Here is a 56164-nt window from a genome sequence, read left to right on the forward strand (position 1 = left end):
GGAAGGGGGAGTGGGGCGGGGGGGGGGGGAAAACCGGAAGACACACTTCTTGTGGGGGAGGGCCGGTGGGGTCTGCTGCCCCAATCCCTCTTTTTTTCCCCCCCCCCCCCCCCCCCACGGCGGGCGCACGGACGCCGACGGGACGCCGTCGGGGGTGTGGTGCGCGGGCGCCCGTCGTTCGGAACGGGCCCCCGGCCGCCGCGGTCCGCGTCGGATCCGTGGTCCGGGGCCGTGAGGCCGCTGACGCCCGCGGCTCCTCGGGCGGCCGAGGTGAATCTATCCCTCGGCGAGTGCCGATCATGCCTGCTCAGCATGGAATTTGCGGATCCCGTACGGGCATCGCGAGCACGCCGTCAAGGTCCCGTCAAACCTGCCTGAAGGGCCGTCAGGAGCGCATCAAGGCCGCCCGTTCCCGGCCGGATCCGGTCGCAGACTTGATCGGCACGGGGGACGGGCGACCGTCCGTGGCGGGTACCTGGGAGGGGACCGTGACCATCACGGCCGGCACAGCACACAGACCTCCGACGGAGGCTGTCGAAGAGCCACGGCAGGTCAGGGTCGTCCCGCCGCCCGTGCCCACCCCGGGGCCGCGGAAGCGGCGCCCGGGGCAGCGGATCGTGGCCGCGCGGGCCGCTCTGCGCCGCCGTCTCCGGTCGACCGTTCCGGCACGGCTGCGCCTTCTGCGCGCGGCCACGGTCCTGCTCGGCGTCGCCCTGGGGATCCTGCTCCTCGTCGCCGGACTGGCCGCGAACGGCACCTGGGACGCCGTGGCCGACCGCGACGCCCCCCGCACCACCAGCGCGGCCGGCCTCGACCTGGCCCTCAACGACATGGACGCCCAGGCCGCCAACATCCTGCTGTCCAGCGGGAACGGCGGGACCGGCGAACTGGACACCCCGCACGCCAAGGCCGTCACCCTGTACGCCGACGCCCGCCGCGAGATCGGGCACGACCTGCGCACCCTCTCGGCCGCCGCCCAGGGGGACCGGACCGACGAGAAAACCGTCGAGTCGATCACCGACGACTTCGCCGAGTACCAGGAACTCATCGGCCGGGCCCTGGAGAACGACCGCCGGGCCGGCGGCAAACCGGACGCGATCACCGACTACCGCGCGGCTACCGGCCTGCTGCGCGACAGCCTCCTGCCGGACGCGCGCAAGCTGGTCTCCGCCAACGACACGGCCTTCGACTCCCGGTACGCGGCGGCCCGTTCGGCACTGTCCGCCCAGCTCGTCGCGGTCCTCGTCCTCGGTCTGCCGCTCCTGGCCGTCCTCGGCGTCGTGCAGTGGTACCTGGCCCGCCGCTTCCGCCGGATCCTCAACCCCGCTCTCCTGGCCGCCACCGTGTGCGCCCTGGCCGCGATCGTCCTCGGCACCCAACTCCTCTCCTCCACGGCCACGCATCTGAAGGTGGCCCGGCACGACGCCTTCGATTCCGTCGTCGCCCTCTCGCGCGCCCGCGCGATCGCCTACGACGCCAACGCCGACGAGAGCCGTTACCTCCTCGACCCGCAGCGCCGCACCCGGTACGCGGACGCCTTCCTCGCCAAGTCCCAGGAGCTGTACGGCATCGAGGGCGCCACGCTGTCGACCTACGACGCCGGACTCGCCGCCACCTGGCAGGACTACCGTGCCGACGCCACCGACCCGCGCTTCACCGGCGAGTTCCGGCGCGAGCTGGACAACATCACCTTCCCCGGGGAGTGGGCCGCGGCCGAGAGGACGGTCGACGCGTACGCCGTCTACGAGCGCGACGACCGGAAGATCCGCGCGCTGCTCGCCGCCGGCGAGGAACAGCAGGCGGTGGAGTTCTGCATGGGCTGGGAGCCGGGCACGTCCAACGCGCACTTCGGCGCCTGGATGGCAGCACTGGACCAGGTGACCGACATCAACCGCGCCCACTTCACCTCGTCCGTCGGCGAGGGCCGGTCGGAGTTGAGCGGCCCGCTTCTGTGGGCGTGCGCGTTGCTGTGCGCGGCCATGGTCCTGGTCGCCGTGGGACTGCGGCCCCGGCTGGCGGAGTTCCGCTGACACCTGCCCGGGAGCGCGGGACCGTACCGATGTGCGGCTCCGCCGCCGGGGCGCTCACTCGCAGACAACGACGGTCCCCCCGACGGAGCGCTACGCGTCCGCCAGCCGCGCCTCCTCCAGGTCCAGGGACCGCTGGAGCCGTCTTCGGGTCGTGTCGCTGATCGTGTGCTCGTCGTACAGCCGCCGCAGCTCCGCCGCCTCCACCCTTATCAGGTCGCGGCGCAGCTGCCGGTAGACCAGGTCGGCCGATTCGACCGTGCTGTCGGCCAGCCGGTCGCGGGCGTCGTCGAGACGGGCGTGCAGACCGCGCCGGAGCCGGTCGAGGACCACCTCGGGAACGGCTTCCAGCTCGGACAGCTCCTCCAGGCGCTGGATGCCCGCGTCGGCCAGTCGGCAGCGGGCGGCGGCCTCCTCGCGCTCGGTGTGGTCGGGCTCCAGGGCGATGCCGGAGCGGCGCACGACGGAGGCCAGGGAGAAGCCCTGCACGACGAGGGTGACCACGACGACCGAAGTGGTCAGGACCAGGACCAGCGGGCGCTCGGTCAGCGCCGAGCCGTCCTTCGCCGCCACCGGGATCGACAGCGCGGCCGCCAGCGGCACCACGCCCCGGGTGCCGGCCCAGGTCAGCACCACCGGCACCCGCCAGTTCGGCCGCTGGATGCCGCCCTTGCGCTGCACCACCGCCGACAGCGGCGCCAGCCACAGCAGCCGTACCGCGATCAGCGTGCCGGCCACCGCCAGCGCGTACAGCGGCCACGCCCGGTCACCGTCGGACAGGGCCCGCACCTGGGCGGGCAGCGCGAGCCCTATCAGACTGAAGACCACGCTCTCCAGCAGGAAGACCACCGTGCCGTAGACGGCGTGCAGCTGAAGCCTTATGCGGGCGTTGGTGAGCCGGTCGCCGCGGCCGCCCAGGACCACGCCCGCCACGACCACCGACGTCACCCCGGAGGTGTGGGCCGCCTCGGCGAGGACGTAGGCCGCGTACGGGGTGACCAGGGAGATCACCGTCTCCAGGACCGGGTCCTCGGTGCGCCGCCGGATCAGCGCGACGACACCGGCCACGACCGCGCCGATCAGGGTGCCGCCGCCCGCCAGCAGCAGGAACTCGCCGCCCGCCGTCCCCCAGCTCGCCGCCGCCGAGGCCACCGCGACGCTCACCGCGACCCGGTAGAGGACCAGGGAGGTCGCGTCGTTGAAGAGGCTCTCGGCCTGGACCAGCATCTGCACCTTCGGCGGCAGCGCGAGCCGGCGGCCGAGCGCGGTCACCGCGACCGGGTCGGTGCTGGCCAGGATCGCGCCCAGCACCAGCGCCATCTGCCAGGACAGCGGGGTGATCATCGAGGCGACCGCCCCGACGGCCGCCGCCGAGGCCAGCACCAGGCCGACGGCGAGCACCCCGACCGGCTTCCAGACCGCGCGCAGCTCGCGCCAGGAGAGTTCCTCGGCGCTGGCGTAGAGCAGCGGCGGGAGGACGACGAGCCCGATGACCTCCGGGCTGATCCGGATCTGCGGGGTGCCCGGCAGCAGGGCCACGGCGAGGCCCGCGACGACGAGGAGGGAGGGGGCGGGAATCCGCCAGCGGCGGGCGAAGGTCGCCACCACCGTGGCCAGTACCACGAGTGCCAGAACCGTACCCACGCCGCGCATGCCGTCCCCCTGGGGCCCAACAGGAGCCACTGTGACTCCCGGCCGACCAGACTTCCCGGCACACCGCCTTCACCCTATCCGGCCAAGGGCCGTCAAGACAGTGTCAACGTCCTCGTCAGTGGCGCCAGAGACGCGTCAAGAGGCCGGTCCCCGGGCCTTGCGGCGCGCTTGTCTTTGAGGTGATGAACGACGTACCGCGCGGACGACTCAAGGTCTACCTCGGTGCCGCCCCAGGGGTCGGCAAGACCTACCGCATGCTCGACGAGGCTCAGCGCCGCGCGTCCCGGGGCGCGGACGTGGCGGTGGGGTTCGTGGAGTTCCACGGACGCCCCCGGACCGCGGCCATGATCGACGGCCTGGAGGTCGTGGCCCGCCTTCGCTGCGACTACCGGGGCGGCGAGTTTGAGGAGATGGACGTCGCGGCCGTGCTGGCGCGCCGCCCGAAGGTGGCGATCGTCGACGAGTTCGCCCACACCAACATCCCCGGCGGCGGCCGGCATCCCAAACGCTGGCAGGACGTCGAGGACCTGCTCGCGGCCGGCATCGACGTGATCACCGCCGTCAACATCCAGCACCTGGAATCACTCAAGGACGTCGTCGAGAAGATCACCGGGGTGCCGCAGCACGAGACGGTGCCCGACGAGGTGGTCCGGCGGGCCGAGCAGATCGAGTTCGTGGACATCCCGCCGGAGGGCCTGCGCCGTCGCATGGCGCACGGCAACATCTACGCCCCCGAGAAGGTCGACGCGGCCCTCGCCAACTACTTCCGGCCCGGCAACCTCACCGCGCTGCGCCAGCTGGCCCTGCTCTGGGTCGCCGACCGCGTCGACGAGGCGCTCCAGTCCTACCGCGCCGAGCACGCCATCGGCGGGGTGTGGGAGACCCGGGAGCGGGTGGTGGTCGCGCTGACCGGCGGTCCGGAGGGCGACACGCTGGTACGACGGGCCGCCCGCATCGCCGACCGGTCGGCGGGCGGCGACCTGCTCGCCGTGCACGTGGCCCGCAGCGACGGCCTGGCCGCCGGTGTCTCGCACGCCTCGCTGGCCCGGCAGCGCCGGCTCGTCGAGGACCTCGGCGGCAGCTACCACTCGGTGGTCGGCGACGACGTGGCCGCCGCCCTGGTCGAGTTCGCCCGCGCCGAGAACGCCACCCAGCTCGTCCTCGGCACCAGCCGCCGGGGCCGCCTCGAACGCTTCCTCACCGGACCGGGGACGGGGGAGGTAGTCACCGCGCTCTCCGGTGACATCGACGTCCACCGGGTCACCCATGAGCGCGCCGGCCGCGGCACCCTGCTGCCCTCCCGCCGCCGCACCCTCTCCCCCCGCCGCCTGATCGCAGGGCCGGTGGCGGGGCTAGTGCTCCCGGTGCTGCTGACCGTCGCCCTCGCCCAGGTCCGCGGCACCGTCAACCTGACCAGCGAGGCCCTGCTCTTCCTGCTCGCGGTGGTGGGTGTGGCCTGCATAGGCGGGGTCACCTCCGCGGTGATCGCCTCCGTCACCGCGTCCCTGCTGCTCAACTACTGGTTCATCCCGCCCGTCGGCCAGTTCACCCTCGACGATCCCAACGCCCTGCTGGCGCTCGGGGTGTTCGCGGTCGTGGCCGCCACCGTCGCCGGGGTCGTCGACCGCTCGCTGCGGCTGTCCCGGCGCGCGGCCCGGGCCGCCGCGGAGGCCGAGACCATGTCGTCGCTGGCCGGGAGCATCGTGCGCGGCGGCCAGACCATCCCGGCCCTCCTGGAACGCACCCGCGAGACCTTCGGGATGGATTCCGCCGTGCTCGTCGAGGAGCCGCCCGACGGTGCCGACGTCACCACCGTGCCGGCCGGCCCCGGCAACTACCTGGTCCTGCGCGGCCGTACCCCCTCCGCCTCCGAGCGGCGGGTGCTCGGCGCCTTCGCCGCGCACGTCGGCTCGGCCGTGGAGAGGGCCCGGCTCGCGCAGGCCGCGGCCGAGGTCGAACCGGTACGTGCCGCCGACCGCATGCGCACCGCGCTGCTGCGGGCCGTCGGCCACGACCTGCGCACCCCGCTCGCGGCCGGCTGGGCGGCGGTGACCTCGCTGCGCAGCCGCGAGGTGGAGTTCTCCCCGGAGGACCGCGACGAACTTCTCGCCACCGCCGAGGAGTCCATGACCCGGCTGAGCCGGCTGATCGACAACCTCCTCGACCTCAGCCGCCTGGAGGCCGGCGTCCTCACCCTCAACCTCCGGGCCACCGTCCTGGAGGAGGTGCTCCCCGCGGCCCTCGCGGACACGCCGACGGTCGACGTGCACGGCGAGCCGGAGAACATGCCGCCTCTGCTGGCCGACCCGCCGCTGCTGGAGCGCGTGATCGCCAATCTGGTCGGCAACGCGGCCCGCTACAGCCCGCCCGGCAAGCGGGTGCTGGTGACGGCGAGCGCGCTGGCCGGGCGCGCCGAACTCCGGATCATCGACCGGGGCCCCGGCCTGCCCGCCCAGGGCCGCGACCGCCTCTTCGAGCCTTTCCAGCGGCTCGGCGACACCGACAACACCACCGGCCTCGGCCTCGGCCTCGCGCTCGCGCGCGGGCTCACCGAGGCGATGGACGGCACCCTGACCCCCGAGGACACCCCGGGCGGCGGACTGACCATGGTCGTCTCGCTGCCCCTGGCCGACCGCACCCAACCCTTCCGGACGCCGCAGAGCGTAGGAGGTGCCTCATGACCAGCACACCCGCCGGAGCGGTGGCGGCGCTCTCGGCGGCGGCGTGGTTCGCCGGCGGCGGAGCCGTAGATGAACACAGTTTTTCGACCAGGCCGTACGCGACGTTCGACACGAGCGCCCGGTGCCGTCGCGGCAGGCCCGGCTGGTCGTGGTGACACTGGCCGAGAAGACCGGGGCCGCGCTGGACACGGCGGGGCCGGTGAGCGCGGGCTGAGCAGGGTGCGCGGGCCGGGGCGGGCCGTACCCGCCGGTTCCGGCCGGTGTGCCGGGGGCGGGCCCGGCCGGCCGGCGGGGTCGTCGTGTTGTCCGCCGCCACCGTGCGCCGCGCCGACGAGCACCCCTGGACGGGGTCTACTCCAGGCCGGATGCCCTGAAGACACCCAGGGCGTTCTCGTGTTCGACGCGTTCGGCGAGGCGGCTCAACGCGGTCGCGCCGCACAGCAGGGTGCCGGCCGCGGCCGACCTGCGGGCACCTTCGTCGACGTGACGCCACAGCCTCGGGTTGTCGACCAGGACCTGCGGGTCGATGCGCAGTCGGTCGCCGGACGAGTCCCGCAGCAGCAGCCGGGGAGAGATGCCGTCCAGGCAGCGGACCGAGACCAGCCGGTCCGTGCGGATCCTGCGGGTGCGCAGCAGCCGACGGGAGGTCAGCCAGCCGTCGCCGGCGCGGACCCTGACGGGGCTCAGGGCGGCGAAGAGGAGCAGGGCGAGGGTGGTCCACAGGGCCGCGCGCCACCAGGCGACCGTCCCCGACCCCCAGTCGATCAGGAGGAGCAGGGCGAGGAGGGCGCCGGCGCAACGGGCAGACGCGTAGACGTCCTTGGACCAGCGGTGGTCCTCGGCGGAGGTGGCTTTGGCGCCGGGATGCATGGGGTGAAGGTAGGGAGTGGAGGAGCACGGCGTCAGTAGGTGCGGCATGTCCTTGATGGGACTCTGACGGGTTGTGGGTCGCCGCGGGGTGCGGGGGGCTGATCGCGCCCACGCGGCGGTGGCCGTGCATCGATACCGCCCCGCGTCCCTGTCAAGGAGGCGTCAAAGTCGAACCCTCCCGCGCGAAGAACGCGCAAAGAATTGTCGGTCCTGGCTGAAACGGGACAGAACCTGGTCGCATCGCGCGCGGTACCACCGCGCGCGAAGGCATATCCCGTTCGTTAAGGAGCACCCCCGCATGTCCGTACTGACCGCCGAACCGGGCGCCGTGCCCGCCGGTGAGGAGCCGCCCGATACCGGCGAGCGGCACCGGCTCACCGCCGTCACCGGCCTCGCCGCGCTGTCGCTGGACGCCATGGCGTCGGTTGCGTACGGACCGGAGGCCATCGTGCTCGTGCTGGCCGCCGCCGGTGCGCACGGACTCGGCTACACGCTGCCCGTCACCCTCGCCATCGCGGCCCTGCTGGCGGTGCTCGTCGCGTCGTACCGGCAGGTCATCGCGGCCTTCCCGGACGGGGGAGGGTCCTATGCCGTGGCCCGGACGCATCTCGGGGCGCGTACCAGCCTGGTCGCCGCCGCCTCCCTGGTGCTCGACTACGTCCTCAACGTCGCCGTCGCCGTCACGGCCGGTGTCGCCGCGCTCACGTCCGCCTTCCCGGCCCTCTATCCGCACCGGCTGTGGATCTGCCTGGTCGTGCTGGTGCTGATCACGGGCGTCAACCTGCGTGGCATCGTCGAATCGGCGAAGGCGTTCATCGTGCCGACGGTCGTGTTCGTCGGGGCGATCTTCGTGCTGATCATCGCGGGGCTGTTCCGGTCGTCGCCGGCGAGTACCGTCACCGCCGCCGGGCATGCCTCCGTCCTCGCCGACAACGCCTCCACCATCGGTGCCCTGCTCCTGCTGAAAGCTTTCGCCTCCGGTTGTGCCGCGCTCACCGGCGTCGAGGCCATCGCCAACGCGGTGCCCTCCTTCCGGGTGCCGCGCGTCAAGCGGGCCCAGCACGCCGAGGTCGCCCTCGGGGCGGTGCTGGGAGCGATGCTGATCGGGCTCTCGGTGCTGATCTCCCGGTTCCACCTCCAGCCCGTCGCGGGCGTGACCGTCCTCGCCCAGCTCGCCGACGCCTCCCTCGGCCACAACTGGGGCTTCTACGTCGTCCAGTTCGCGACGATGATCCTGCTGGCGCTGTCCGCCAACACGTCGTTCGGCGGGCTGCCGGTGCTGCTCAAGCTGCTCGCCCGGGACAACTACCTGCCGCACGTCTTCGCGCTGAAGGCCGACCGCCAGGTGCACCGGCACGGAGTGCTCGCCCTGGCCCTGGTCTCGGCGGCGCTGCTGGTGTTCTCCGGCGGCGACACCAACACGCTGGTGCCGCTGTTCGCCATCGGTGTCTTCGTCGGCTTCACCATCGCCCAGGTGGGCATGGTGAAGCACTGGAGACTGGAGCGCGGGCCCGGCTGGCGGGGGAAGGCGCTGCTCAACGGCTTCGGGGCGGTCCTGACCGGGGTCGCGGCCGTCGTCGTCACCGCCGTCAAGTTCACCGAGGGCGCCTGGCTCGTCGTCGTGATGCTGCCGCTGCTCGTCGCCGCCTTCGGCGCCGTGCACCGCGCCTACCGGCGGATCGGGGAGCGGCTCGGGCTCGGGCGGATCCCGGAGGCACCGTACCGCGAGCGGTCGGTCGTGATCGTGCCGGTGTCGTCCCTGTCCCGGCTCACCTCCCAGGCGCTCTCCGCGGCCGCCTCCCTCGGCGACGAGGTCCGTGCCGTCACCGTCTGCCATCCCGACCCCGAGGACCGGGCCCAGCTGCACGCCCTGGAGCGCGCCTGGGCCGAGTGGGACCCCGGGGTGCCACTGGTGAGGTTGAGCTGTGAGCGGCGCACCCTCGGCCGTCCCATCGCCGCGTACGTCCGTGAGGTGACCGCGGCCGAGCCGGCCACCCAGGTGACCGTGCTGATCCCGGAGACCGAGCCTGAGCGGCTCTGGCAGCGGCTGCTGCAGAACCAGCGCGGCGCCGTCGTCGCGCACGCCGTGCGCCGGGAGACCGACGCGGTGATCTGCCGGCTGCGGTTCCGCCTGTCCTGATGCGCCTGCTACGCCCGGGGCCGGCGTTCCCCCAGTTCAGGGGGGTTCGGCGGCCGAATGGCGCTGTCCGGTCGCGGGTTGGTCGAGGCCGCGTAAGAGTCCCGTCAAAGGGGCGAACACCGCCGTAAGGGACCCGTCAACGGTGGCTGAATCCGGCCAGAAAGACGCTTTCCTCTAACAGTCCGAGTCCGTTCCGAACCTCATCCAGGAGTTCACGATGGCCGATCTGGCCTTCGTCGTCACCGTGCTCGCGGGTTTCGCGCTGGTGGCCCTCATCGCCAAGGGGGTGACCAAGCTGTGACCGCCGAGAACATCGTCGGCCTCGTCGTGGCCGTCGCCCTGCTGGGCTATCTCGTCCTCGCCCTGATCTTCCCGGAGAGGTTCTGAGACACCCATGGGTCCCGTAACCGCCGCCGTGCTCCAGCTCGCCGCGCTCATAGGCGCGCTGGCGCTCTGCTACGTCCCCTTCGGCAACTACATGGCCAAGGTCTACTCCTCCGACAAGCACTGGCGTGTCGAGAAGTGGATCTACAAGGGCATCGGCGCCAACCCCGACACCGAGATGCGCTGGCCCGCCTATCTGCGCGGTGTCCTCGCCTTCTCCGTGGTCGGCGTCCTCTTCCTCTACCTGCTGCAGCGGCTCCAGGGCATCCTGCCCGGCTCGCTCGGCTTCGATTCGGTCAACCCGGCGCAGTCGTTCAACACGGCCGTCTCCTTCGTGACCAACACGAACTGGCAGTCGTACTACGGCGAGCAGACCATGGGTCACGTCGTGCAGACCGCCGGTCTGGCCGTGCAGAACTTCGTCTCCGCGGCTGTCGGCATCGCCGTCGCCGTGGCGCTGGTGCGCGGGTTCGCGCGCTCGCGCACCGGTGAGATCGGAAACTTCTGGTCCGACCTGGTCCGCGGCACCGTCCGCATCCTGGTGCCGGTCGCCGTCGTCGCCGCGGTGATCCTGGTCGCCTGCGGTGCCATCCAGAACTTCTCCGGCATCCACGCGGTCGGCCAGTTCATGGGCGGCTCGCAGCAGTGGAACGGTGGCGCGGTCGCCTCCCAGGAGGCCATCAAGGAGGTGGGCACCAACGGTGGCGGCTACTTCAACGCCAACTCCGCCCATCCCTTCGAGAACCCGACGCCCTTCACCAACCTCTTCGAGATCTTCCTGCTCCTGCTGATCCCGTTCGCGCTGACCCGCACCTTCGGTGTGATGGTCGGCTCGGTCAAGCAGGGTTACGCGATCCTCGCCACCATGGGCACCATCTGGCTCGGCTTCACCGCACTGATGATGTGGACCGAGTTCGCCCACCACGGCCCGGCGCTCCAGATCGCGGGCGGCGCCTACGAGGGCAAGGAGGTCCGCTTCGGCGTCGGCTCCTCGTCGATCTTCGCGGTGTCGACCACCCTGACCTCGACCGGCGCGGTGGACTCCTTCCACTCCTCGTTCACCGGCCTGGGCGGCGGTATCACCCTGCTCAGCATGATGCTGGGCGAGATCGCCCCCGGTGGTACCGGCTCCGGCCTCTACGGCATCCTGATCATGGCGATCATCGCGGTGTTCATCGCCGGTCTGATGGTCGGCCGCACGCCCGAGTACCTGGGCAAGAAGATCGGTTCCCGCGAGATCAAGCTGTCGGCGATCTACATCCTGATCACCCCGGCGCTGGCGCTCGTGTTCGCCGCGATCTCCATGGCCCTGCCGACCCCGCCGCACTCCATGCTCAACCCGGGAGCGCACGGCTTCTCCGAGGTGCTGTACGCCTTCACCTCGGCGGCCAACAACAACGGCTCGGCCTTCGCCGGCCTGAACGCGAACACCGACTGGTACAACACCATGACCGGACTCGCGATGCTGTTCGGCCGCTTCCTGCCGATGGTGTTCGTGCTGGCGCTGGCCGGCTCGCTCGCCGAGCAGCGGCCCGTCCCTGCCACGGCCGGCACCCTGCGCACCGAGAAGCCGCTCTTCACCGGCCTGCTCGTCGGCGCGATCCTGATCATCACCGGTCTGACCTACTTCCCGGCCCTGGCGCTGGGCCCGCTGGCCGAGGGGCTGGCGTCGTGAAAACCCGAACGGAAGCCCACGAGGACACCATGTCCACACCCACCCTTGCGCCCCACCAGGACGCGCCGACCGGGCACAAGCCCGCCGAAGGCCGCGTCGGCGCGGGCCTGTTCGACCCCAAGCAGCTGATCAGGTCCCTCCCCGAGGCCTGCCGCAAGCTGGACCCGCGGGTCATGATCAAGTCGCCCGTGATGTTCGTGGTGTGGGTCGGCTCGATCCTGACCACGGTCTTCTCCTTCAAGGACCCGGGCGACTGGTTCGGCTGGACCATCAGCGCCTGGCTGTGGCTGACCGTCATCTTCGCCAACCTCGCGGAGGCGGTCGCCGAGGGCCGAGGCAAGGCCCAGGCGGACACCCTGCGCAAGGCGAAGACCGACACCATCGCCCGCCGACTGGTCGGTGACACCGAGGAGCAGGTGCCCGGCACCGAGCTGAAGATCGGTGACCTGGTGGTCTGCGAGGCCGGCGACATCATCCCCGGTGACGGTGACGTCATCGAGGGTGTCGCGTCGGTCGACGAGTCGGCGATCACCGGTGAGTCGGCTCCGGTCATCCGCGAGTCCGGCGGCGACCGGTCCGCGGTCACGGGCGGTACCAAGGTGCTCTCCGACCGGATCGTCATCAAGATCACGACGAAGCCGGGCGAGACCTTCATCGACCGGATGATCGCCCTGGTCGAGGGCGCGGCCCGGCAGAAGACGCCGAACGAGATCGCGCTGAACATCCTGCTCGCCTCGCTGACGATCGTCTTCCTGCTGGCCGTCGCCACCCTCCCGCCCTTCGCGGACTACGCGGGCACCCACCTGACGATGGTCGTGCTGGTCGCCCTCCTCGTCTGCCTCATCCCGACCACCATCGGCGCGCTGCTCTCCGCGATCGGCATCGCCGGCATGGACCGCCTGGTGCAGCGCAACGTGCTCGCCATGTCGGGCCGTGCGGTCGAGGCCGCCGGTGACGTCTCCACCCTGCTGCTGGACAAGACCGGCACCATCACCCTCGGCAACCGCCAGGCCTCCGAGTTCCTGCCGGTGCGCGGGGCCACCGAGGCCGAGGTCGCCGACGCCGCCCAGCTGTCGTCGCTGGCCGACGAGACCCCCGAGGGCCGCTCCATCGTCGTCCTGGCGAAGGAGAAGTACGGGCTGCGCGAGCGGCACCAGGGCGAGCTGGCGCACGCCGAGTGGATCGCCTTCACCGCCCAGACCCGCATGTCGGGTGTGGACGTCGACGGCAGGAAGATCCGCAAGGGCGCGGCCGGTTCGGTCATCGCCTGGGTCGGCGAGCGGGGCGGCACCGTCGCCGAGGACGCCGACACCCTCGCCAACCGCATCTCCGAGGCCGGTGGCACGCCGCTCCTGGTCGCCGTCGAGGACGCCGAGGGCGCCCGGATCCTGGGCGTCATCCACCTCAAGGACGTCGTCAAGGACGGCATGCGCGAGCGGTTCGAGGAACTGCGCCGCATGGGCATCAAGACCGTCATGATCACGGGTGACAACCCGCTGACCGCCAAGGCGATCGCCGACGAGGCGGGCGTCGACGACTTCCTCGCCGAGGCCACCCCCGAGGACAAGATGGCCCTCATCAAGCGGGAGCAGGCGGGCGGCAAGCTGGTCGCGATGACCGGTGACGGCACCAACGACGCCCCGGCGCTCGCGCAGGCGGACGTCGGCGTGGCGATGAACACGGGTACGTCGGCCGCGAAGGAGGCCGGCAACATGGTCGACCTCGACTCCAACCCGACCAAGCTCATCGAGATCGTCGAGATCGGCAAGCAGTTGCTGATCACGCGCGGTGCGCTGACCACGTTCTCCATCGCCAACGACGTCGCGAAGTACTTCGCGATCATCCCGGCCATGTTCGCCGTGGTCTACCCGGGCCTGGACAAGCTCAACATCATGGACCTGTCCTCGCCCAGCTCCGCGATCCTGTCCGCGGTCATCTTCAACGCGCTGATCATCATCGCGCTGGTGCCGCTCTCGCTGCGGGGCGTCCAGTACAAGCCGGTCAGCGCCGACAAGATGCTCCGCCGCAACCTCGGGATCTACGGCCTCGGCGGTCTGATCGCGCCCTTCATCGGTATCAAGATCATCGACCTGATCATCTCCCTCATCCCCGGAATCGGCTGATCGCCATGAACAACTCCGTTACGAACACCGCCCGGCTGCTCTGGGCGGGCCTGCGCGCCCTCCTCGTGCTGACCGTGGTGACGGGTGTCGTCTACCCGCTCGTCGTCACCGGCATCGCCCAGGCCGCGTTCAACAACAAGGCGAACGGCTCCGAGGTCAAGGCGGACGGCAAGGTCGTCGGCTCGTCCCTGATCGGGCAGTCGTACAACCTGCCGCTGAAGAAGGGTCAGGAGACCCCGGCCGCGGACCTGCAGTGGTTCCAGGGTCGCCCGGCCAACGGGCTCGGCAGCAACAGCATCAACACCAAGTACACGTTGATCCTCTCGGGCGCGACCAACCTCGCCGCCGACAACAAGGTCCTGATCCAGCAGGTGAAGGACGCCAAGGCCGCGGTCATCAAGGACAACTCGGTGCCCGGCTACACGGTCACGCCCGCCCAGGTGCCGGCCGACGCCGTCACCTCCTCGGGCTCCGGCCTGGACCCGGACATCTCCCCGGTCTACGCCGAGCTCCAGGTCCACCGCGTCGCGGCGAAGAACAACCTCTCCGTCGACCAGGTGGAGAAGCTGGTGAAGGACCACACCACGGGCCGTACCCTCGGCTTCATCGGCGAGCCCCGGGTGAACGTCCTCGAACTCAACATCGCGCTGAAGGAACTGATCAAGGGCAGCTGATGACCCGAGTGCTGGTCGTGGAAGACGACCCACAGCTCGTACGGGCACTCGTGATCAACATGCAGGCACGCCAGTACGGAGTGGACGCGGCGCCCGACGGCGCCACGGCCCTCCGGCTGGCGGCCGCGCGTCAGCCGGACGTGGTGATGCTCGACCTCGGACTGCCCGACATGGACGGGGTCGACGTCATCAAGGCGCTGCGCGGCTGGACCCGTGTACCGATCCTGGTGCTGTCGGCACGGCAGGCATCCGACGAGAAGGTCGCCGCGCTGGACGCGGGCGCCGACGACTACATCACCAAGCCGTTCAGCATGGACGAACTCCTCGCCCGGCTGCGGGCGGCGGTCCGCCGTACCGAGGACGTGCCGCTCGCCCCCGAGACCACCCTGGTGGAGACGGACGACTTCACCATCGACCTGCTCGCCAAGAAGGCCGTACGCTCCGGCCACGACGTGCGCCTCACCCCCACCGAATGGCATCTGCTGGAGATCCTGGTCACCAACCCCGGCCGGCTCGTCACCCAGAAGCACCTGCTGCAGGAGGTGTGGGGGGTGTCGCAGAGCAACAAGACCAACTACCTGCGGGTCTACATGGCCCAGCTCCGCCGCAAACTGGAGGCGGACCCCTCGCACCCCCGGTACCTGATCACCGAGCCCGGCATGGGCTACCGCTTCGAAGGATGACATGGCACGCGGCAGGCTTCGGATCTACCTCGGCGCGGCACCCGGCGTGGGCAAGACCTACTCCATGCTCTCCGAGGCCCACCGCAGGATCGAGCGCGGCACCGACTGCGTGGTCGCCTTCGTGGAACACCACGACCGGCCGCGCACCGAGGTGATGCTGCACGGCCTGGAGGAGATCCCACGCAGGGAACTCGACTACCGGGGCGCGGTGTTCACGGAGATGGACGTGGACGCCGTCCTCGCGCGCCGCCCCCAGGTCGCCCTCGTCGACGAACTCCCGCACACCAACATCCCGGGCTCCCGCAACGCCAAGCGCTGGCAGGACGTCGAGGAACTGCTGGCCGCCGGGATCGACGTGGTCTCGACGGTCAACATCCAGCACCTGGAGTCGCTGGGCGACGTCGTCGAGGCCATCACCGGGGTACGGCAGCAGGAGACCGTCCCCGACGAAGTCGTGCGCCGCGCCGACCAGATCGAGCTGGTCGACATGTCCCCGCAGGCCCTGCGCCGGCGTATGGCGCACGGCAACATCTACCAGCCGGACAAGGTCGACGCGGCCCTGTCCAACTACTTCCGGCCCGGCAACCTCACCGCCCTGCGCGAACTCGCCCTGCTCTGGGTGGCGGACCGGGTCGACGAGTACCTGAACGAGTACCGCAGCGAGCACCGGGTCTCCACCATCTGGGGTTCGCGGGAGCGCATCGTCGTCGGCCTGACCGGCGGGCCCGAGGGGCGCACCCTCATCCGGCGGGCCGCACGGCTGGCCGAGAAGGGCGCCGGCGGCGAGGTGCTGGCCGTCTACATATCGCGCAGCGACGGGCTGACCTCGGCCTCCCCGAAGGAACTCGCCGTCCAGCGCACTCTCGTCGAGGACCTCGGCGGCACCTTCCACCAGGTCGTCGGCGAGGACATCCCCGCGGCCCTGCTCGACTTCGCACGCGGGGTCAACGCCACCCAGATCGTCCTCGGTGTCTCCCGGCGCCGCAGCTGGCAGTACGTCTTCGGGCCGGGCGTCGGCGCCACGGTCGCCCGGGAGTCGGGGCCCGACCTCGACGTCCACCTCATCACGCACGACGAGGTCGGCAAGGGGCGGCTCCCGCTGGGGCGTTCGGCGGGGCTCGGCCGGTCCCGGATCATCTGGGGCTGGCTGACCGGCGTGCTCGGACCGGTCCTGCTGACCTGGCTGCTGACCAGTGCCGCACCGGAGGTGGGCCTGGCCAACGACATGCTGCTGTACCTCGCCCTGACGGTCGCCGCGGCCCTGCTCGGCGGACTGCTCCCGGCGCTCACCTCGGCGGCGGTCGGATCCCTGCTGCTCAACTGGTTCTTCACCCCGCCCGTGCACACCTTCACGATCGCCGACCCCAAGAACATCGTCGCCATAGCGATCTTCGTCGGGGTCGCGGTGTCGGTGGCGTCGGTGGTGGACCTGGCGGCGCGGCGCACCCAGCAGGCGACCCGGCTGCGCGCCGAGTCGGAGATCCTGTCCTTCCTCGCCGGCAGTGTGCTCAGAGGGGAGACCAGCCTGGAGGCGCTCCTGGAGCGGGTGCGGGAGACCTTCGGCATGGAGTCGGTGGCGCTGCTGGAGCGGGCGGACGACGTGGCACCGTGGACCTGCGCCGGCAGCGTCGGGCCGCAGCCCTGTCGGACGCCGGAGAACGCGGACGTCGACATGCCGGTCGGCGACCACATGACGCTCGCCCTGTCCGGTCGGGTGCTGCCGGCCTCCGACCGGCGTGTGCTGGCCGCCTTCGCCGCCCAGGCGGCCGTCGTGCTCGACCGGCAGCGGCTCCAGCAGGAGGCCGACCAGGCGAAGGAGCTGGCGGAGGGCAACCGGATCCGGACCGCGCTGCTGGCCGCCGTCAGCCACGACCTGCGTACCCCGCTGGCCGGCATCAAGGCCTCGGTGTCGTCGCTGCGTTCGGACGACGTGGAGTGGTCCGAGCAGGACCGGGCGGAGCTTCTGGAGGCGATAGAGGCGGGCGCCGACCGACTGGATCTCCTGGTGGGCAACCTGCTCGACATGTCCCGCCTGCAGACCGGTACCGTCACGCCGATCGTGCGCGAGGCCGACCTCGACGAGGTGGTGCCGATGGCACTGGGCGGGGTCCCCGAGGACAGCGTGAGGCTGGACATCCCGGAGACGCTGCCCATGGTCCACGTCGACAAGGGGCTGCTGGAGCGGGTCGTCGCCAACGTGGTCGAGAACGCGGTGAAGTACAGCCCGGCGGACACCCCCGTACTGGTGAAGGCCAGTTCCATAGCCGACCGGGTGGAGGTCCGGGTGGTGGACCGCGGACCCGGCGTCCCGGACGAGGCCAAGGAGCGCATCTTCGAGCCCTTCCAGCGCTACGGAGACTCGCCGCGCGGTGCCGGTGTCGGCCTGGGCCTGGCCGTGGCCCGGGGCTTCACCGAGGCGATGGGCGGCACGCTCACGGCCGAGGACACGCCGGGCGGGGGGCTCACGATGGTGCTGAGCCTGCCGTTGGCACCGGGGCGCAGACCGGAGCGGCCGGATCTCTCGGCCGCGGTGACGTCGTAACGCCTCAGGACGACAACTGCCGTACGTTCAGCGGCAGATGCCAGGTGTTGCGGCGGTGCGCGGACGTCAGCGCGTCCTCCAGCGGGGACGGCGGCACCGCGAGGACCGGGCAGTGCGCGTGGGTCAGGCAGTAGCGGGTGACGCGGCCCGAGAAGGCCCGGTGCCAGCCGCGCCGGCCCGCGCCGACGACCAGGATGTCGTTGTCCCGGTCGGCCGTCTCCACCAGGGCCAGGCCGGGGGTGGCGCGGACGACGAGACCGTGCAGCGGGACGCCGGCCGGCGCCGCCTCGCCGAAGACCTCGCCGAGCACGACCAGCAGCCGCTCCCGGGCCAGCCGCTGCCACTCCTCGACCAGCGCCGGCGGGGTGGGGGAGCGACGTGCCGCCAGCTCACCGCCCGGCGGCTCCCAGGCCAGCACCGGCCACAGCTCGGCTTCCCGCCGTCGGGCCTCCGCCGCCGCGCGGCACAGGGCCGTGACGCTGCCCAGCGAACCGCTCACACCGACGACGACCCGACCGGATGTGCAGGTGTCGTAACCGGACATGTATCCACCGTACTTCCGCAGCGCCCCCGGGCGTGTCCCGGGGACGGACCGCCTCCATGACACTCCCCGGAGCCGGGCGCGGGCCAGTCCCGCAGCCGCTTCTTGGCACGCTTCTGACACCCGCGACCAGCGTCGACGGCCGCTCCGTCAGCGTCCCGTCAACGTCGCCGCGATCACCGTCAGCGTCCCGTCATGAGGCATCGGAGGACCGCCGGGGGCGGGCATAGCTTCTTGGGCGAGCCCCGGTCAGCCTTCCGGCGTCCGGGGCACCTGCTCTTTCCTGTGCCAGGAGGCATGCCATGCCAGAACTCTTGTGCGGTGACGATCCGGAGCCTTCCGATCGCTCCCCGGCCGGACCTCTTTTCGTACCTGTCCGGCCGGGACCCGCGGGATGTGCGGCCCGCCTGTTCCGCACTCCCCTGGGCGAGCGCACCGCCGTCGGTTTCACCTCGGCCCGCCAACTCGCCGCCACGCTCGGCCCCGACCAGGCCTGGATCCGGCTCGCCGAACCCGCGCTGCGTGCCCTGACCGCACCGCTCGGCGTCACCACCGTCACGGTCGACCCCCAGCTGTCCGCACCGGCCCCGACGCCGGTACGACCGCTCGCGCCCGTCGCCGTGTCCTCGCGGATCGCCCGAGCCGCCTGAATCGTCTGAGAGGGGAGCGGTCGATGACCACCCTGCACGAACCCGTCGTCACCACCACGCCCGCCGATCTGTCGGTGTGGCCCGCCTCCACCACCGAGCCCCGGCCCGGCGACCTGGCCGTGGGCGGAGTCCCGCTCGCCGAGGTCGCCGACCGCTTCGGCACACCCGTCTACGTCCTGGACGAGGACGAGGTCCGCGAGCGCTGCCGCACCTACCGGGACGCCTTCCCGGACGCCGAAGTCCTCTACGCGGCCAAGGCGTTCCTGTGCCGGGCCATGGTCCACTGGACCGAGGAGGAGGGTCTCGGCCTGGACGTCTGCTCGGCCGGCGAACTGGAGCTCGCGGTCACCACCGGGTTCCCGCCGGAGCGGATCGTGCTGCACGGCAACGCCAAGTCCCCGCGCGATCTGGAGACCGCGCTGCGGCTGGGCGTGGGGCGGATCGTCATCGACAGCCCCTCGGAGATCGCCCGGCTCGCCGCGGCCGTCGGACCCGACGGACACCAGAAGGTGATGGTCCGGGTGGTGCCCGGCATCAGCGCGGGCGGCCACGAGAAGATCCGCACCGGCACCGACGACCAGAAGTTCGGCCTGTCCATCGCCGACGGCTACGCCCAGCACGCCATCGCCCGGATACTGGACCAGCCGCAGCTCGAACTCACCGGACTCCACTGCCACCTGGGTTCCCAGATCACCAGCGTCAAGCCGTATCTCGCCGCGGTGCGCCGGATGGTCGGCCTCATGGCCCGCCTGCACGAGCAGCACGGACTGGTGCTGCCCGAGCTGGACCTCGGCGGCGGCCACGGCATCGCCTACCGGCCCGGCGAGGAGGCCCTCGACCTCACCGCCCTGGCCCGCAAGGTACGCGCCGAACTCACGGACGCGTGCGCGGCGGCCGGGCTGCCGGTGCCGCGCCTGATCATCGAGCCGGGCCGGGCCATCGTGGGGCCGGCCGGGATCGCCGTGTACCGCGTCCTCGCCGTGAAGAAGACCGGTGACCACACGTTCGTCGCCGTCGACGGCGGGATGAGCGACAACCCGCGGCCCGCTCTGTACGGCGTCCGGTACGCCCCCCGGCTCGTCGGCCGCACGAGCGGCGCCGCGCCGGCTCCGGTGACCGTCGTGGGGCGGCACTGCGAGGCGGGGGACATCCTGGCCGCCGACGTCGAACTCCCCTCCGACCTGCGCCCGGGCGACCTGCTCGCGGTCCCGGTGGCCGGTGCGTACCACCTCTCCATGGCCTCCGGCTACAACCTGGTCGGCCGCCCGCCGGTCACCGCGGTCCGCGACGGCCACGCCCGGCTGCTGGTCCGCCGCGAGTCCCTGGAGGACATCCGCCGCCGGGACGTCGGCCTGTAATCCGGCCCGCCCCCCCGATCCACCTCCGGGCGAGCGACGGCCCGGCCCTCGCCCGGAGGTGTCCCATCCCAAGTCCCCGTACCACGCCCGCTTTTGAAGAAGAGGTCGCTGTGACGATCGAGAACATCGTCGGGCTGATCGTCGCGGTCGCCCTGCTGGCCTACCTCGTGGTGGCCCTGATCAAGCCGGAGCGCTTCTGATGACCGCGCCCGCACCCGTCCGCGAGAAACCCGCCGGCACGGTACGACCGCCCGACGCGGAAACCGGCCGCCGGATAGGCGCCGGACTGCTCGACCCCCAACAGCTGTGGCGGGCCCTCCCCGCCGCCCTGCGCAAGCTGAACCCGGTGACCCTGGCCCGCAATCCGGTCATGTTCGTCACCGAGATCGGCGCGGCCCTGACCACGGGGCTCGCGATCGCCCACCCGTCCGGGTTCGGCTGGCTGATCACTGTCTGGCTGTGGCTGACCGTCGTCTTCGCCAACCTCGCCGAGGCGGTCGCCGAGAGCCGGGGCCGCGCCCAGGCCGACACCCTGCGCGGGATGCGCCGCCAGACCGTCGCCCGCCGGCTCACCGGACCGGCGGACGGTCCGTACGCCGAAGAGAGCGTCGGCGCGGGCGAGTTGCGGCGCGGTGACCTCGTGGTCGTCGAGGCGGGCGAGCTGGTGCCCGGCGACGGTGATGTCGTCGAGGGCGTGGCCAGCATCGACGAGTCGGCGATCACCGGCGAGTCCGCGCCGGTCATCCGGGAGTCGGGCGGCGACCGCTCCGCCGTCACCGGCGGCACCCGCGTACTGTCCGACCAGATCGTCGTGCGGATCACCCAGGAGCCCGGCGGGTCCTTCCTGGACCGGATGATCTCCCTGGTCGAGGGCGCCAACCGGCAGAAGACCCCGAACGAGCTCGCCCTCAACCTGCTGCTCGTGATGATGACCTTCGTCTTCCTGGTCGCGGTCCTCACCCTGCAACCGATGGCGATCTTCTCCAAGGAGTTCATGTCGGCCGCACCCGACACCCAGGCGATCACCGCCGACGGCGTCACCGGCATCGTCCTGGTCTCCCTGCTGGTCTGCCTGATCCCGACCACCATCGGCGGACTGCTCTCGGCGATCGGCATCGCCGGCATGGACCGGCTGGTGCAGCGCAACGTGCTCGCCATGTCGGGCCGCGCGGTGGAGGCCGCGGGCGACGTCAACACGCTTCTGCTCGACAAGACCGGCACCATCACCTACGGCAACCGGCGGGCGAGCGCCCTGCTGCCGGTCGGTTCCGTGCTGGGACGCCACCTCGCCGAGGCCGCGCTGCTGTCGAGCCTCGCCGACCAGACACCCGAGGGGCGCTCGATCGTCGAGTACGCGCAGGGACAGTTCGGTATCGCGGCCACCGAACCCGAGGGCGCCGAGTGGGTCGCCTTCTCCGCCATGACCCGGATGTCCGGGGTGGACCTGCCGTCCGGCCGACGGCTGCGCAAGGGCGCGGTCTCCGCCGTCGCCGCCTGGGTCACGGAGAACGGCGGCACGGTCCCGGCCGCCCTGGACGCCTGTGCGGAGCAGGTCTCGGCCTCCGGCGGCACCCCGCTCGCGGTCGCCGAGGTCTCCGGCGACGGCCCGGCCCGGCTGCTCGGCGTCGTCCACCTCAAGGACGTCGTCAAGCCCGGCCTGCGGGAACGCTTCACCGAGCTGCGCCGGATGGGCATCCACACGGTCATGATCACCGGCGACAACCCGGTCACCGCCCGCGTCATCGCGGAGGAGGCGGGTGTCGACGACTTCCTCGCCGAGGCGACTCCCGAGGACAAGCTCGCCCTGATCAAGAAGGAGCAGGCGGGCGGCAAACTGGTCGCGATGACCGGCGACGGTACCAACGACGCGCCCGCGCTCGCGCAGGCGGACGTCGGCGTGGCGATGAACACGGGTACGTCGGCCGCGAAGGAGGCCGGCAACATGGTCGACCTCGACTCCGACCCCACGAAGATCATCGACATCGTCGAGATCGGCAAGCAACTCCTCATCACCCGGGGCGCGTTGACCGCTTTCTCCATCGCCAACGACATCGCCAAGTACTTCGCGATCCTCCCGGCGATGTTCGGCGGGGTCTATCCCGCCCTCGACGCGATCAACATCATGCGGCTGCACTCGCCGGCCTCCGCGATCCTGTCCGCGGTGATCTTCAACGCGGTCATCATCGTCGCGCTGATCCCGCTGGCCCTGCGCGGTGTCCGCTACCGGCCCAGCAGCGCCGACGCCCTGCTCACCCGCAACCTGTGGATCTACGGCGCGGGCGGGCTCGTGCTGCCCTTCCTCGCGATCAAGCTCATCGACTTCGCCGTCGTCCAGTTCATCCCGGGGCTCTGACTCATGACCTTCCTCTCCAGGATGCCCTCCTGGATCGGCCACCACGTGGCGGCGATCCGGGTGGTCATCGTGCTCACCGCCCTCCTGGGCCTCGCCTATCCCCTCGGGATGACCGCCATCGCCCAGGTCCCGGGCCTGCGGGACAACGCCGCGGGCCGTACCTCCCTGATCGGCCAGTCCTTCCTCGACAAGAAGGGCCACCCGATCCCGTACTACTTCCAGTCCCGTCCCTCCAACGCCGGTACCGGATACGACGCCTCGGCCTCCGCCGCCGGCAACCTCGGCCCGGAGTCGACCGTGGACGTCCTCGGCCCCGACGGCAAGCAGAGCCTGCTGACCCAGGTCTGCGCCCGCAGCAAGGCGGTCGGGGAACTGGAGCACGTCGACGGCTCCCGGCCGTACTGCACCCCGGACGGGGTCGGCGCCGTCCTCGGTGTGTTCCGCGACGGCGGTACGACCGGAAAGGCCACCCGGGTCGTGAGCCTCAACCAGGCCTGCCCCGCCAAGCCGTTCCTCGCCACCTACGAGGGCGTGACCGTGGCGTGCGCCAAGCCCGGCGAGGACTACAGCGCGGCCGTCGTCACCCCCGTCCGCGGTGACGCCCCCGCCCACCCGAAGGTCCCCGCCGACGCGGTCACCGCGAGCGCCAGCGGCCTCGACCCGCAGATCAGCCCGGCCTACGCCGAACTCCAGACGCCTCGCATCGCCCGCGAACGCGGCACGACCGAGACGGCCGTACGCAAGCTGGTCGAGAAGTACACCAGCGGCCGGGCCCTCGGCATCCTCGGCGAACCCGCCGTGAACGTCGTCCAGTTGAACGCGGCCCTCGACCGCACGCATCCCGAGAAGGGGGCCTGATCCCGTGTACGGCTGGCTTCAGGCCACCCTCGTCCTCGCCGTGGTCGTGGGCCTGCACGTCCCGCTCGGCGACTACCTGGCCCGCGCCCTCGACGGCGGCCGGCACCACCGCGCCGAACGGGCCCTCTACAAGGTCTGCGGCGTCGACCCGGACCGTGAACAGGACTGGCGGCACTACCTGTTCGCCCTCCTCGCCTTCAGCCTGGTCAGCATCGCCGCGCTGTTCGTGCTGTTCACCCTCCAGGGCGGGCTGCCCTGGTCCACCGGGCACCCGGGCATGCCCTGGCGGCTCGCCCTGCACACCGCGGTCAGCTTCACCACCAACACCAGCTGGCAGAACTACGCGGGCGAGTCCACCACCGGCCACCTCGCGGTCATGGCGGGCCTGGGCGTGCAGGCGTTCGCCTCGGCGGCCGTCGGCATCTGCGCCGCGCTGGCCCTGATCCGCGGACTGGTCCGCCGCGACACCGACCGGCTGGGCAACTTCTGGGTGGACCTGATCCGTACGATCTTCCGGGTCGTGCTGCCCCTGTCGATCGTCTCCGGGATCATCCTGATCGCCCTCGGCGTTCCGCAGAACCTCGCGAGCCCGCACACCGTCACCACCGTGGCGGGCGGTCAGGGGACCCTGCTCGGCGGTCCGGTCGGCTCCTGGGAGCCGCTCAAGCTGATGTCGGGCGACGGCGGCGGCATCTTCAACGCCAACAGCGCGCACCCCTTCGAGAACCCGTCCGCGCTCACCAACGCGATCGAGATCGTGCTCATGCTGCTGATCCCGACCGCCTTCATCCGCGCCTACGGCCGCATGATCGGCTCCCTGCGGCAGAGCTGGACGCTGCTCACGGTCGTCGGCATCCTCTTCGGCCTGCTGCTGGCGGCCGGCAGCCTGGCCCAGAACGCCCACACCGGCACGGTGACCGAGGCCGTCGGCGGACCGTACGAGGGCACCGAGACCCGCTTCGGCGTCCCCGGCTCGACCCTCTTCGGCATCGCCGCGACCGGTTCCGCCGACGGCGCGGCGAACGCGTCGTACGACAGCTTCTCCAGCCTCGGCGGCGGGGTGCTCCTGTCGGCCATGATGCTCGGCGAGATCGCGCCCGGCGGCACCGGCAGCGGACTGTACGGCCTGATCATGGCGGTGCTGATCGCCGTCTTCGTCGGCGGCCTGATGGTCGGCCGGACCCCCGAGTACCTGCGCAAGCGGATCGGGTTCCCGGAGATGCGGTACGTCGTGCTGTACGCGCTGGTCGCCCCGACCGCCGTCCTCGGCTGCGCCGCCCTCGCGGTCGCGCTCGGCGACGGGCAGTCGTCCATGGGCAACCCGGGGCCGCACGGCCTGACGGAGCTGGTGTACGCCTACACCTCCAACGTCAACAGCAACGGCAGCGCGATGGCCGGCTTCAACGGCGCCACCGACTTCCACAACCTGCTGATGACGGCGGCCATGCTCGTCGGCCGCTATGTGCCCATGGTGTTCCTGCTGGCCCTGGCCGGCCGGCTGGCCCGCCAGCAGCCCGGCGTGGTCACCGTCGGCACCCTCCAGGCCCGTGGCGTCAACTTCGTCGCCCTGGCCACCGGGGCCGCGCTCATCCTGGCGCTGCTCAACTTCCTGCCCGCGCTGTCCCTCGGCCCGCTGGCGGAGGGGCTCCTGTAGAGGCTCCCGGGCGGGCCGGCCATCCTCACTCACGCCGGCCGGCCCGTCCGGGCCTGTCACGGGGCGGTCCCGGCGACCACGGAGGACACTGTTGCCGACCGTCCCACCGGCCGTGATGGGGTCCCGATGGCGTATGGCCTGGCACGTCGTGAACTGAGACCAAGGGTTCCGCTGCGCCCGGGCGAGGGCGGCAAACACGGTCTGACCAGTCTGCAGGGGCTGGCCGCCCTCTCCCTGGACGCGCTCAGCTCGGTGGCCTACGGCCCCGAGGCGATCGTGCTGGCCCTGGTGGTCGCCGGCACCGGGGCGCTCACCGCCACCCTGCCCATCACCCTGGCGATCACCTTTCTGCTCGCCGCCCTCGTCGTCTCCTACGGCCAGGTCATCGCCGTTCACCCGGACGGCGGTGGCGCCTACGCCGTGGCCAAGGCCGATCTCGGCGGCACCGCGAGCCTGCTCGCCGCCGCCAGCCTGGTCGTCGACTACGTCCTCACCGTCGCCGTCAGCCTCGCGGCCGGCGCCGACGCGCTCGCCTCGGCCTTCCCGTCCCTGGGCCACGACAAGCTGCTCGTCTGCCTGATCGGCTTGGCCCTGCTGACGGCCGTGAACCTGCGGGGCATCGCCGAGAGTGCCCGGGTGCTGATGCTGCCGACCCTGCTGTTCATCGTGGCGATCCTCGGCGTGATCCTGCTCGGACTGCTGCGCTCGCACCCGGTCGCCGTCGTCGGCACCGACCAGCCTGTGCACGCCACCGAGGCGCTGGGCGCGCTGGTGATCCTCAAGGCGTTCTCGTCCGGCTGCTCGGCCCTGACCGGCGTGGAGGCCATCGCCAACGCCGTACCGACCTTCCGGCCCCCCAGCGTCAAGCGCGCCCAGCGCACCGAGCTGATGCTCGGCGGGCTGCTCGGGATCATGCTGATCGGCCTGGCGATCCTCATCCACCGCGACCATGTCGCCCCGCGCGGCGGGGTGACCGTCCTCGCCCAGCTCACTGCGGGCGCCTACGGCACCGGCTGGCCCTACTACGCCACCAACCTCGTCGTCACCCTCGTCCTGGGCCTGGCCGCCAACACCAGCTTCGGCGGGCTGCCGGTGCTGATGAGCCTGCTCGCCCGTGACCACCGGCTGCCCCACCTCTTCGGCCTGCGCGCCGAACGCCCGGTCTACCGCTACGGGGTGGTGGCCCTCGCCCTGCTCGCCGCGGTGCTGCTGATCGCCACCGACGCCGACACCCACCGGCTGCTGCCGCTCTTCGCCATCGGCGTCTTCATCGGCTTCACCCTCAGCCAGACCGGCCTGGTCCGGCACTGGGCGACCCAGCGCCCGCACGGCTGGAAACGCCGGGCGCTGATCAACGGCACCGGCGCCCTGCTCACCACCCTCGCCGGGGTCATCCTGCTGTTCACCAAGTTCCTCGGCGGTGCCTGGGTGGTCGTGCTCGCCGTACCGCTGCTGATGCTGCTGTTCGCCCGTATCGAGCGCTACTACACCGCCGTGGGCCAGGAACTGGGTCTCGGGCGCACCCCGCAGCCCCCGCTCCGGCACACCGGCAGCCTGGTGATCGTGCCGATCGGCGAGGTCAGCAAGCTCGCCCGGCACGCCCTCGGGGCCGCCCTCGCCCTCGGCGACGAGGTGGTCGCCGTCGCCGTGCACGCCGACCCGGTCAGGTCCCGTGCGCTGGAGGAGGCCTGGGAGCGGTGGAACCCCGGAGTGCGCCTCGACATCGTCAACAGCCCGCACCGCTCGCTGGTGCAGCCGATCGTCGACTACGTGCAGCGGGCGGCCGAGGGCGGTCGTCAGGTCGCCGTCCTCATCCCCGAGGTGGAGCCGATCCACCGCCGCTACGAGATCCTCCAGAACCAGCGCGGCCTGCTCCTCGCCACCGTTCTGCGGGCCCGCACCGACGTCGTGGTCTGCCTGCTCCCGTACCGCCTGAAGCTGTAGCCCACCCGCCTTGTCGGGCCCCGGACAGCCCCTTACAGTGCGCCTCGTAATGTTCGCCCACCTCGCCGAAACTTTCGGCGACGGCTGCGGAGGGGCACGCACATGCGGACGTACGACAACCCGGTCATCCCCGGCTTCCACCCCGACCCGAGCGTGTGCCGGGTGGGGGAGGACTACTACCTGGTGTGTTCCAGCTTCGAGTACTTCCCCGGCGTCCCGCTCTTCCACAGCCGGGACCTGGTGCACTGGCGGCAGCTCGGCAACGTGCTGGACCGGCCTGGCCAGTTGGCGCTGCCGGACGGGACGCCGGCCTCGGGGGGTGTGTACGCCCCGACGATCCGGCACCACGACGGCCTCTTCCACGTCGTCACCACCAATGTCGGTGCGGGCGGCAACTTCCTGGTCACCGCCGAGCGCCCCGAGGGGCCCTGGTCCGACCCGGTGTGGATCGACGTCCCCGGCATCGACCCCGACCTCGCCTGGGACGAGAACGGCGACTGCTGGTGCGCGGTGGCCGGGGTGGCGGTGGCCCGGATCGACACCCGGACCGGGAAGGTGCTGGAGGGGCCGCTGCCGATGTGGTCCGGGACCGGGCTGCGCGACCCCGAGGCGCCGCACCTGTACCGGGTCGGGGAGTGGTGGTACCTGCTGGTCGCCGAGGGCGGCACCGCGCTCGGGCACGGAGTGTCCGTGGCCCGCGCCCGCTCACCGCGCGGGCCCTGGGAACCCGCGCCGGACAACCCGCTGGTCTCCCACCGGGGCACCTGGGAGCCGGTCCAGTGCACCGGCCACGCCGACCTGGTCCAGGCCGCCGACGGCACTTGGTGGGCGGTGCTGCTCGGCACCCGCCCGCGCGGCTGGTTCCCGGAGTTCCACGTCCTCGGCCGGGAGACCTTCCTGGCTCCGGTGGAGTGGGCGGACGGCTGGCCGCGCATGGGACGGGTGCGGGAGCGGGAGCAGGCCCCGACCGCCTGGCACCCGGTCGAACAGCCGCCCGTACGGGACGACTTCACGGCCGCCGTCCTCGCGCCGCACTGGATCTCCCCGCGCAGCCGGCCGGACGGCTGCTGGTCGCTGGCCGAACGGCCCGGGTGGCTGACGCTCACGGCCACCGGGGACAGCCTCGACCGGGCCGGGCACACCTTCGTCGGCCGCCGCCAGCAGCACCCGGACTGCCGTGCCGCCGCGCTGCTCGACCCGGGCACGGCACGCGCGGGTCTCTCGGTCCGTGTCGACGAGGCCCACCACTACGACCTGGAGGTGAGCGGGGAAACGGTGCGCGCGATCGCCCGGATCGGGCCGCTGCGGCAGACGATTTCCGAACACCCCGTACCGCCAGGCCCGTTGACCCTCGTCGTCACGACCGGCCCGACCGGGGTCAGCCGCGGAGGGCCCGACGCCGTGACCCTTTCGATCGAAACGCCCGACGGTGTCGTTCGGCTGGCCGAACTCGACGGGCGGTATCTCTCCACGCAGGTGGCGGGCGGATTCACCGGCCGGGTCATCGGCATGTACGTGACCGAGGGCCGGGCCGCCTTCGACTGGTTCGCATACGCGCCCATGAGCTGATGCGCGACACCTTGACGCTCCTGATGCGCCTTTCTAGAGTCGCCGTTCGGAACGTTCGGTGAAAATACCGAATGTTTCGAAAACGGCGACCCGAGAGCACCACCGAACCAGGACGGCGTCGGTCGTCCCGTACCCCAAGGAGCGCATCATGGGCGACCCGGCACTGTCCCGTCGCGGTTTCCTGGCGGCCACCGCGGCCGCCGGACTGGGCATGACCGCCCTCAGCGGCTGCGGCGGCGACTCGGACGGAGGCTCGTCGGGGGGAAACACCACCATCGAGTGGTGGAACATCTCCACGACCAACCCGACCAAGGGCGTGTGGGCCGCCCTCGCCAAGAAGTTCGAGGCGCAGAACCCCAAGGTCAAGGTAAAGATCGTGCAGTTGGAGAACGACGCCTACAAGTCGAAGATGACCGCGCTGACCGCCTCCGGGAAGCTGCCCGACATCTTCCACACCTGGGGCGGCGGAGTCCTCCAGCAGCAGGTCGACGCCGGCCTCGTCAAGGACCTCACCGACCCCACCAAGTCCTGGGCCGATGGGCTGCTCCCGGTCGCCAAGGAGCCGTACCTCCTCGACAACAAGACGTACGGCATCCCCTTCGACATCGGGATGGTCGGCTTCTGGTACAACAAGGCGCTCTTCAAGCAGGCCGGCGTCAGCACACCCCCCACCACCTGGAGCGCCTTCCTCGACGCCGTCAAGAAACTGAAGGCCGCCGGGGTCACCCCGCTCGCGCTGGCCGGCAAGGAGAGCTGGACCGGCATGTACTACTGGGCGTATCTGGCGATGCGCACCGCCGGGATCGACGCCCTCAAGAAGGCCGACGACGACAAGGACTTCACCGGCGCCGGGTTCGTCCAGGCCGGACAGCACCTCAAGGACCTGGTCGCCCTCCAGCCGTTCCAGAAGGGCTTCCTGGGCGCCGCCTACTCCAGCCCGACCGGGCAGGCCGCCACCGTCGGCAACGGCAAGGCCGCCATGGAGCTGATGGGCCAGTGGGCCCCGGTCGTCGAGGCCGACGCAGGCAAGGGCGTCGGGGCGAACCTCGGCTTCTTCCCGTTCCCGGCCGTGGAGGGCGGCAAGGGCACCATCACCGAGGTGTTCGGAGGTGGCGGCGGACACGCGTTGCGCGCCGACGCCCCGCAGGCGGCCGTCGACTTCCTGAAGTTCTTCGCCTCCGAGACCACGGACGCCGAACTGGTGAAGAAGACCGGCGTACTGCCCGTCGTGCCCGCCGCCGAGAGCGCGCTGACCGACGCCAACCTGAAGCTCGTACAGGCCCAGTTGAAGGCCGCCACCGGCTTCCAGCTCTACCTCGACCAGGCGTACGCGCCCGCCGTCGGCCAGCAGGTCAACGACAGCGTCGCCGGTCTGATCGCCGGGTCCAAGTCCCCCGAGGACGTCACCCAGGCGATCACCAAGACCGCGAAGGAAGAGCAGTAGGCCGGCCGATGACCTCGACCTACCTGTCCGGCACGCGCTCCGGACCGGACGCCCCGCCCCAGCCGCCCCCGTCCTCGGGCCGGACCCGCTCCCGGCGCCGGCTGCTGCACTGGCTCACCGCGATGGGCTTCCAGCTGCCCGCCCTGGTGCTGTTCGGCGTGCTCGTCCTGCTGCCGATCCTGTTCGCTCTCTACGCCTCGTTCTTCCGCTGGGGCGGCTTCGGCATGCCGTCCGACTACACCGGCACCGACAACTTCACCCGGCTCTTCCAGGACGACGTCTTCCTCGGCGACCTGTGGCGCTGTCTGCTCCTGGTGCTGCTCTCGCTGGCGCTGCAACTGCCGTTCGCGCTCGCCATGGCGGTCCTGCTCAACCAGCGGATCCGCGGCCGAGCCGTCTACCGGATGCTGTTCTTCGCGCCCTACGTGCTGTCCGAGGCGATCACCGGCGTGCTGTTCGGCATGATCTTCGCGCCCGGCCAGGGGCTCGCCGACCATGTGCTGGGCGCCGTCGGGCTCGACGGCCTCGGCGGGGAGTGGTTCTCCGACCCCTCCACCGTGATGGCCACCCTCTTCCTGGTCATGACCTGGAAGTACTTCGGCTTCCACATGATGCTCTACCTGGCCGGACTCCAGTCCATCCCGGCCGAGTTGACCGAGGCGGCGACCGTCGACGGCGCGAACCCCTGGCAGCGCTTCCGCCATGTCACCCTGCCGCTGCTCGCCCCGACCCTGCGGATCAGCGCCTTCCTGTCGGTCATCGGGTCCATCCAGCTCTTCGACCTGGTCTGGGTGATCACCGCGGGCGGCCCCGACCACCACTCCGAGACCATGGCCGTGACCATGTTCCAGTACGGCTTCAAGCGCTACCAGGTCGGCTACGCCAGCGCGATCAGCGTGGTCATGTTCGCCATCAGCCTCGTCTTCGGCCTCGCCTACCAGCGGTTCGTACTCCGCCGGGACCTGGCGGGCGCCACCACGAACATGAGGGGAGACGCCGCATGAGCGGCCGTAGGACGACCGTCCGGAACCTGCCCCTGCACCTGGTCCTCGTCGTGGTCGGCGCGGTCATGGTCGTACCCCTGCTGTACGCGGTGCTGTCCGGGTTCAAGTCCACCGACGAGCTGTCCCGCAACCCGGTCGGGCTGCCCGACTCCTGGATCGTGTCCAACTACACCGACATCCTCGGATCCGGCGCGTTCTGGCGGCTGGTCGGCAACAGCACGCTGATCGCGGTGGGTACGACCGTGCTGGTGGTCGCGGTGTCGGCGCTCGCGGCCTTCTCCTTCGCGCGGTTCGCGTTCCGGGGCCGTGAGGTGCTGTTCACGGTGTTCACGATGGGGCTGATGTTCCCGTTCGCGGTGGCGGCGCTGCCGCTGTTCCTGCTGCTGCGCTCGATGCACCTGCTGGACAACCCGCTGGGCGTGATCCTCCCGCAGGCCGCGTTCGGACTGCCGATGACCATCATCATCCTGCGCGGCTTCTTCCGGGAGATCCCCGGCGAGCTGGAGGAGGCGGCCACCCTGGACGGCTGCGGTCCTTTCGCCTTCTTCTGGCGGATCCTGCTGCCCATGGCCCGGCCCGCCCTCGGCACGGTCTCCGTGCTCGCGGTGGTCACCAGCTGGAACAACTTCTTCCTGCCGCTGCTGGTCTTCACCGACTCCACCTGGTGGACCATCCCCATCGGTGTCCAGCAGTTCCAGGGCCAGTACTCCGCCGAGTACGCCCGCGTCTTCGCCTATCTGGTCCTCGCCATGGTCCCGGCCCTGGCCTTCTACTCGGTTGCCGAGCGCCAGCTCGTCGGCGGCCTCACCGCCGGCGCCACCAAGGGCTGAATCCGCACTCCCCACTGATCGGAGTCGCACGATGTCCCGCACACGTCTCGGACTCGCCGGTGCCCTCGCGGCCGTGCTGGTGGCGGCGGGGGTGGCCACCGGCCCCGCCGCCCAGGCCCACGGCCGGCCGGCCACCCTCGCCGAACTGGCCCAACGCCACGGCCGTTACTTCGGCAGCGCCACCGACAACCCCGAACTCACCGACACCGCCTACACGAAGATCCTCGGCACCGAGTTCGACATGATCACGCCCGGCAACGGCATGAAGTGGTATGCCACCGAGCCCCAGCAGGGCGTCTTCGACTGGACCAACGGCGACCAGATCGTCAATCTGGCCCGCGAGAACCACCAGCGGGTCCGCGCCCACACCCTGGTCTGGCACAGCCAGCTGCCCGACTGGCTCACCTCCCGCGCGTGGACGGCCGGCGAACTGCGGGCGGTGCTGAAGAAGCACATCCAGACCGAGGTACGGCACTACCGGGGCAAGGTCTACTCCTGGGACGTCGTCAACGAGGCCTTCAACGAGGACGGCAGCTACCGCGAGACCCTCTGGTACAAGACGCTCGGCCCCGGCTACATCGCCGACGCGCTGCGCTGGGCCCACCAGGCCGACCCGCACGCCAGGCTCTACCTCAACGACTACAACATCGAGGCCGCCGGCCCGAAGAGCGACGCCTACTACGCGCTCGCCCAGGAGCTGAAGGCGGCGCACGTGCCGCTGGACGGCATCGGCTTCCAGGCCCATCTCGCCCTCCAGTACGGCTATCCGTCCACCCTGGAGGAGAACTTGCGCCGTTTCTCCCGGCTGGGCCTGGACACCGCTCTCACCGAGGTGGACGTCCGGATGCAACTGCCTGCCACCGAGGCGAAACTGGCCGAGCAGGCGACCTGGTACGCGGATCTGACCAAGGCGTGCCTCGCGGTACGGCGGTGCGTGGGCGTGACGATCTGGGACTACACGGACAAGTACTCGTGGATCCCGGCGTTCTTCCCGGGCGAGGGCGCGGCCCTGCCCTGGGACGAGCGACTCGCTCCGAAGCCTGCCTACTTCGCACTGCGCCAAGCGCTCGGCTACAGCGGGTAGTCACCCCTGGACGCACGTCGGGGCCGGTGCGCACCATGTGTGTGCGTCCGGCCCCTGCTTGGTCACCGGGCGGAGCGGCGGGGCCGCCCGGGGGTGGTGCGGTGTGCTGTCAGGCGGCGGTCATCACGCTGCCGGCGCCGAGCGGGCGGTGCGGCGCGATGATCTGGCCGTCGGGCAGAAGCTCACCGGTGTCCTCGAAGAGCAGGACGCCGTTGCACAGCAGGCTCCACCCCTGCTCCGGGTGGTGCGCCGTCAGGCGGGCGGACTCCCGGTCGGCGGATTCTGCTGTCGGACACGGCGGCTGGTGCTTGCACATGAGTGGGGTCTCTCGCTCTGTGGTGGTCATCTCGGTCCCCCGTGGTGATGAGTCGGTCGGAAACCAGTGTTGCCCTCCGGGCGATGTTCCGCAGGGATTTAGCCGCACCGCTTCTCACAGGTTGGAGACGCGTCACTCGCGCGGACGGTTCATCTCGACCGGGCCGCCAATTCGGATGGTTTCGCATGGCCGGATGGAGCTAGTCAGGTCGGCTGACGGGGTTATCAGGCTCTTAGGAGCAGTCAATTGCTCGTACGAGCGGCATCCGGTGTCCCAGATATTGACTTGTGGAAATACGAACGTACCCCGTCACTCGTTCAAGGGCGACGGGGTACGGCGGGTGACGGTCTCAGGCGGGGGTGATGAGCAGGGGTGCCGGGGTGGCCCGGTGGGTCAGGACGGGGAGCAGCTCGGCCACCGGGTGCGGCCGGTGGGCCGCGATGCCGGGCGGGGCCGGGGCGAGCGGGACGAGCAGGTCATGGGCCGCCGGGTGGCCCTCGGCGCCGTCCGCGGTGCGGTCGCCGTGCAGCCAGAGGGTGAGCATGTAGAGGCCGGGCAGGGACAACAGGCGCGGCTGGTAGGTCTGTTGCAGGGCCTCGGCCTGGTGCAGGGCCCGCTCGGTGGAGGAGATGTAGGGCCCCTCGAAGAAGTGCGAGAAGGCCCAGCCGTCCGGGGTGAGCATCGTCTCGGCCGCGGCCACCGCGCGGTCGCCGCAGCGGATCAGGAAGCGCCAGCCGGCCAGCCGGGTGGCGGACATGCCCTCCGGGGCGATCCGGTCCAGGACGTGCACGGGCAGGGGGAGTTCGGGGGTCGCGGGTCCCTGGGCGGTGCGCAGGGAAGGGGTACGGGCCTCGCGGACCGCGGTGGGGGAACCGAGGGCGGTGAGGACGGAACGCAGTGCGGGCGCGGGAGCAGGAGGGAATTGCAGCGGCATGGTGGGTCGCCTCTCGTTCGACAGGCGCGGCGGCGCGAGGGCAGGGGCGGACGGCGCTGTCAGCTCACAGGGGGGTCAGAGAGGCGGGGGCCCGGCTCGGTGAAGAGAGGTGCGGGCGTGTCTGCCGCACGTCATTCAGAGGGCAGGAACCAGACCGTGGGCGCCAGCCTTCTGCCTTGTTCGCGGAGTTTATACGACGCCTGTTCAGACGGTGTTTCACCGGGTCGTTTCACAGAAGTGAACAAGGCGCAATTCGGCCGTTGATACGTACGGAATCCTCCCGATTTCCGGCCTGCCGCGACCGTGCTGACCTCGGAATACGGGGTTCTCGCGGTCGGCCGAATGTCGTCGGCGTTTTTCACGAGGACATCGGGGAACCCGAAGTTGCATGATGCCTCATGCCCCGTGAATGTGCCGCAGGACACATTCCAACAGACTAGCGGCTACCGGTGCCGCGCGCGACGTTATCGATCGCTTCCGGTGGGCATCATCCCACCTGGACCCGGGACCACCGGCGGCCGGAACCCCGGTCCGCCCATTCGAGGAGGGACGCTTCGATGGGGGAGAAGGTCGTGGCGGGCCGGTTCGACCTGTCCGATCGCCGGCGCTACCGTGAAAAGCTCCGCGACTGTCTGTCGGGGCTGGAGCGACTGCTGGTGGAGAAGCGGTTCGACCGCCCCAAGAACCTCATGGGCGTCGAGATCGAATTGAATCTCGCCGGTGCGGACGGCATGCCGAGAATGTTGAACGGACAGGTTCTCGAACGTATCGCGAGCCGAGATTTCCAAACAGAACTCGCCATGTTCAATCTGGAAGTGAACATAGCTCCACATCGGCTCGGCGGCCGGGTATTCGACCGGCTCGACGAAGAACTCCGGACGTCGCTGGCGTACGCCGACCGCAAGGCGGGCGAGGTGGACTCCAGGATCGTGATGATCGGCATCCTGCCCACGCTGGAGCGGGACGACCTGGTCTCCGCGAACCTCTCCGAGGTCGACCGGTACACCCTGCTCAACGACCAGATCGTGGCCGCCCGGGGTGAGGACTTCGTGCTCGACATCGACGGCGTCGAGCATCTCAGGTGCACGTCGAAGTCGATCGTCCCGGAGGCCGCCTGCACCTCCGTGCAACTGCACCTCCAGGTCACCCCGGCCCGCTTCGCCGACGTGTGGAACGCGGCGCAGGCGGCGTGCGCCGCGCAGATCGCCGTGGGCGCGAACTCCCCCTTCCTCTTCGGCCGTGAACTGTGGCGGGAGTCCCGGCCCCCGCTGTTCCTCCAGGCCACGGACACCCGGCCCCCCGAGCTCCAGGCGCAGGGCGTACGGCCGCGCACCTGGTTCGGCGAGCGCTGGATCAGCTCCGCGTACGAACTCTTCGAGGAGAACCTGCGCTTCTTCCCGGCGCTGCTGCCGATCTGCGACGACGAGGACCCGCTGGCCGTGCTGGACGCGGGCGGGGTGCCGAAGCTCGCGGAACTCGTCCTGCACAACGGGACGGTGTACCGCTGGAACCGGCCGGTGTACGGCATCGCCGACGGTGTCCCGCACCTGCGCGTGGAGAACCGTGTCCTGCCGGCCGGGCCGACCATCACCGACGTCATCGCCAACGCGGCGTTCTACTACGGCCTCGTGCGTGCCCTCGCGGAGGAGTCGCGACCGGTGTGGACCCGGCTGCCGTTCGCCGCGGCCGAGGCGAACTTCGACGCGGCGTGCCGTCATGGCATCGACGCGCGGCTGGTGTGGCCCAGGAGGGCCCGGTACGGCGGCGGTACGACCGAGGTGGACGCGGTCACCCTGGTCCGCGACGAGCTGCTGCCGCTGGCGGCGGCGGGACTGGACGCGTGGGGGGTGGAGGCCGCCGACCGGGACTTCTACCTGGGCGTGATCGAGGAGCGGTGCCGGCGACGGGTGAACGGGGCGTCCTGGCAGGCGGCGACGTTCCACCGGGCGGTGGAGCGGGGGTTGCCGAGGGACGAGGCGCTGGCCGCGATGACGCGGCGCTATGCGCAGCTGATGAATGAGGGGGAGCCGGTGCATACGTGGCCGGTGGGCTTATTGGAGCCGGTGCTGATGGGGTGAGGGGCGAGGGGGAGCACCGTGGGGTGTCGCGGTGTGTGGTGCCGTGTGTGTCGCGGTGTGTGGTGCCGTGTGTGGTGCGGTGGGGGTGTCGGGCGCGGCGCCGTCGGGGCTGGTCGCGCAGTTCCCCGCGCCCCTGACCTCGTTGCCGCGAACTTTCCTGCGCCGCGATGGTGGTGCAGTCCGCCGTACGCCGGTCCGCGACCGCGTACGCGCTTCGCCACCCCGCCGAGCAGGGCGTGGTGACCGGCCGAGTCAGTCCGTGCGTCGCTCGCATACCGCCACGATCGCCTGCAGGATGGTGGCCCGAGCCGTCCGTTGCCCCGGCTGTCCGTGAGGATCGGCGCGCCGCCCGTCGGAGGTGACGCTCTGCTCTCGGGCCCGGGGCGGGGGTCGGCCGCGCCCGCGCGGGGTTGATCGGGCAAGCTGTGACGTCCCATGACGGTGGTGCCCTCCCTGTCCCCCGACAGTCCGGCACGCACGGTCTTGCTCGACCGTAGGCAGGAGTGCAGGTGGAGGCGGAGCAGGTGGCCGGTACTTACCCACTGGAGCGGCCCTCGCAGCGCATGTTCAGGGACGAGACGCTGCTCGTCCTGGGACTTTCGCTCGGTGCGAGCGGAGTGTCCGCCCTGATCAGCTTTGTCGGATCGGTCACCAAGCCGGGCGGGCTCAAGGACCAGGCGGCGACCCTCAACGCGTCCGCCGCCCCGGGCCGCCCCTGGCTGGATCTCGCCTGGCAGTTGTTCGGCATCGCGAGCGCGCTGGTCCCCGTCCTCCTGGTCGCCCATTTCCTCTTGCGCGAGGGCGCCAGCCTGCGCACGCTCGGCTTCGACCGCACCCGCCCCTGGCCCGACCTCGGGCGCGGGGCGGGGATCGCGGCAGTGATCGGCAGCACCGGAATCGCCTTCTACCTGGCCGCGCGCGGCCTCGGCTTCAACCTCACGGTGGTGCCTGAGGCGCTGCCGGACGTGTGGTGGAAGTACCCCGTGCTGATCCTCTCCGCGATGCAGAACGCGATCCTCGAAGAGGTCATCGTCGTCGGCTATCTGCTGCGTCGGCTGGACCGGTTGGGGTGGAGCGCGGGCACCGCCCTGGTGGCCAGTTCCGTACTGCGCGGGTCGTACCACCTCTACCAGGGGATCGGCGGCTTCATCGGCAACATGGTGATGGGCGTGGTCTTCGTCTACCTGTACCGGCGGTGGGGCCGGGTCGGTCCCCTGGTGGTGGCGCATTCCCTGCTCGACATCGGTGCCTTCGTCGGCTACGCGCTGCTGGCGGGCAAGGTGGGCTGGCTGCCTACGGCGTGAGCAGTTCCCCGTCGATCACGGTGACGGCTCGTCCGGTGAGCAGGGTGCGCTCGCCGCGCAGCGAGGTGTGGACGAAGCCGGTACGGCGGGAGGCCTGGAGCCCGGTCAGGTCGGGCCTGCCGAGCCGGGCGGACCAGTGCGGCGCGAGGGCGGTGTGCGCACTGCCGGTCACCGGGTCCTCGTCGATGCCGACGTTCGGGAAGAAACACCGGGAGACGTAGTCGTAGCCCTTCGCCGGGTCCTCGGCGCGGGCGGTGGCGATGATCCCGCGCGCGGAGTGGGCGCCGAGGGCCTTGAGGTCGGGGGAGAGGCCGAGCACGGTCTTCTCGTCGGCGAGTTCGAGCAGCAGGTCGCCGATGTCCGGTCCGGTGTCGAAGGCGGCGACGGGTTCGGCGCCGAGCGCGTCGGGGACGCCGGCGGGGGTGTCGACGCGGGTGAGCGGGGCGGTGGGGAAGTCGAGGGTGATCGCCCCGTCCGCGCCGGGCGTCGCGATCAGCACGCCGCTCCGGGTGGCGAACCGCACGGGCCCCGCCTGCGCCCCCGTCGTACCGATCACATGGGCGGTGGCGAGCGTGGCGTGTCCGCACATCGCGACCTCGGTGACCGGGGTGAACCACCGCAACGCCCAGTCGGCGTCCGCGCCCTCGGGCAGGGGGTGCGCGAACGCGGTCTCGGCGTGGTTCACCTCCATGGCGATGTTCTGCATCCACCCGTCATCGGGAAAGGCGTCCAGCAACACGACCCCGGCCGGGTTCCCGGCGAAGGCCCGCTCGGCAAAGGCGTCGACGATTCGAATCCGCATGGACCAGACGCTAGGGCCTGCAGACCGCACCCGCCCAAGGCCAATCCCGGAACCCTGGCCCGATTTCCACCAGGTGGACCCGGCACCGCCGACCACCACCGCCGTGGCCGGGCGCCGTTGCGGCGGCCACACGGGGCGCTGTGAAACCGGGAACGCCGGGGCGGGGCGGGGGGGCCTCGCGAAGGGGCTGAGGCAAGGCGCCCCACCAGGCGCGCGGCGCTGCATCGATGTGCGGCTCAACCGCGTGGGCACGAGCAACCACGATGGCGCCGCACCGGTACGCCGACGACGATCCAGGACGGCGTGCTCTTCAGGGGCGCGGGGAACTGCGCGAGCTACCACGATGGCGCCGCACCGGTACGCCGACGGCGTGTTCGTCAGGGGCGCGGGGAACTGCGCGAGCTACCACGATGGCGCCGCACCGGTACGCCGACGGCGTGCTCGTCAGGGGCGCGGGGAACTGCGCGAGCAACCGCGATGGCGCCGCACCGGTACGCCGACGGCGGTGCAGGACGGCGTGCTCTTCAGGGGCGCGGGGAACTGCGCGAAGAGGCGCGACGGGGCCGCATCGGCCGGCGGGCCGTCAGTTTTCACGGCGTGATGCCCGACCGCACTCCCGGCGACGAGAAGGGCCGACCCGTCACCGGGTCGGCCCTCTGCGCGGCACGCTCAGTCCGTGCCCATTTCCATGGCCGCCCGGTCCAGGAGCTCGTCGGCGTCGGCCGCGGCCTCTCCGCGGGACGCGATCGCCTCGGCGCCACCCTCCGGCATGCTGCCGATCAGGCCCGTCGCCGCGGCCTGCGCCGCACCGATCGCCGGGTTGGCGGAGCCGATGAGGCCGAGGCCCGCGTACTGCTCCAGCTTCGCCCGGGAGTCGGCGATGTCGAGGTTGCGCATGGTGAGCTGCCCGATCCGGTCCACCGGACCGAACGCCGCGTCCTCGGTGCGCTCCATCGACAGCTTGTCGGGGTGGTAGCTGAACGCCGGACCCGTGGTGTCGAGGATCGAGTAGTCCTCGCCGCGCCGCAGCCGCAGCGTCACCTCACCGGTGACGGCCGCGCCGACCCACCGCTGGAGCGACTCGCGGATCATCAGCGCCTGCGGGTCCAGCCACCGGCCCTCGTACATCAGCCGGCCCAGCCGCCGGCCCTCGTTGTGGTACTGGGCGACCGTGTCCTCGTTGTGGATCGCGTTGACCAGCCGCTCGTACGCGGCGTGCAGCAGCGCCATGCCCGGCGCCTCGTAGATCCCGCGGCTCTTCGCCTCGATGATCCGGTTCTCGATCTGGTCGGACATGCCGAGGCCGTGCCGGCCGCCGATCGCGTTGGCCTCCATGACCAGTTCGACGGCGGTCTCGAACTCCTTGCCGTTGACGGTCACCGGCCGGCCCTGGTCGAAACCGATCGTCACGTCCTCGGGAAGGATCTCGACCTCGGGGTCCCAGAACCGCACGCCCATGATCGGGTCGACGGTCTCGATGCCGTTGTCCAGGTGCTCCAGGGTCTTCGCCTCGTGCGTGGCACCCCAGATGTTGGCGTCCGTGGAGTACGCCTTCTCGGTGCTGTCCCGGTACGGCAGCCCGTGGGCCACCAGCCACTCGGACATCTCCTTGCGGCCGCCGAGCTCGGTAACGAAGTCCGCGTCCAGCCAGGGCTTGTAGATCCGCAGGTGCGGGTTGGCGAGCAGGCCGTACCGGTAGAACCGCTCGATGTCGTTGCCCTTGAAGGTCGAGCCGTCGCCCCAGATCTGGACGTCGTCCTCCAGCATGGCCCGCACCAGCAGCGTGCCGGTGACGGCACGGCCGAGCGGGGTGGTGTTGAAGTACGCCCGCCCACCGGAGCGGATGTGGAACGCGCCGCAGGTCAGCGCGGCCAGGCCCTCCTCGACCAGCGCGGCCCGGCAGTCGACCAGGCGCGCGATCTCGGCACCGTAGGTGTGTGCGCGGCCGGGCACCGAGGCGATGTCGGGCTCGTCGTACTGGCCGATGTCGGCGGTGTAGGTGCACGGGACGGCGCCCTTGTCGCGCATCCACGCGACCGCGACCGAGGTGTCGAGCCCGCCGGAGAAGGCGATGCCGACGCGCTCGCCGGCGGGAAGGGAGGTGAGGACCTTGGACATAGGAAGAGTATGCATCACGACGCATGTTCATGCAACGTCCCAGTTCGCGGCTGAGGGGGGTGTCCTGTCGTTCTCGATCGCTACCGCTGCCGACCCGCCCCGAACCTTGGGACCGCAAGGGCGGCTGATACTCACGGGTTAGCACTCTCGTATGGAGAGTGCTAATTGATGCGCTGCTGAACTGCTCGTTTGCAGCAGATGCGGGGGCGCAGTGGGGAGGGGCTGCGCGGGGATGCGCTCGGAGAAGTACTTCAAGGTGTCGGAGACCTCGGCGCCGGCCTGGGTCCTCTGCGAGATGTTGTCGATCTCGTCGACGACCACGAGACCCGTGCGGGTATCGGTGCAGACACCCACTCCGCGATCCGGGAGGTCGGCGGCACCCGCCTCTTCCTGGCCGCCGGCCGACTCCGCTGGCCAAGTGCACGATCGTGCGCGGCCCCGGCAACTCGGCCGTCATGTCCTCGGCGGTCAGCTCCTGAAGCCAGAGAGCGTGGAACGGCACAGGCAGCGCAAGTGCTGTCCCGCCGGCCTGAGCAGCCACAGCGGAGCTAGTGCTGTGACCGGTATGGTTCGCCGGCTGGAGGGAGGAGCGGAGTGTTTGTCGAGATCGTTTTTGCCGACCTGCCGATCGATCGCGATGAGGTCGAGGAGGCACTGGAGGCCGCGTTCGGTCCCGACGGCGAGATCACGGGTGCGGGCAGCGGGATGGGGCGCTGCCATCTCGACCTGGAGATCGACGAGAACCTGGACCCTGGCCAGGCATTGGATCGGCTCCGTGCTGTGCTGGCCGAACTCGGCGTGGAGAAGCACGCGACTGTGTACGTCAGCGACTGATGATGGGGCTACTTGAAATTGGTTCTGTCAGCGATCTCGTGAAAGCCGAGGTCAAGGTGGTGCGCCGACGGGAATGCCCTGGTCATGAGGGATGTCTACTTATCGGCCGAGGGTGTGTTACGCGCGCCGGGCGGAAGCTGTTGTGCCGGGAGTGAGTCCCAGTGCTGCCTTGGCCTGCCGGGTGCGTTCGTCGGCGAGGACTTCCGTCCGGCCCGCTTCGACGGCGGCGAAAGTCTGCTCGGCGATCGCTTCCGGGGTGTTCTTGGGACCGGTGACATGGGCGGCCATGTCCGTGTCGATGTATCCGCAGTGCACACCGACGATGAGGACGCCGGTGTCGTGGAGTTCGCTGCGGATCCCGTTGGTCAGGGCCCAGCCGGCGGCCTTGGATGCGCTGTAGGAGCCCATAGCGGGGTTGGTGAACCAGCTCGCGATGGACAGCACGTTGACGATGGCGCCGGGCGGGTCGCCTATGAGCAGTGGGGTGAAGGCGCGGCACATGGCGAGCGTGCCGAAGTAGTTGACCTCCATCTCCGCGCGGGCGGCGTCCAGGTCGGGCGCGGCCAGCAGGGGGCTGTCGGCAAGGACGCCGGCGTTGTTGACCAGCAAGGTCACGTCGGAGCACGTCTCGGTCGCCGCGGCTACCTGGGCGGGATCGGTGATGTCGAGGCGGACCGGTATCACGCCGGGCTCGCGGACTGACCGCGGGTCGCGGGCCCCGCCGTAGACGCGGTGTGCGCCGCGTTGCAGGAGCAGCCGGGCCATCGTCTGTCCGAGTCCCCGGTTCGCGCCGGTCACCAGTGCCGTCGCTCCCTGGATCTGCATGGTTTCCCCGTCTCGCCCGGCCGATTGGCCGACAGATTCCCGATCACGTAGTGGACCATTTGAGATGAACGGCGGTCTCGTGGAACCCCAGAGCGCGATAGAAATCGGCCGCTCTGCGGGTCGGCACGGTCACCTCGACATCTTTCGCCTCCCGGGCCTTTGCCTGTGCGGCCCGGATCAGCGCGGAACCCGCACCACGGCCCCGCTTTGGCTCGGCCACGGTGAGTTCGAGCAGTTCGAGGATCGTTCCGCCGGCGAACAGGGTGGGCATCCGCAGCGCAAGCAGGTACCCGACCACACACGAGTCCTGCTCGGCGACCAGGAACTCGGCGCTGCCGTCCGAGGCGGCCTCGATGATCCGGGGGAACGTGGCGTCGTCGAAGACCTCTCGGTCGGGCCGGTAGCTCGTCACGAACCCGCTCAGCAGACGGTAGATGTCGTCGGCGTCCGAGGGCGTAGCCTCGCGGATGGTCGTCATGTCGGCCCGTCCGCCGGGAGGTCGACGATCGACGCCGTAGCGGCCCCGGGGACGGCGGCCATGAGCTCCGCCGCCTCGATCTCGATGCTGCTGCCGGGCCGACCGCTGCCGCAGTGGACACGTCCCAGGCTGCTGACCGTCCAGTCGAACACCACCACCGCAGCCCGGTCCGCGGACACGGGGCACACCCCGCCCGGCTGCATCCCCGCCCGCGCCAGCCGCCCGGCATCGGCGGGACACAGGTCGCCTCGGCGGATTCCGGTCGCGCGGGCGAGGGCGCCGTACCGCAGCCGCGCATGGCCGGGCAGCACCGCCAGCAGGAGACGGTCCTCGGGGGTGACGAATGCCAAGGTCTTGACAGTTCGCTCCAACGGAACGCCCAACGCGGCACAGACCTCCACCGGGCTGGTCACGTCAGGGTGCTCCTGCAGCCGGAAGGACACACCGAGCGAAGCGAGGATCTCCGGTGGACCAATGGGTGCGAGACCATTCACCTCGCCGAGATTACCGTGCACTGTACGGGAGTTGATCGCCTTTTGCGGAGCAGAAGTCGTCCGGGCAGGCGAGCCGGACGCGTTCCAACTCAGCGGCTTGACGAGGTGAGAGCTTTTCGCGTGGCCGCATGTTCCATCCGCTGATGGTGCGTGGGCTCGGGATCGGTGCGAGGGCAGGGACGGCGGAGCCCTCGCGCAGTGTTCGCACGTAGCGGGAGAGCGTTGAGTAGCCGCCGGAGAAGCCGCGTTCGCGGATCTGGTCGTACAGCTCTTTGGCGTTGGTGTGGCCGGCGGCGAACTGGGCCTGGAGGTAGGACTTGAAGCGGTCGAGGGGCACGTTCCGTCGGTCGCGGGTGCTGAGTCGAGCAGAACGTCGAAGTCGGTGTCGCGGTAACGGCGGACGGTCTTGCGGTCGAGTCCGAGACGGCGAGCGACTGATCGGGTAGCCGGTCTCGACCATGCTGTTGATCTCCTCGTGCCGGCGTCGGACCCGGTCCACGATCAGCGTGGTCGGTACGAGCTCCAAGGTGAGCTGCCGCGGTTGAGCCTGCCGCCGTTGTTCAGCGTATTTCCGCAGGCAGGCGCGGTGTTCGTGGCAGACCCCTTCGTCTGCGAGAGACAGGTTGCGCAGCAGGTGCCAGCGATCAGCCACCTCGGTGGCGCCAGGGGCGGCCTCCTTGACGGCACGGGTGTAGGCGCTCGCCCGGCCGCGGCGGAAGGGAACTCGTCCACGCCGAGCACGCGGGGGGATCGGTCGGGCACGGCCGGAGCATGCAGATGTCCGAGGAGCCGCATCCGACCTGCTGGAACCGAGAGTTTCCGGCACAGCCGTGCCCCAGGCCGTCCACTCAGCTCGGCCGCCACGGAACGAAGCACGAAGCGCAGGCTTGAGCTGGCCCTCTGGTAGGGCTCGCTCACACCGTCGACCTGCTCAACGAACGTCCTCCGTTGGCAGGTTGGGGTATCGCAGAAGAACCGGCGGACGGTCAGCGGAACCACTACCGGCCTGCCGGCGACGGGACAGTCGTCCAGCTGGCGACCGTAGCGGCTGTGGACCCGGCGCGATGCGACACCGCAGTCCGGACACGTTCTCGACAAGCATGTGCTGGACAGGCGGGCCAGTGTCCCGTCCGCGAGCGCCTTCACACACTCCACCCGCACCCCACGAATCCCGGGAAAGAACACACCCTCGACCGATAAGTAGACATCCCCCATGACCAGGGCATTCCCGTCGGCGCACCACCTTGACCTCGGCTTTCACGAGATCGCTGGCAGAACCTTGAAATTCCCCACCCTGGGCTCAGGCTCGGGACGGACCTGCTCGCCTCGTCTCCCCACCCTCTACTCGCGGGCAGGCCACGTTCCAACTCGCTCGTCCGCGCCGCATCCGACCGGTGGGGTGGTGATCGCCTTGTCCGGCCGCGCCGACCGCAGCTCCCATCGTCCGCCACCTCGGCAGGACAGCAATGCAAGGTTTGAGTCCTCGCCCTGACCGGCGCTCTTCATCAGGTCCAACGGCTTTGTGGCGATGGTTAGTTCCGGATAGGGACGTGACGTTTCGCCCAGCCCGTTGACCTGTCCCAGCACGCCGAGACGGCGCCATACTCCAGGACCTGACAAACTGACGGGTGAAGGAGCACGGTGACCGCAGCGGCGACAACAGGGACCTGGAAGCTCGGGGACCTGGAGGTGAATCGCATCGGCTACGGCGCGATGCGGCTGACGGGCAACGGCATGATGGGGAACTCCGACGGCACGCCGATCGACCGCGATGCCGCCGTCGGCCTGCTGCACAGTGCGTTCGAGCAGGGCGTCAACCACATCGACACGGCCGCCTTCTACTTCTCACCACTGCGGTCGGCGAACGAGATCATCAACCGCGCCCTCTCGTCCTGGCACGGCGACGTGGTCGTGGTGACCAAGGTCGGCCCCGCTCGCGATCCCTCCGGGGAGTGGCTCTACACGGTCCGCCCCGACCAGCTGCGTGGCCAGGTCGAGGAGAACCTGCGCCAGCTCGGCCGGGACTACCTGGACGTGGTGAACCTGCGCGCCGGCGGCCCCCGCACAGCCTCGATCGCCGAGCACTTCGGCGCCCTCGCCGAGCTGCGCGACGCCGGCCTCGTCCGGCACCTCGGACTCTCCGCCGTCCTGCCCGAGCACGTGGCCGAGGCCCAAACGATCGCGCCCGTGGTCTGCGTGCAGAACTCCTACGGCCTGGACTGGCGCCGCGCCGACAAGAGCGGGCTGGTGGACCTGTGCGGGGAGCAGGGCATCGCCTTCGTCCCGTTCTTCGCGGTCTCCGGCCTGCGGCGCGAAGCAGCCGCAGGCCAGGAACAGGACGCGCGCGTCCAGTCCGTTGCCCGCGCCCACAATGCGACGCCGGCCCAGATACGGCTCGCCTGGACCCTCCACCGCGGTCCGCACGTGCTGGCCATTCCCGGCACCAGGAGCCCGGCGCACCTGGCAGAGAACATCGCTGCCGGAAGCCTGCGCCTGACCGAGGAAGAGTTGGCCCTCCTCGACAAGCCGGACGAGAGCACCGCCTGAGCCTGTGCCCGCGATGCTCGGTGAACTTCCCCGGTCCATTGAGAACCGGACTGAGTGGGGCGAGGAGTGTCCCTGGCCGTTTTCAGGGCTCTGGCCGCAGTTCCGTGAATCCCCATGTCAGGGAGGTGAGCGACGGATCGTTTCGGCAGCCTGGGCCCTGCGCAGCCCGCTGGTCTCCGCCCCCATCGTGAGAGCCACCAAGCCCCACCACCTGTCCCAGACCGTCGGTGCACTCGACCTGCAGATGTCAGACGAGGAAGCGGACGCTCTCGAAGAGCCCTACACCAACGCCGGACCATCCTGGTTCTGAGCAGAGCCACTCGTGCACGGCACCGCCGCCTACGGCTCCGCCCCCGTCGGCCTCAGCGGGTACGGCCACACAACGCCCCAGTGCGCTCACCTCACACGGCAGGTTCGCTGTCAAAGAAGCCGAGACGGCTGGGTTGGCCGTCAAGCGCCTCGATTGCATGTCAGCGGACCCAAGGGGTTGCGGGAAGAGGCTTGCCATCCGAGTGCTCCCGATATATCGTTGACGCATCGCGAACGATACGCGACAGATCAACGATGGAATGGAGTGGTTGTCATGCGTTCCCACGGACACGAGCGTGGACATGGACAGCGACAGGGACGCCGTGCGGCGTTCGGGCCCTTCGGTCCGGGTGGCCCCGGCTTCGGCCCCGGCGGGCCCGGTTTCGGACCGGGGCACTGGGGGCCGCGAGGGCGGGGAGGCCCCAGGGGAAGGGCGCGGCGCGGTGACGTCCGGGCCTCGATCCTGGCCCTGCTGAAGGACCGGCCGATGCACGGCTACGAGATGATCCAGGAGATCGCCGAGCGCAGCGGCGGTGCGTGGAAGCCCAGCCCCGGCTCGGTCTACCCCACCCTCCAGCTGCTGGAGGACGAGGGCCTGATCACCAGTGAGAGCGAGGGCGGCAAGAAGCTGTTCTCCCTCACCGACAGCGGCCGCACGGCCGCCGACGAGGGTCCGGACGCCCCTTGGGAAGAGGCTTCCCGCGGGGTCGACTTCGAGGCCCTCGGCGAGATCCGGCAGGCCGGCTTCGGTCTGATGGAGGCCTTCGGGCAGGTCTGGAAGACCGGCACCAAGGAACAGCGTGAGAAAGCGCTGGCCGTCATCAACGACACCCGCAAGAAGCTGTACCTCATCCTCGCCGACGAGGACTGACCCCCGTGGTCACGGCGAACAGGGCGCCCCGTGGAGTGATCCGCGGGGCGCCCTTCCGGCTGCCCGGGGCAAAGCTCAGGCCACCAGCCCGGCCAGCTTGCGCAGCGACTCGTTCAGGGCGGCCGTCGCCGAGTCCTTGAGCTTGCCCGCCATCAGTGACACGGCCGCGCCCGTGAACTCGCCGTCGATCCGCACCCCCGTCGCGTCCCCGTCCGGGGTCAGCGTGTAGCGGGTCGCGACGGTCACCGCCATCGGGCCCTTGCCGCGGATCGCCAGCACCCGAGCCGGCTCCAGCTCCTCGATGGTCCACTCGACCTCCGCCGGGAAGCCCATCAGCTTCATGTTCTCCTGGAAGGTCCCGCCCACCGCCAGGTGCTCCGGGCCGCCCTTGGGGAAACTGGTGTGGGTCGCGTTCCACTGCCCGTACGCCGGCCAGTCGGTGAGCTGTGCCCATACCTTCTCGGCCGGTGCCTGGATGCGTGACTCCGCGCTGACTTCGGCCATGCGACCACCCCTTCGTATCGGGCTACGGTGTCGCGGAACGTAGCCGCAGGGCCTCGAACATTCAATACTGATGAACCGTCAGGAAATGTGCGGATCTCCGGTCGCGCCCGGGGTCTCAGTCTCAGCCCACCCGCCGTATCTCCGCCGCGTCGAACAGGTCCCAGGCCCGCGGGAACGCGCTTTCGTCGTGGCAGTGCCAGGCGTCCCAGAACAGGTCCGCGAGCAGTGCGTCCTTTGGCGCGTACACCCGGTACACGTACTGCCTGCCGTCGACCGCAGGCAGCGCGACCAGCCAGCAACCGTACCCGCTCTCCATAACGACGAGAGACGTGCGACCGGTGCGCGGCGGTTGCGTACGGGGCGCACGGCAAGACGGCGCGCGCCCTGGCGGGGGAATCGGCCTGATCTCATCCGTAAGGAGGAGATTCCGGCCGTCGCCGTCCACTCTGCGTGGGACGCGAAGATGCTTCCCCTCGGCGATGACTCAAGCGCTTGCGGTTGATGAGGTAGGGGATGTGCAACCCCGTATTCCCCGCCAGCCCGTCCAGGACCAGGGCGGCATCCACACGGACGACGATGCAGGGCTCGGTGCCGAGCTGGCAGCGGTGGTCGCCGGTGCCCGCCGGAGGGCGGTGCGGGACGGGGACCGCCAGGTCGACACCGCCCATCTGCTGCACTCGCTGATCGAGTACGACCCCGAGGTCCGCGCCGTCATCGGCGACACCCCGCAACTCGCCCGGCTGCTCGGCTATCTCGTGCAGCGCAGCATCGGCTACGGGCTGCGCTGGCAGAGCGGGGTCGAGGACTCCGGCGCGCTGCCGGCCGTTCCGCAGGCCGGCGCGAAGGGGGACGGGGCCTGGTCACCGGTGGCCGCGGCCGCCCTGGAGTACGCCCGAAGCCGCGCCCGGCGCCGCACCGCCGAGCGGGCCGACGGCACCGATCTGCTGGCGGGCCTCGTCGTGGACCCGGAGTCCCGGGCCGTGGAGGTGCTGGAGCGGGCCGGAGTGGCCGCCCGTGCCCTGGCCGTGCGGGTCGACGGGGACGGCGGAGCATGGGACGCCGAGGCGGAGAGTCGCACGTCCAGCCGTTGAGACAGGGGTCAACCGGGGTGACGCTCATGTCGCCCCCTGGCATCATGTGCCGGTGCGTATCACTGACAGCAGCCATGGCAGGGGCCTCGGGCTCTCCCTCGCCCTCGGGTCGGCGCTCGCCTTCGGCGGCTCCGGCGTCGCGGCCAAGCCGCTGATCGAGGCCGGGCTCGACCCGCTGCACGTGGTGTGGCTGCGGGTGGCGGGTGCCGCCCTGGTGATGCTGCCGCTCGCCGTACGCCACCGTGACCTGCCGCGCCGTCGGCCCGCGCTGCTCGCCGGGTTCGGCCTGCTCGCCGTCGCCGGGGTCCAGGCCTGCTACTTCGCCGCGATCTCCCGCATACCGGTGGGGGTCGCGCTGCTCGTGGAGTACCTCGCCCCCGCGCTGGTGCTCGGCTGGGTCCGTTTCGTGCAGCGCCGGCCGGTCACCCGCGCCGCCGCGCTCGGCGTCGCCCTCGCGGCCGGCGGTCTCGCGTGCGTCGTGGAGGTGTGGGCGGGGCTGAGCTTCGACGCGCTGGGGCTGGCGCTGGCACTGGCGGCGGCCTGCTGTCAGGTGGGGTACTTCGTGCTCGCCGATCACGGTGGCGGAGACGGCGTGGATCCCCTGGGAGTCATCGCGTACGGGCTGCTGGTGGGGGCCGGTGTGCTGACGCTCGTGGCGCGGCCGTGGACGATGGACTGGTCGGTGCTGGCCGGCTCCGCGCGGATGAACGGGTCGACGGTGCCGGCCTTCGCCCTGCTGGTGTGGATCGTGCTGGTCGCGACGGTCGTCGCCTACGTCACCGGTGTGCTGTCGGTGCGGCGGCTGTCTCCGCAGGTCGCGGGGGTGGTGGCCTGTCTCGAGGCGGTCGTGGCGACCGTGCTGGCCTGGGTGCTGCTGGGGGAGCGGCTGGCGGCGCCGCAGGTACTGGGCGGGGCCGTGGTGCTGCTGGGCGCGTTCATCGCGCAGTCCTCGACGCCGGCGAAGGAGTCGGTGGTGGACCGGAGCGCGGTGGAGGGGCGGGTCGCCTCGACGTCCGCGGGGTGACCGGTTCGTCGGCGGGCGCGGTTCTTCCGTGGCTGGTCGCGCCCGCGCGGCGGCAGCCGCACATCAATGCGGCCCCGCGCCCCTGACGGGGCGCGTTCCCGTTGCCGGAACTGAGATCAGACGCCCTTCAGGTACGACGGAACCGGTACGTCCGCCGCCAGGTCGCCGTTGCCGATCGGAGTGCCGTACCCCTTCCGCAGCGGCACCACGCCCGCCCAGTACGGCAGGTCCAGGTCCTCGGGCTCGTCATGGGCGCCGCCCGTGCGGGTCTTGGCCGAGACCTCGGTCAGGTCCAGGCGGATCACCGCCGTCGCGGCCAGTTCCTTCCGGTTGGCCGGTCGGGAGTCGGCGGAGCGGCCCGGCACCACGTGGTCGACCAGGGCGTCCAGCGCGAGCCGCCTCTCCTCGGGGTCGGTGACCTGGTGGGCGACGCCGTGCACCACGACCGAGCGGTAGTTGATCGAGTGGTGGAAGGCGGAGCGGGCCAGCACCAGGCCGTCGACATGGGTGACCGTCACGCACACCGGGAGCCCGGGGTCGGCCTGGCCGGTCATCCGCAGCGGGCGCGAGCCGGTCGAGCCGTGCAGGTACAGCACCTCGCCGACCCGGGCGAACAGCGTCGGCAGCACCACCGGCGCGCCGTCGCGCACGAAGCCGAGGTGGCAGACGTACCCCTCGTCGAGGATCGAGTGCACCACGTCCTTGTCGTACGACGCCCGCTCCGCGGAGCGCGTCGGGACGGTGCGGTCGGTCGGGGTGTAGGCGGCGGGCTGCGCCGGTACGGTCCCCTGCACGGCGGGCTCGGCGGTCTCCATTGCGTATCTCCATTGCACTAGTGCATAATCTGCTTTGTGCTAGGAGAATATCTGATCGAAGGCCGGGGCGCAGCGGAGATTGCGGCCAGCGTCGAGCACGCGGTGGGCACGGGCGAGCTGGAGCCTGGCCAACTGCTGCCGCCGATGCGGGAGTTGGCTGGCCGACTCGGGGTGAATCCCAATACGGTCGCGGCCGCGTACCGCACCCTGCGCGAGCGCGGGGTCATCGAGACCGCCGGCCGGCGGGGCAGTCGTGTCCGGTCCACCCCGGCCACCACCGGACGGGAGAAGATCCGGGTCGACGTCCCGGCCGGCGTGCGCGACCTGTCCTCCGGCAACCCCGACCCCGCGCTGCTCCCCGCTCTCGCGCCGGCCCTGACGGCCCTGGCGGCCGACGAGGACGAGCGCGCCCCGGTCCTCTACGGCGTCGACCCCGTCGAGCCGGAGCTGGAGCGGATCTCTCGCGCCGAACTCACCGCCGACGGTGTGCCCGACGGGCCGTTCACCGTCACCTCCGGCTCCCTCGACGCCGTCGAGCGGGTCCTGCTGGCGCACCTCAAGCCGGGCGACCCGGTCGCCGTCGAGGACCCCGGATGGGGCCGCACCCTCGATCTCGTCCCCGCACTGGGTCTGCGCACCGTCCCGGTGGCCGTCGACGACGACGGACCGCGCGCCGACAGCCTGCGCCGGGCGCTGGAGTCCGGGGCGCGCGCCCTGATCGTCACCGCCCGGGCGCACAACCCCACCGGCGCCGCGGTGAGCGCCGCACGCGCGCGGGCGCTGCGCGCCGTGCTGCGCGACCACCCGCACACCGTGCTGATCGAGGACGACCACGGCCACGGCATCGTCGACCTGCCCCTGCACCCCCTGGTGGGCACCACCCGGCACTGGGCCTTCGTCCGCTCGGTCGCCAAGGCCTACGGCCCGGACCTGCGGCTGGCCGTCATGACCGGCGACGAGGTCACCGTCGACCGGGTACGGGGCCGGCAGCGGCTGGGACCGGGCTGGGTGAGCCGCCTGCTCCAGCGCACGGTGGTCCGGATGCGGACGGACGGCGCGGTGCACGGCCCGCGGGTGGCGGCGGCCTACCGGGCCCGCCGTGAGCTGCTGATCGACGCGCTCGCCGACCACGGCATCGAGGCGCACGGCCGCAGCGGGATGAACGTCTGGGTCCCGGTCCCGGACGAGACGGGCGCGGTGTCCCGTCTGCTGCACGAGGGGTGGGCGGTGTCCCCGGGGGCGCGGTACCGCCTGGCCTCCCCAGCCGGTATCCGGATCACGGTCTCGACACTGACCCCCGAGGAGACCGGCCCGCTGGCGGCGGCCGTCGCGGCGGCGGTCACACCGGCGAGTGGCCGCATCCAGGCCTAGGCGGGACCGGTCCCGCACGGCGGCGAGGCCGCGGTGCGGGCGCCGCAACCAACGTCGTAGCACATTTGAGATCTGCAGGCAGTTTCCTCTTAGAATCGCTTACATGTTGAACCTGGAGCGCCTGCGCACCCTCGACGCCCTTGCCCGGCACGGCTCGGTGAGCGGGGCCGCCGAGGCCCTGCATGTCACCACGTCGGCGGTGTCGCAGCAGATGGGCAAGCTGGAACGGGAGGTGGACCAGCAGCTCCTCGCCAGGAACGGCCGGGGGGTGCGGCTCACCGATGCCGGCCGGCTGCTCGCCGAGCACGCGGCCCGGATCCTCTCCCAGGTGGAGCTGGCCCAGTCCGACCTGGAGGCACACCGGGGTCAGGTCGTCGGCGAGCTCGCGGTCGCGGCGTTCCCGACGGCCGCCCGCGGCCTGTTCCCGACCGCGCTGGCCACCCTGCGCGCCCGGCACCCGGCGCTGCGCGTGCGCTCCGGCGAACTGGAACCGGAGAAAGGCGTCGCCGGGGTGGTGCGCGGCGACCTCGACCTCGCCGTCGTCCTGGACTGGTACAACAAGCCGATGCCGCTGCCCGACGGGCTGGTCAAGGCGCCGCTGCTGGACGACCCCGCCGATGTGGCCCTGTCGACCGGGCACCGGCTGGCCGGGCGGGGCGAGGTGGACCTGGGGGAGTTCGCCGACGACGAGTGGATCACCTGGGGCGAGGGCGAGTTCTGCCACGAGTGGCTGATGTTCACGCTGCGCTCCCGCGGCATCGAACCGCGCATCGGCCACCGCGCGGCCGAGACCCACACGCAACTCAACCTGGTGGCCGCCGGGCTGGGGGTCTGCATCGCGCCGCTGCTGGGCCGCCACCCGGTGCCGGAGGGCGTCCTCATGGTGCCGCTGAAGCAGCGGGCGCGCCGCCATGTGTACGCCGTCTGGCGGGCCGACGCCGACCGCCGTCCCTCGATCCGCGCGGCGGTACAGGCCCTGCGGGGCGCGGCCGAGGTGATCTCCTGACCCACGCTGCCCCGCGCCACACCGGACCGGCACCGTTCAGCGCAGTACGGCCGCGAGCAGGTCGGTGCCCAGTGCCGTCAGGTCGGGCAGGCTGAGGCTGTAGCGGACGTAACGGCCGTGGCGCCGGGCCGTGAGCAGGCCCGCGCGGCGCAGGACCGCGAGGTGGCGGGAGACTTCGGGCGGCGAGAGTTCCCAGGCGTGGGCCAGCTCGCGGGTGGTGTGCGGGCCCCGGGCCAGCGTGCGCAGCAGCCGCAGCCGTACCGGATGCGCGAGCGCCTCCAGCCGTAGCGTGACCGTCTCCAGCGGCACCGGCTCCGACGGCTCGGGCTCGGCGACGGGGTACTGCACCACCGGCTGCCACCCGGGTGTGTGGACCGCCACCAGGTGCGGGCGGCCGAAGACGGTCGGGATGAAGGTGACCCCGGTGCCGTGGGCGGCGGCCGACTTGTCCTGGAGCTTGTCCACGATGATGCGGTCGCCGTCCGGTGCCAGGGTGACCGCGCCGGAGACCGAGGCGAGCGCCGCGCCGAGACCCTGGTGTTTCAGCACGTCGTTCTTGAGCCGCAGATCGGCGGCGAGCCGCACCGCGATACCCGTCCAGGCGGCGTCGAAGAACGCCTCGGCACATTGTTCGAGGGTGTCGCGCAACCGGGCCCGCACCGCGGCCGGGTCCGTGAGCAGCCGTTCCGCGAAGGCCTCCTGGGACGCGCCGCGCGCCTGCGCCAGATCCAGGGCCCGCTGCCGCGCGGCCGGGTCGGCGAGCGGCGACCGGGCGGCGAAGTGCACCCGGCTGCTGCCGCACGTGGTGACGAGCGCGGCGGTCACATACCGTTCGTCGTCGATCCGGTCCACGTCGTCCAGCTCCTCGGCGAGGGCGGTCCGGGGCCGGGCGGGGATCAGGAAGTCCGCCTGCGAGGACCGCCAGAGGAAGTCCGCCTCCCGGAGCCGCTCGGCCAGCTCCGGCCGCAGCCCGGCCCAGACGTCCGCGGCCCAGCCGGCCAGCTGCGGATGATGCCCGGGTTCGGCCAGCACATGCAGCATCGCGGTCAGTTCGGCCAGCGGCGAGGCGGCGAACCGCAGCCGCTCGGCCGGCGGCCCGCTGATGTCGATGCGAAGCGTCATCCGGTCATCATCCCCGGCCGGACGGCGGACGCCGCCGCGGGTTGACGGTATCCGTCAACCCGCGTGCCCCGCCCGGCGGTCGGACGCAACTTGGGCGCCATGACCATCACCACCGGTATCCGGCCCCGCACCCTCCTCCGGGCCTCCGGAGGCCCCCGCTATGCCTTCGCCCTCGCCGTGGACGCGCTCGGCACCGGTCTGCTGCGGCCCTTTCTGCTGCTCTACGGGGTGACGGTGCTGCGGCTGTCCGCACCCGTCACCGGCGCCGCCATGACCGTTGGCATCGTCGCGGGGCTGGTGTGCATGCCCGCGGTGGGCCGCTGGCTGGACCGGGGCGCCCGGAGCTCGGCCGTGGCGGCGTCGATGCTGGTGCGGGTGGTGGGCGTGGCCCTGCTGCTGGCGGCCCCGCCGGGACACGTCTCCTTGTTCGTGGCGGCGGCGCTCTTCCTCGGCATCGGCAATCAGGCCTGGCCGGCCGCCCACGCCGCCCTCGTGGCCACGGTCGCCCACGGCCGGGAACGCGACGCGGCCCTGGCGGCCGGCCGCGCCCTGCGCAACGCCGGCCTGGGCGTCGGCGCACTCGTCGCCACCGCCTGCCTGGCGGGCGGCAGCACCGCGTTCCGGGCCCTGGCGGCCGGCACCGGACTCGCCTATTGCGTGGCCGCGGCCCTGGCCTGGTCGGTCCGCATCCACGCGCATCCGGCCGCCGCCCCGACGGAGGACGCGGACGACCGGCCCGCACCCCGGATGCGCGCGCTGCTGATCGCCAACGTGGTCTACGTCTTCTGTCTCAACGTCCCCGAAGTCGCGCTCCCGCTGGTCCTGGTGACACAGCTGCACGCGTCCCCGGTGTGGTCGGCCGTGATCTTCGTGGCCAACACGGTGCTGGTGGTCGTCCTCCAGGTACCGGTCACCGTCCTGATGTCCCGGTTCTCCCGGCGGACCGTGCTCGCCTTGGCCGGCCTGGTGCTCACCGCGTCCTACCTCGGCTTCCTCGCGGTCGCCGGGGCGGGAAGCGGCTGGGGCGCCCCGGCCCTCGCCGCGGTGTCCGTGGTCTGCACCCTCGGTGAGATCGGCTACGCGGGCAGCGCCACCGCCCTCGTGACCCATCTCGCCCCGGCCCATGTCCTGGGCCGGGCCCTGGCCCGCTTCCAGCTCTCCACGGGGTTCGGGCTCGCGGTCTCCCCGGTGGTCATCACCACCCTCGCGGCGCGCGGCCCGGCCGCCCTCTGGGGCACCCTGGCCGCGGCCACCCTGCTGTCCGCCGCGGCCGTCGCCACCGAGTAGGCGCGACGCTCCTCAGCTCCCCAGCTTGCGGAAGTCCCAGGAGGCGATCTTCGCCGGGGTCAGCCGGGCCCAGGCGTGCCTGCCGTCGTGCGGCATCTCGTCCAGGCCGAAGTTCTTGCGCGCGAACAGGGTCTCGACGTAGTCGAGTTCGGCGACCAGCTCACCGGTGCGCGGGACCTCGCCCACGAACTCGACGGTCCCTCTCAGCTCCACGCCGCGCAACTGGTCGTACTCCTCACCGGAGTCGACCACGACCGCCACCCGCGGATCGCGGCTCAGGTCCTTCCAGCGCTGGCTGCGCACCACCGAGTACAGCCACAGCGACGTGCCGTCCCAGGCGAACCACAGGGCGCTGACGTGCGGGTCACCGGACGCCGACACGGTCGCGACCCGGCAGGTGCGCTGTGTGGTGAGGAACTCGTCCAGCTCACCGGGCGTCATCATGATCTTCCGGCCCCGGCGCTGCGTGACGGTCATGCGGCCCCCTCTTCTTCCGTTCCCGCGCAATGCTGGTTAGTCTCGCCCGCCCCGCACCGAGGCGGAAGGGGGCGTCACATGCCGTCGTACGAACGGCTCGCGGAGCTCATCGATCCCGTGAGCACCGTCCTGCTCACCGTGGAGTGCCAGCAGGGCGTGGTCGGCCCGCAGAGCGCGCTGCCCGAACTCGCCCACGAGGCCCGGGCGTCGGGCGCCCTCGCCAACATCGCCCGGCTGGTCGCCGCCGCCCACGACACCGGCGTCCAGGTGATCCACGCGCTCGCCGAACGCCGACCCGACGGCCGGGGCGCGAACCGCAACGCCCGCCTGTTCCGTGCCGCCGAGCGGCTGCCCGTCCAGCAGCTCTCCGGCACCGCGGCGGTCCGCGTCGCGCCCCCCATCGAGGTCTCGGAGGAGGACCTGGTGGTACGGCGGCTGCACGGCCTGTCGCCGATCCAGGGGACCGACGTCGACCCGCTGCTGCGCAACCTCGGCTGCCGCACCCTGATCGTCACCGGGGTCTCGGCCAACGTGGCCGTCCCCAACGCCGTGTTCGACGCGGTGAACCGGGGCTACACGGCCGTCGTCCCGGCCGACGCCGTCGCGGGAGTGCCCTCCGAGTACACCCCCGCGATGGTCCGCAACACCCTCGCGTTGGTCGCCACGGTCGCGACCACGGACGAGGTGCTCGGCTGCCTCAGGAACCCGCGCGGGCGGGCCTGAGCCGAGGGTCAGGCCAGCGTGATCTGGTCACCGGAGACGGTGATGTTCGCGGCCGTCAGACCCGTCGTCGCCGGGCCCTTCTTCACGCTGCCG

51 protein-coding genes and 1 pseudogene (1 of these 52 cut by a window edge) are annotated in these 56164 nt (G+C 71.3%); 33 read left to right on the plus strand and 19 right to left on the minus strand.

The annotated features are described in order from the left end of the window. The first annotated feature begins 488 nt into the window (after positions 1-488). A complete protein-coding gene (locus tag ACZ5K7_RS27915) occupies positions 489-2030 on the plus strand; it encodes a hypothetical protein (protein ID WP_468917363.1) in 1542 nt (513 codons plus the stop codon). A 90-nt stretch (positions 2031-2120) separates the two neighbouring features. Here ACZ5K7_RS27915 and ACZ5K7_RS27920 read toward each other — a convergent pair whose 3' ends face one another. Then, complete coding sequence (locus ACZ5K7_RS27920; protein WP_468917366.1) at positions 2121-3680, minus strand: Na+/H+ antiporter; 1560 nt, start codon at positions 3678-3680, stop codon at positions 2121-2123. 182 nt (positions 3681-3862) lie between these two features. Between ACZ5K7_RS27920 and ACZ5K7_RS27925 the strand changes: the two genes are divergently transcribed. Beyond that, a complete protein-coding gene (locus ACZ5K7_RS27925; protein WP_468917369.1) occupies positions 3863-6361 on the plus strand; it encodes an ATP-binding protein in 2499 nt (832 codons plus the stop codon). Positions 6362-6712: 351 nt separating this feature from the next. Here ACZ5K7_RS27925 and ACZ5K7_RS27930 read toward each other — a convergent pair whose 3' ends face one another. Next, the gene (locus ACZ5K7_RS27930; RefSeq protein WP_468917372.1) at positions 6713-7231 is read right to left on the minus strand and encodes a hypothetical protein; all 519 of its coding nucleotides are present in this window, start codon (positions 7229-7231) and stop codon (positions 6713-6715) included. Between the two features lie 298 nt (positions 7232-7529). Here ACZ5K7_RS27930 and ACZ5K7_RS27935 point away from each other — a divergent pair, with 298 nt between their 5' ends. The 7 genes from ACZ5K7_RS27935 to ACZ5K7_RS27965 all read left to right on the plus strand — a co-directional run bounded on the left by ACZ5K7_RS27935 (position 7530) and on the right by ACZ5K7_RS27965 (position 17452). Next, complete coding sequence (locus ACZ5K7_RS27935) at positions 7530-9371, plus strand: APC family permease (protein WP_468917375.1); 1842 nt, start codon at positions 7530-7532, stop codon at positions 9369-9371. A gap of 297 nt (positions 9372-9668) precedes the next feature. Further along, positions 9669-9758 carry a K(+)-transporting ATPase subunit F gene (gene kdpF / locus ACZ5K7_RS27940; protein WP_016434100.1) on the plus strand — a complete coding sequence of 30 codons (90 nt, stop codon included), beginning with the start codon at positions 9669-9671 and terminating at the stop codon, positions 9756-9758. Between the two features lie 7 nt (positions 9759-9765). Further along, positions 9766-11430, plus strand: coding sequence for a potassium-transporting ATPase subunit KdpA (gene kdpA, locus ACZ5K7_RS27945; RefSeq protein ID WP_468917378.1), 1665 nt, complete (start codon positions 9766-9768; stop codon positions 11428-11430). Between the two features lie 29 nt (positions 11431-11459). Then, the gene (gene kdpB, locus ACZ5K7_RS27950) at positions 11460-13553 is read left to right on the plus strand and encodes a potassium-transporting ATPase subunit KdpB (RefSeq protein ID WP_468917381.1); all 2094 of its coding nucleotides are present in this window, start codon (positions 11460-11462) and stop codon (positions 13551-13553) included. Between the two features lie 5 nt (positions 13554-13558). Then, a complete protein-coding gene (locus tag ACZ5K7_RS27955; RefSeq protein WP_450972788.1) occupies positions 13559-14227 on the plus strand; it encodes a potassium-transporting ATPase subunit C in 669 nt (222 codons plus the stop codon). After that, positions 14227-14910, plus strand: coding sequence for a response regulator (locus ACZ5K7_RS27960; RefSeq protein WP_468917383.1), 684 nt, complete (start codon positions 14227-14229; stop codon positions 14908-14910). The genes ACZ5K7_RS27955 and ACZ5K7_RS27960 overlap by 1 nt, the downstream gene beginning before the upstream one ends. 1 nt (position 14911) lies before the next feature. After that, complete coding sequence (locus ACZ5K7_RS27965) at positions 14912-17452, plus strand: sensor histidine kinase (protein ID WP_468917385.1); 2541 nt, start codon at positions 14912-14914, stop codon at positions 17450-17452. Positions 17453-17456: 4 nt separating this feature from the next. Here ACZ5K7_RS27965 and ACZ5K7_RS27970 read toward each other — a convergent pair whose 3' ends face one another. Further along, a complete protein-coding gene (locus tag ACZ5K7_RS27970) occupies positions 17457-17996 on the minus strand; it encodes a universal stress protein (RefSeq protein WP_468917387.1) in 540 nt (179 codons plus the stop codon). Between the two features lie 299 nt (positions 17997-18295). On the opposite strand from ACZ5K7_RS27970, the gene ACZ5K7_RS27975 reads away from it, so the two are divergent. From ACZ5K7_RS27975 to ACZ5K7_RS28030, 12 genes are all read left to right on the plus strand, one after another. Beyond that, on the plus strand, positions 18296-18643 hold the full coding sequence (locus tag ACZ5K7_RS27975) for an SAV_915 family protein (RefSeq protein ID WP_351712388.1): 348 nt from the start codon (positions 18296-18298) through the stop codon (positions 18641-18643). Between the two features lie 23 nt (positions 18644-18666). Next, on the plus strand, positions 18667-20001 hold the full coding sequence (gene lysA / locus ACZ5K7_RS27980) for a diaminopimelate decarboxylase (RefSeq protein ID WP_468917390.1): 1335 nt from the start codon (positions 18667-18669) through the stop codon (positions 19999-20001). Between the two features lie 110 nt (positions 20002-20111). Beyond that, positions 20112-20201, plus strand: coding sequence for a K(+)-transporting ATPase subunit F (gene kdpF, locus ACZ5K7_RS27985; RefSeq protein ID WP_351712384.1), 90 nt, complete (start codon positions 20112-20114; stop codon positions 20199-20201). Beyond that, positions 20201-22354, plus strand: coding sequence for a potassium-transporting ATPase subunit KdpB (gene kdpB, locus ACZ5K7_RS27990; protein WP_468917394.1), 2154 nt, complete (start codon positions 20201-20203; stop codon positions 22352-22354). The genes kdpF (ACZ5K7_RS27985) and kdpB (ACZ5K7_RS27990) overlap by 1 nt, the downstream gene beginning before the upstream one ends. Before the next feature lie 3 nt (positions 22355-22357). Further along, complete coding sequence (locus ACZ5K7_RS27995) at positions 22358-23212, plus strand: potassium-transporting ATPase subunit C (RefSeq protein WP_468917398.1); 855 nt, start codon at positions 22358-22360, stop codon at positions 23210-23212. 4 nt (positions 23213-23216) lie between these two features. Next, on the plus strand, positions 23217-24866 hold the full coding sequence (kdpA, locus tag ACZ5K7_RS28000) for a potassium-transporting ATPase subunit KdpA (protein ID WP_468917401.1): 1650 nt from the start codon (positions 23217-23219) through the stop codon (positions 24864-24866). 126 nt (positions 24867-24992) lie between these two features. Then, positions 24993-26810 (plus strand): APC family permease, encoded by a 1818-nt coding sequence (locus ACZ5K7_RS28005; RefSeq protein ID WP_468917403.1) that lies wholly within the window; start codon positions 24993-24995, stop codon positions 26808-26810. Positions 26811-26912: 102 nt separating this feature from the next. Continuing rightward, a complete protein-coding gene (locus ACZ5K7_RS28010) occupies positions 26913-28379 on the plus strand; it encodes a glycoside hydrolase family 43 protein (RefSeq protein WP_468917406.1) in 1467 nt (488 codons plus the stop codon). Positions 28380-28527: 148 nt separating this feature from the next. After that, on the plus strand, positions 28528-29823 hold the full coding sequence (locus ACZ5K7_RS28015; protein ID WP_468917409.1) for an extracellular solute-binding protein: 1296 nt from the start codon (positions 28528-28530) through the stop codon (positions 29821-29823). Positions 29824-29831: 8 nt separating this feature from the next. After that, complete coding sequence (locus ACZ5K7_RS28020) at positions 29832-30827, plus strand: carbohydrate ABC transporter permease (protein WP_450972785.1); 996 nt, start codon at positions 29832-29834, stop codon at positions 30825-30827. Continuing rightward, positions 30824-31657, plus strand: coding sequence for a carbohydrate ABC transporter permease (locus tag ACZ5K7_RS28025; RefSeq protein ID WP_351712368.1), 834 nt, complete (start codon positions 30824-30826; stop codon positions 31655-31657). The genes ACZ5K7_RS28020 and ACZ5K7_RS28025 overlap by 4 nt, the downstream gene beginning before the upstream one ends. Before the next feature lie 31 nt (positions 31658-31688). Further along, entirely contained in the window at positions 31689-32741 is a 1053-nt protein-coding gene (locus ACZ5K7_RS28030) for an endo-1,4-beta-xylanase (RefSeq protein ID WP_468917414.1), read from the plus strand. A 109-nt stretch (positions 32742-32850) separates the two neighbouring features. Here the strand turns inward: ACZ5K7_RS28030 and ACZ5K7_RS28035 are convergent, their stop codons facing one another. Together ACZ5K7_RS28035 and ACZ5K7_RS28040 are read right to left on the minus strand one after the other, a co-directional pair. Further along, positions 32851-33057 (minus strand): DUF5999 family protein, encoded by a 207-nt coding sequence (locus ACZ5K7_RS28035; protein WP_351712459.1) that lies wholly within the window; start codon positions 33055-33057, stop codon positions 32851-32853. Between the two features lie 349 nt (positions 33058-33406). Continuing rightward, positions 33407-33991, minus strand: coding sequence for a hypothetical protein (locus ACZ5K7_RS28040; RefSeq protein WP_351712364.1), 585 nt, complete (start codon positions 33989-33991; stop codon positions 33407-33409). A gap of 557 nt (positions 33992-34548) precedes the next feature. Here ACZ5K7_RS28040 and ACZ5K7_RS28045 point away from each other — a divergent pair. Together ACZ5K7_RS28045 and ACZ5K7_RS28050 are read left to right on the plus strand one after the other, a co-directional pair. After that, a complete protein-coding gene (locus ACZ5K7_RS28045; RefSeq protein ID WP_468917417.1) occupies positions 34549-36069 on the plus strand; it encodes a glutamate-cysteine ligase family protein in 1521 nt (506 codons plus the stop codon). 563 nt (positions 36070-36632) lie between these two features. Next, positions 36633-37373, plus strand: a complete 741-nt coding sequence (locus tag ACZ5K7_RS28050) for a CPBP family intramembrane glutamic endopeptidase (protein WP_351712457.1) — start codon at positions 36633-36635, stop codon at positions 37371-37373. Here ACZ5K7_RS28050 and ACZ5K7_RS28055 read toward each other — a convergent pair. The 3 genes and pseudogenes from ACZ5K7_RS28055 to ACZ5K7_RS28065 all read right to left on the minus strand — a co-directional run. Beyond that, entirely contained in the window at positions 37363-38175 is an 813-nt protein-coding gene (locus ACZ5K7_RS28055; RefSeq protein ID WP_468917420.1) for a PhzF family phenazine biosynthesis protein, read from the minus strand. The genes ACZ5K7_RS28050 and ACZ5K7_RS28055 overlap by 11 nt on opposite strands. Before the next feature lie 669 nt (positions 38176-38844). Then, positions 38845-40293 (minus strand): argininosuccinate synthase, encoded by a 1449-nt coding sequence (gene argG, locus ACZ5K7_RS28060; protein WP_351712358.1) that lies wholly within the window; start codon positions 40291-40293, stop codon positions 38845-38847. Positions 40294-40518: 225 nt separating this feature from the next. Further along, a pseudogene (locus ACZ5K7_RS28065) lies at positions 40519-40650 on the minus strand (ATP/GTP-binding protein); the annotation flags it as partial. A 237-nt stretch (positions 40651-40887) separates the two neighbouring features. Between ACZ5K7_RS28065 and ACZ5K7_RS28070 the strand changes: the two are divergent. After that, complete coding sequence (locus ACZ5K7_RS28070) at positions 40888-41127, plus strand: hypothetical protein (RefSeq protein ID WP_468917424.1); 240 nt, start codon at positions 40888-40890, stop codon at positions 41125-41127. 117 nt (positions 41128-41244) lie between these two features. On the opposite strand, the gene ACZ5K7_RS28075 is transcribed toward ACZ5K7_RS28070, so the two are convergent. The 5 genes from ACZ5K7_RS28075 to ACZ5K7_RS28095 all read right to left on the minus strand — a co-directional run bounded on the left by ACZ5K7_RS28075 (position 41245) and on the right by ACZ5K7_RS28095 (position 44139). Beyond that, the gene (locus ACZ5K7_RS28075; RefSeq protein ID WP_468917427.1) at positions 41245-41952 is read right to left on the minus strand and encodes an SDR family oxidoreductase; all 708 of its coding nucleotides are present in this window, start codon (positions 41950-41952) and stop codon (positions 41245-41247) included. A gap of 43 nt (positions 41953-41995) precedes the next feature. Then, positions 41996-42430, minus strand: coding sequence for a GNAT family N-acetyltransferase (locus ACZ5K7_RS28080; protein WP_450972784.1), 435 nt, complete (start codon positions 42428-42430; stop codon positions 41996-41998). Continuing rightward, the gene (locus ACZ5K7_RS28085) at positions 42427-42945 is read right to left on the minus strand and encodes an aminoacyl-tRNA deacylase (RefSeq protein WP_468917431.1); all 519 of its coding nucleotides are present in this window, start codon (positions 42943-42945) and stop codon (positions 42427-42429) included. Before ACZ5K7_RS28085 ends, ACZ5K7_RS28080 begins: the two co-directional genes overlap by 4 nt. Continuing rightward, positions 42935-43261 (minus strand): hypothetical protein, encoded by a 327-nt coding sequence (locus ACZ5K7_RS28090; RefSeq protein ID WP_468917434.1) that lies wholly within the window; start codon positions 43259-43261, stop codon positions 42935-42937. The genes ACZ5K7_RS28085 and ACZ5K7_RS28090 overlap by 11 nt, the downstream gene beginning before the upstream one ends. Before the next feature lie 164 nt (positions 43262-43425). Beyond that, positions 43426-44139: a transposase family protein gene (locus ACZ5K7_RS28095; protein ID WP_468917436.1), complete on the minus strand. Its 714-nt coding sequence runs from the start codon at positions 44137-44139 to the stop codon at positions 43426-43428. A 426-nt stretch (positions 44140-44565) separates the two neighbouring features. On the opposite strand from ACZ5K7_RS28095, the gene ACZ5K7_RS28100 reads away from it, so the two are divergent. The 3 genes from ACZ5K7_RS28100 (at position 44566) to ACZ5K7_RS28110 (ending at position 46651) form a co-directional block, all read left to right on the plus strand. After that, positions 44566-45471 carry an oxidoreductase gene (locus ACZ5K7_RS28100; RefSeq protein WP_468917439.1) on the plus strand — a complete coding sequence of 302 codons (906 nt, stop codon included), beginning with the start codon at positions 44566-44568 and terminating at the stop codon, positions 45469-45471. Positions 45472-45484: 13 nt separating this feature from the next. Beyond that, positions 45485-45781 carry an aldo/keto reductase gene (locus ACZ5K7_RS28105; protein WP_468917765.1) on the plus strand — a complete coding sequence of 99 codons (297 nt, stop codon included), beginning with the start codon at positions 45485-45487 and terminating at the stop codon, positions 45779-45781. A gap of 273 nt (positions 45782-46054) precedes the next feature. Continuing rightward, positions 46055-46651 (plus strand): PadR family transcriptional regulator, encoded by a 597-nt coding sequence (locus tag ACZ5K7_RS28110; RefSeq protein WP_351712344.1) that lies wholly within the window; start codon positions 46055-46057, stop codon positions 46649-46651. A gap of 75 nt (positions 46652-46726) precedes the next feature. On the opposite strand, the gene ACZ5K7_RS28115 is transcribed toward ACZ5K7_RS28110, so the two are convergent. Together ACZ5K7_RS28115 and ACZ5K7_RS28120 are read right to left on the minus strand one after the other, a co-directional pair. Next, positions 46727-47155 carry a type II toxin-antitoxin system Rv0910 family toxin gene (locus tag ACZ5K7_RS28115; protein ID WP_468917443.1) on the minus strand — a complete coding sequence of 143 codons (429 nt, stop codon included), beginning with the start codon at positions 47153-47155 and terminating at the stop codon, positions 46727-46729. A gap of 121 nt (positions 47156-47276) precedes the next feature. Continuing rightward, the gene (locus tag ACZ5K7_RS28120; RefSeq protein ID WP_468917446.1) at positions 47277-47471 is read right to left on the minus strand and encodes a hypothetical protein; all 195 of its coding nucleotides are present in this window, start codon (positions 47469-47471) and stop codon (positions 47277-47279) included. A 199-nt stretch (positions 47472-47670) separates the two neighbouring features. Between ACZ5K7_RS28120 and ACZ5K7_RS28125 the strand changes: the two genes are divergently transcribed. Then, entirely contained in the window at positions 47671-48246 is a 576-nt protein-coding gene (locus ACZ5K7_RS28125) for a hypothetical protein (protein ID WP_468917448.1), read from the plus strand. Positions 48247-48292: 46 nt separating this feature from the next. Beyond that, entirely contained in the window at positions 48293-49270 is a 978-nt protein-coding gene (locus ACZ5K7_RS28130) for an EamA family transporter (RefSeq protein WP_351706289.1), read from the plus strand. A gap of 116 nt (positions 49271-49386) precedes the next feature. On the opposite strand, the gene ACZ5K7_RS28135 is transcribed toward ACZ5K7_RS28130, so the two are convergent. Next, on the minus strand, positions 49387-50064 hold the full coding sequence (locus ACZ5K7_RS28135) for a pyridoxamine 5'-phosphate oxidase family protein (protein ID WP_468917768.1): 678 nt from the start codon (positions 50062-50064) through the stop codon (positions 49387-49389). 57 nt (positions 50065-50121) lie between these two features. Between ACZ5K7_RS28135 and ACZ5K7_RS28140 the strand changes: the two genes are divergently transcribed. Beyond that, a complete protein-coding gene (locus tag ACZ5K7_RS28140; RefSeq protein ID WP_468917451.1) occupies positions 50122-51456 on the plus strand; it encodes an aminotransferase class I/II-fold pyridoxal phosphate-dependent enzyme in 1335 nt (444 codons plus the stop codon). Positions 51457-51559: 103 nt separating this feature from the next. After that, complete coding sequence (locus tag ACZ5K7_RS28145; RefSeq protein ID WP_351706280.1) at positions 51560-52462, plus strand: LysR family transcriptional regulator; 903 nt, start codon at positions 51560-51562, stop codon at positions 52460-52462. 36 nt (positions 52463-52498) lie between these two features. On the opposite strand, the gene ACZ5K7_RS28150 is transcribed toward ACZ5K7_RS28145, so the two are convergent. Further along, positions 52499-53584, minus strand: coding sequence for a DUF5937 family protein (locus ACZ5K7_RS28150; RefSeq protein ID WP_468917454.1), 1086 nt, complete (start codon positions 53582-53584; stop codon positions 52499-52501). A 99-nt stretch (positions 53585-53683) separates the two neighbouring features. Here ACZ5K7_RS28150 and ACZ5K7_RS28155 point away from each other — a divergent pair, with 99 nt between their 5' ends. Next, on the plus strand, positions 53684-54871 hold the full coding sequence (locus tag ACZ5K7_RS28155) for an MFS transporter (protein ID WP_351706274.1): 1188 nt from the start codon (positions 53684-53686) through the stop codon (positions 54869-54871). A gap of 12 nt (positions 54872-54883) precedes the next feature. Here ACZ5K7_RS28155 and ACZ5K7_RS28160 read toward each other — a convergent pair whose 3' ends face one another. Next, entirely contained in the window at positions 54884-55348 is a 465-nt protein-coding gene (locus ACZ5K7_RS28160) for a pyridoxamine 5'-phosphate oxidase family protein (RefSeq protein ID WP_351706271.1), read from the minus strand. 78 nt (positions 55349-55426) lie between these two features. On the opposite strand from ACZ5K7_RS28160, the gene ACZ5K7_RS28165 reads away from it, so the two are divergent. Continuing rightward, positions 55427-56071 carry a cysteine hydrolase family protein gene (locus ACZ5K7_RS28165; RefSeq protein WP_468917458.1) on the plus strand — a complete coding sequence of 215 codons (645 nt, stop codon included), beginning with the start codon at positions 55427-55429 and terminating at the stop codon, positions 56069-56071. An 8-nt stretch (positions 56072-56079) separates the two neighbouring features. On the opposite strand, the gene ACZ5K7_RS28170 is transcribed toward ACZ5K7_RS28165, so the two are convergent. Then, positions 56080-56164, minus strand: partial view of a Rieske (2Fe-2S) protein gene (locus tag ACZ5K7_RS28170; RefSeq protein WP_351706265.1) — the 3' portion only. Its footprint extends 419 nt past the window's final position; 85 of the gene's 504 nt are visible here — the last part of the coding sequence; its start codon lies beyond the right edge, outside the window; it ends in the stop codon at positions 56080-56082.

This window comes from Streptomyces sp. NPDC031497 (assembly GCF_055580905.1).

Excerpts from the sequence above, each read along its gene's own strand:
- ACZ5K7_RS27920 (WP_468917366.1), bottom strand. The coding sequence starts at position 3,680 with ATGCGCGGCGTGGGTACGGTTCTGGCACTCGTGGTACTGGCCACGGTG.
- ACZ5K7_RS27925 (WP_468917369.1), top strand. The coding sequence starts at position 3,863 with ATGAACGACGTACCGCGCGGACGACTCAAGGTCTACCTCGGTGCCGCC.
- ACZ5K7_RS27930 (WP_468917372.1), bottom strand. The coding sequence starts at position 7,231 with ATGCATCCCGGCGCCAAAGCCACCTCCGCCGAGGACCACCGCTGGTCC.
- ACZ5K7_RS27935 (WP_468917375.1), top strand. The coding sequence starts at position 7,530 with ATGTCCGTACTGACCGCCGAACCGGGCGCCGTGCCCGCCGGTGAGGAG.
- kdpA (WP_468917378.1), top strand. The coding sequence starts at position 9,766 with ATGGGTCCCGTAACCGCCGCCGTGCTCCAGCTCGCCGCGCTCATAGGC.
- kdpB (WP_468917381.1), top strand. The coding sequence starts at position 11,460 with ATGTCCACACCCACCCTTGCGCCCCACCAGGACGCGCCGACCGGGCAC.
- ACZ5K7_RS27955 (WP_450972788.1), top strand. The coding sequence starts at position 13,559 with ATGAACAACTCCGTTACGAACACCGCCCGGCTGCTCTGGGCGGGCCTG.
- ACZ5K7_RS27960 (WP_468917383.1), top strand. The coding sequence starts at position 14,227 with ATGACCCGAGTGCTGGTCGTGGAAGACGACCCACAGCTCGTACGGGCA.
- ACZ5K7_RS27965 (WP_468917385.1), top strand. The coding sequence starts at position 14,912 with ATGGCACGCGGCAGGCTTCGGATCTACCTCGGCGCGGCACCCGGCGTG.
- ACZ5K7_RS27970 (WP_468917387.1), bottom strand. The coding sequence starts at position 17,996 with ATGTCCGGTTACGACACCTGCACATCCGGTCGGGTCGTCGTCGGTGTG.
- ACZ5K7_RS27975 (WP_351712388.1), top strand. The coding sequence starts at position 18,296 with ATGCCAGAACTCTTGTGCGGTGACGATCCGGAGCCTTCCGATCGCTCC.
- lysA (WP_468917390.1), top strand. The coding sequence starts at position 18,667 with ATGACCACCCTGCACGAACCCGTCGTCACCACCACGCCCGCCGATCTG.
- kdpB (WP_468917394.1), top strand. The coding sequence starts at position 20,201 with ATGACCGCGCCCGCACCCGTCCGCGAGAAACCCGCCGGCACGGTACGA.
- ACZ5K7_RS27995 (WP_468917398.1), top strand. The coding sequence starts at position 22,358 with ATGACCTTCCTCTCCAGGATGCCCTCCTGGATCGGCCACCACGTGGCG.
- ACZ5K7_RS28005 (WP_468917403.1), top strand. The coding sequence starts at position 24,993 with ATGGCGTATGGCCTGGCACGTCGTGAACTGAGACCAAGGGTTCCGCTG.
- ACZ5K7_RS28010 (WP_468917406.1), top strand. The coding sequence starts at position 26,913 with ATGCGGACGTACGACAACCCGGTCATCCCCGGCTTCCACCCCGACCCG.
- ACZ5K7_RS28015 (WP_468917409.1), top strand. The coding sequence starts at position 28,528 with ATGGGCGACCCGGCACTGTCCCGTCGCGGTTTCCTGGCGGCCACCGCG.
- ACZ5K7_RS28020 (WP_450972785.1), top strand. The coding sequence starts at position 29,832 with ATGACCTCGACCTACCTGTCCGGCACGCGCTCCGGACCGGACGCCCCG.
- ACZ5K7_RS28025 (WP_351712368.1), top strand. The coding sequence starts at position 30,824 with ATGAGCGGCCGTAGGACGACCGTCCGGAACCTGCCCCTGCACCTGGTC.
- ACZ5K7_RS28030 (WP_468917414.1), top strand. The coding sequence starts at position 31,689 with ATGTCCCGCACACGTCTCGGACTCGCCGGTGCCCTCGCGGCCGTGCTG.
- ACZ5K7_RS28035 (WP_351712459.1), bottom strand. The coding sequence starts at position 33,057 with ATGTGCAAGCACCAGCCGCCGTGTCCGACAGCAGAATCCGCCGACCGG.
- ACZ5K7_RS28040 (WP_351712364.1), bottom strand. The coding sequence starts at position 33,991 with ATGCCGCTGCAATTCCCTCCTGCTCCCGCGCCCGCACTGCGTTCCGTC.
- ACZ5K7_RS28045 (WP_468917417.1), top strand. The coding sequence starts at position 34,549 with ATGGGGGAGAAGGTCGTGGCGGGCCGGTTCGACCTGTCCGATCGCCGG.
- ACZ5K7_RS28050 (WP_351712457.1), top strand. The coding sequence starts at position 36,633 with ATGTTCAGGGACGAGACGCTGCTCGTCCTGGGACTTTCGCTCGGTGCG.
- ACZ5K7_RS28055 (WP_468917420.1), bottom strand. The coding sequence starts at position 38,175 with ATGCGGATTCGAATCGTCGACGCCTTTGCCGAGCGGGCCTTCGCCGGG.
- argG (WP_351712358.1), bottom strand. The coding sequence starts at position 40,293 with ATGTCCAAGGTCCTCACCTCCCTTCCCGCCGGCGAGCGCGTCGGCATC.
- ACZ5K7_RS28075 (WP_468917427.1), bottom strand. The coding sequence starts at position 41,952 with ATGCAGATCCAGGGAGCGACGGCACTGGTGACCGGCGCGAACCGGGGA.
- ACZ5K7_RS28080 (WP_450972784.1), bottom strand. The coding sequence starts at position 42,430 with ATGACGACCATCCGCGAGGCTACGCCCTCGGACGCCGACGACATCTAC.
- ACZ5K7_RS28095 (WP_468917436.1), bottom strand. The coding sequence starts at position 44,139 with ATGGGGGATGTCTACTTATCGGTCGAGGGTGTGTTCTTTCCCGGGATT.
- ACZ5K7_RS28105 (WP_468917765.1), top strand. The coding sequence starts at position 45,485 with ATGCTCGGTGAACTTCCCCGGTCCATTGAGAACCGGACTGAGTGGGGC.
- ACZ5K7_RS28110 (WP_351712344.1), top strand. The coding sequence starts at position 46,055 with ATGCGTTCCCACGGACACGAGCGTGGACATGGACAGCGACAGGGACGC.
- ACZ5K7_RS28115 (WP_468917443.1), bottom strand. The coding sequence starts at position 47,155 with ATGGCCGAAGTCAGCGCGGAGTCACGCATCCAGGCACCGGCCGAGAAG.
- ACZ5K7_RS28120 (WP_468917446.1), bottom strand. The coding sequence starts at position 47,471 with ATGGAGAGCGGGTACGGTTGCTGGCTGGTCGCGCTGCCTGCGGTCGAC.
- ACZ5K7_RS28145 (WP_351706280.1), top strand. The coding sequence starts at position 51,560 with ATGTTGAACCTGGAGCGCCTGCGCACCCTCGACGCCCTTGCCCGGCAC.
- ACZ5K7_RS28150 (WP_468917454.1), bottom strand. The coding sequence starts at position 53,584 with ATGACGCTTCGCATCGACATCAGCGGGCCGCCGGCCGAGCGGCTGCGG.
- ACZ5K7_RS28155 (WP_351706274.1), top strand. The coding sequence starts at position 53,684 with ATGACCATCACCACCGGTATCCGGCCCCGCACCCTCCTCCGGGCCTCC.
- ACZ5K7_RS28160 (WP_351706271.1), bottom strand. The coding sequence starts at position 55,348 with ATGACCGTCACGCAGCGCCGGGGCCGGAAGATCATGATGACGCCCGGT.
- ACZ5K7_RS28165 (WP_468917458.1), top strand. The coding sequence starts at position 55,427 with ATGCCGTCGTACGAACGGCTCGCGGAGCTCATCGATCCCGTGAGCACC.